The following is a 57,671-nucleotide window of genomic DNA, read 5'->3' on the forward strand; positions in this document are numbered from 1 at the left end:
TTTGGCTTCTACGTTTTCAAAGCCCTTGTATTGATCGGCCGCTTTAAATTTATCCACATTGCCATTCACATACAGCACGTCGTACAGGGTTTTACCTTTCACTGCGGGCTGTTTGGCGATCAAATCGGCAGGCCATACGTCTTCTACCTTAAAGCGCTTGGCAAACTGCATCAGCTGCCATAAATCCGACTTTGCTTCGCCTGGCGCATCCACCTGCTGACGCCAAAGCTGGGTGCGGCGCTCGGCATTACCAAAGCCGCCTTCTTTTTCTACCCACATTGCCGTTGGCAAGACCAGATCGGCCGCTAAAGTCGATGCGGTTGGGTAAGGATCAGACACCACAATAAAGGTGTCCGGCCTGCGCCAGCCGGGGTAGAGCTCTTCATTAATATTGGGGCCAGCTTGCATATTGTTATTGCACATCTGCCAATAGACTTTCACCTTGCCGTCTTTAATCGCACGCGCCATGGCTACTGCGTGTAAGCCGATTTTGGCAGGGATGGTGCCCTCAGGAATGCGCCAGATTTCTTCTGCGTGTTTGCGGTGCTCAGGATTCGTCACCACCATATCGGCAGGCAGGCGGTGGGCAAAGGTGCCCACTTCACGCGCCGTACCACAGGCCGAAGGCTGGCCTGTCAGTGAGAAGGGGCTATTACCCGGCTCGGCGATTTTGCCGGTCAGCAAATGGATGTTGTAAATCATATTGTTCGCCCATGTGCCACGGGTGTGCTGATTAAAGCCCATGGTCCAGAACGAGGTAACTTTGATTTTTGGATCGGCGTACAGCTCAGCCAGCGCAATCAGGCGGTCTTCCGGAATGCCGCAAAGCTTGCTGACTTTATCCACCGTGTAATCGGATACGAATTTTGAAAACTGCTCAAACGAGCCTTCTTTCATATCATTTGGATTGGTTTTGGGCTTGCCGTTGGCATCAGGGTAGCCATTGGCTTTGGCATTGACTTCCAAGGGGTGCTTAGGCCGCAATCCGTAGCCAATATCGGTTTCGCCAATTTTGAAATTACAGTGATCTTTTACAAACTTTTGATTTACGCGACCGGTTTTGATGATGTGGTGGCAAATAAAATTCATCATTGCCAAATCAGTTTGCGGGGTAAATACCAGACCATAGCCAATATCGGCCAGCTCAAAAGAGCGGTGCTCATAAGTCGATAACACCGCAACTTTTACTTTGGGGTTAGATAAACGCCTATCGGTAATGCGGCTCCATAAAATCGGGTGCATTTCGGCCATATTCGAGCCCCAAAGCACAAAGGCATCGGCCACTTCAATATCGTCGTAACAGCCCATAGGCTCATCCATACCAAAGGTACGCATAAAGCCGGTTACCGCGCTGGCCATACAGTGACGCGCGTTCGGGTCGATATTATTTGATCTAAAGCCGGCTTTCATTAATTTAACGGCGGCATAGCCTTCATAAATCGTCCATTGGCCCGAGCCAAACATCGCAATGGATTCTGGCCCGCTGGCTTTCAGCGCTTCTTTCCATTTCTTTTCCATAATGGCAAACGCTTCATCCCAGCTTACGGGGGTGAATTCGCCATCCTTATCATATTGGCCGTTTTTCTTACGCAGTAAAGGCTGGGTTAAGCGATCTTCTCCATACATGATTTTGGAAAGGAAATACCCTTTCACGCAATTTAAACCCCGATTCACTTCCGCATCAGGGTCGCCTTGCGTGGCCACCACACGGCCATCTTGCGTCCCTACCAACACAGCGCAGCCCGTACCGCAGAATCGACAGGGCGCTTTATCCCAGCGGATACTATTTTTACCATCACCCGCCATAGCAGGCATGGTTTTAGGCGCAGCGCCGGCCAGCGGAATGCCTGCACTGGCTACCGCTGCAGCGACGGCAGATATTTTAATAAACTCACGACGATCCAGGCTCATGATAAGCGCTCCTCAGATTTTTTTGATTTCATAGATGGGGGTGGTGGCAGTTCTTCGTCGCAATATTCATAAGCCAGCGTGGCCGATGCAACATGGGGAATGTCTTGAATTTGTTTGAGCAAATCGGATGATCGAACGCCCGGTACATCCTCGATGGTGATAATCAGCCGCCCCTCGTGCTCAAGATGTAACTCCACCCCTTGCACGGCAAGCACCGCCGCTTTTACTTCTTCTAAATGATCGGGAACCGCCCGAATCACCAGGCTAAAAATATTCATGAGATCAACTCCAACAAACGAATGCTCTGGCTAGGGCAAGCGGAAACACAGGCACCACAGCCCGTGCATTGCTCGGCATTAACAAGGGGATGGGCGACTTTACCAACGGCCAGCTGAAAACGAATCGCCTGCTCATCACAGACCTCACCGCAAATTCGGCATTCAACACCGCGATCGGCAAGGCAGCTGGCATTGATTTCTGCGTAAATCTTCCAAGGGGGACTGATGCTTTGATCTAGGGCCAAAGGCGTACAGGCGCGCGCGCAATCGCCACAAAAGGTGCATTCAGCCTGCGCAAAATCCACCATCGGAAACCCAGCCTCGCCCACTTTAATAATTTGAGTCGGGCAAGCGGTGGCGCAGTCACCACAACGCGTGCAGCGATCCAAAAAACGCGCCGTTGCCCAAGGTGGACGCGGTGCTGTAGGCGTTTGCGGACGACGGCCAAAAAGTAAATTGCGACGAGAAGGGTCCACTACGGCAGCCAATCCAAATAGTAAGTTTTTAAGATTAGGCCGCATGTGAAATACATACAATGCCTCTTTAGAGGTGTAAGGCGTAGCACCCACCGCACCCCTACCTCTTTGGAGGTAAACGAAATAAATCAAAGACTTGTCTTACGTTTAAAGTACATAGCGCGATGTGGGCGATTAGGCTATGTTTTGCTACCTTGCATCGATCGAACCCTTATGCAGACTAAAAGTAGGCAAAGCAGGCTCTGTGAATGAGAAGCTGTAAATGGATCAGTCTGCGGCACAACGATAAGCATGGAAATTTGGAGGTATGACTTATGCGTATTGGGGATTATTTCCGCCAAGCGTCGATTTTGCAGTTTATTGCCCGCGCATTATTGCTGATGGTTTTACCCGCGTTTCTGGCCTTTTTTATGAGCTGGAGCACGGTGGTGCGCTCCACAGGTGAAGGCGCTGCGATTAATCTGGCGGGCTCCTTACGTAAGCAAGTGTATTTAATCGTCGCCACCCACGAATCCCCGCCCGCCCCAGTGCCCGGCAGCCGCCCTCTGCTGCAAGAGGTGATCGATGAATTTGAGCAACGCCTTTACCACCCCACGCTGCTGAATAATCTACCCAAGCAGGCCGATGACCCTGTGCGCGTCAGCTACAACCTCATGGAAATGACTTGGCGTACCGATGTTAAAAATGAGCTATCGCAACTTAATAGCGAACACGACGGCAGCCTACTTCCTAAAGCCATTCGCTTTGTATCTTTAATCGATACTTATGTAGAAGCCATCGAAGCCAAGCACGAAACCCGCTTGCTCTGGCTGGGGCGTATTCAGTGGATTGCTTTAGGAACTATGTTGTTGATCCTATTAGGCACTTTGCGCTGGCTATCGCAACGCGTGACTCAGCCACTGATCGCCATGGCTCACGCGGCGAGCAAGATTAAAAATGGTGATTTAAGTGTGCGCGCGCCAGAGCAGGGAGCAGGTGAAATCACCCAGCTCGGCCAAGCTATCAACCATATGGTGGCCGAATTAGCGCGTGGTATTGGCGAATTAGAATCACGCGTCAACGAGAAAACCAAGGCTTTATCGCAAAATCAGCGCAGCCTAGAGCTGCTCTACCGCATTAAGCAGCGCCTATCTGATCAAGAGCCCAACCAAGCCACGTTTGATCAAGTATTAAGCGATTTAGGCAGCGTGATCGAGCTAGAACACGCCGCCATTTGCATCACAGAAACCGAGCAAGCTCCGCTGGCATTTCGCTTTGCCATCATGCCCAACAAGGCAAACGAGCATTGCGATCAAAAAGCCTGTGCATCCTGTAGTGATGCCGTCAACACGCCTGCACTAAGCACAAATTACCCTGTATTTCAGCTAACTGACGGCCGAAAAAACTACGGCATCATGCCGATTCAACTCAAGCCGGGCCAAAAACTAGCCGATTGGCAGCAGCAATTACTTGAAGCCGTTGCACGGCAAATTGGCACGGCACTTGCCAATGCCAAACGCACGCAGGCGCTGCATCGTTTGGCCCTACACGAGGAGCGCTCGGTCATTGCACGTGAGCTGCACGACTCCTTGGCGCAATCTTTATCCTATTTAAAAATCCAAGTAGTGCGTTTGCAAACCGAATTCCCCGAATCCGCCCGCAGCGACACCGCCCAAGCCGTGCTCACTGAATTACGCCAAGGCTTAAATGATGCTTACCGCCAGCTACGTGAACTACTCAATACCTTTCGCCTACAAATGCACGAGCGCGGGCTGGCTGAGGCACTCGAGCAAACCGTAAGCGAATTTGCAGAGCGTGCAGCCCATCCGGTTATTTTAGAGAATCACCTGATGGGGGTTGAGCTAAGTGCGCACGAAGAAATTCATATCTTACAAATCGTGCGTGAAGCACTCGCTAATATCGAGCGCCACGCCCATGCACAGCACGCTTGGGTTACGCTGGCATGGTTAAAAAATACGATTTTAGTCACCATCCAAGATGATGGACTCGGCATCAAAGATCACCCAGACAAAAAACAGCATTATGGGCTAGGCATTATGCGCGACCGCGCTCATAGCCTAAAGGGCCAGCTAAGCATCACCCGCCAACAGCCCAATGGCACCCTCATCTCCTTACAATTCACCCCCAACACGCCCTTTTCAGTGGCCGAAGGAAGCGCGCTATGAGCGACAAATACTCCGTCGTCGTCATCGACGATCACCCTCTATTTCGCAAAGGCGTGGTGCAGCTTTTGGCTTTAGATAGCCGCTTTAATGTCATCGGTGAAGCCGCCAGCGGTGCAGAAGGCCTCCTTGTCGTGGGCGCAAATAACCCAGATTTGGTGATCTTAGATTTAAATATGAAAGAAATGGACGGCATTGCCACGCTGCGAGCCATTAAAGAGCTTGATCTGGATTCACGCGTGGTGATGCTCACCGTATCCGATCAATCATCCGATTTAGTCGCCGCAGTGCGGGCCGGTGCCGATGGCTACTTACTGAAAGACATGGAGCCAGAAGAAATCATCGCCAGCCTCGCCGAAGCCTTAGACGGGCAAATGGCGATTCCAGAACGCTTGGGCCGCGTACTTGCCCTAGCGATGCGGGAAGACGACGGCAGCGAGCGCAACGCCATGATGGCTTCTTTAACCGAGCGTGAACGAGAAATACTAGGCTGCCTAGCCAATGGCCTATCCAACAAACTGGTCGGCAGAGAACTAGGGATTGCGGAAGGCACAGTGAAAGTGCACGTTAAAAGCCTGCTCAGAAAACTAAACTTCCGCTCCCGGCTGGAAGCGGCGATTTGGGCTGTGGAGCAAGGGATAAAGCTGGGGTAGCGGTTGTATCACATTATCTCAAATGAATCGCCGTGCGATAAACAGATTGGCTGCATTTTCCATCATTTTCCGCAGCATTTCATGCTGCCCGCAAAAACAGCCCATTAAATATCTCACGCATCAATGGGATGTCGTTGACGGAGATAATCACGCTCCGCAGCCCCTACCCAGAAAAATAATCATCCATTTCCAGGCCATCAATTTCAGATGGCTGCAGCCGTAGTACCAACAGCAGAATCTCGTCCAGCGACTGCAGGATTTTCTCCGCCACCGCCCTTTGTGTGAGTGAATTGGCCAGAGTAGTGGCGTAACAAACACAAAGGATTTTGCGGGAGGCGGGAGCGGGAGTCAGTTAATGGGGTTTAGAAAAAGCCCACCGAACTGACTCTCTTGGAAGGGATAAGCAAAGCCTAGTGTAATGAGCTATTACTTATAAGCATCTAAGTCGTTGCCGGACCGGAGTTGGTTATTCTTATCCGGCTTCCCTTGAAAGTGACTCAAATGAGCAAAGACAGCATGGTAGGTTGGGCTAGTGGCTTATCAGCCCAACCGAGCTTCAGGCTGTGCCCAGCAAGGCACTTCAAGGGGCTAAGCGTTTTTATAACTCAAATTACTTAAAACTCAAATCCCGCAAGATTGGCAGCCTTACATCTTGGCTGGGATGACGATGTTGAAGATTGAAGGATTGCAAGATACAAACGACATTCCTTGCGATGTTGATTTCGTCTGGGATAAAAAAATTACTTTTACCCAGTCTGTATACACATATCGTGCGATGTACATTATTCGGCCTCGCATTTCTGGTATGTCGTTCCTGCCAGAAGTGGAAGGTGGATGGCTTACCGAGCCACTAATTGTCGGGGTCTCTGAAAAAGTCGCTGGCTATGCCGTCTTCAAGATGAGCCGCGTTGTTTTTGCCACAACCTAACTTGGCGCCCCTCACCTCTACGTTAGCCATCACAAAGGATGCTCATGAGCGATTTGCCAGTTCCAAGTGAAACCGGAGCGTCAGGCACTCAGGTCGCAGGCTCCAGCGAACCATTGTCTGTCGACCCCAACCCTCCGATACACGGGCTTCCTATAACTCAAACGATGGAGGTGTTGGCCGCGACGCGAGCCAGAAGTTTTGGCGGCGAGGTCGCCGCTAGTTTGATCGCTGGGTCGTTCACTCAAATGTCACATGATCTTGAGGTAACCCGTTGCGATCTTAGAATTCGTGACGAGCAACTTCAGAAGACACACCAAGAACTCGGTGACGCTAAGGTAACCATTGCGACTCTTCGCGAACGAGTTGGGGCCATTAGTAGAGCACAGCACTTGAAACAATTGAGCGTATTTGTGGGAACCGCAATTTTGGGAGTTGCTGTTGATCTGTACAAAAACAACATCGAAAAACCCAGCTACCTTCTGGGCATTGTCGGAGTTGTTTTACTCTTGGCCACTTGGCTCACGAAACGCGAAGGGGCGGACGAATGAATGTTGTCTCCATTGACGAACTAAAAATCGTAGGAGTCTTCGATCACGGCATTCCAAATATGGAGCGTGTAGTTCTTCAAGCAAACGAGAGCATAGACCTCGGCAACTACGGACTAATTATTGGAATTCGAGGGCATGAAGGGCAGGCCTTCCCGCTCCGAGACAACTTCCTATGGTTTGGTAACGGCTGGTTAAATAAGGGTGATTGGTTGTTTGTGTATACAGCACCGGGAACGTCAAAGACGACCGATCTGCCAAACCAGAAGGAGAAGCTCTACTCTGTCCACTGGGGGAAAGACCAAACGTTGTTTCAACACAAAGAGTTAATTCCTCTTCTGATCCGCATGGACGCTATCCAGGTTCCAATTGGAATCAATGCACTACCGCCCCCTGTGTGACGACGGCTAACCCATTATTCCACCGGACGCTGCGCGATAAAACCGCGCATCGCCGGTGAATTCAAACGTTAGGCAACTCAAAGTCCGGGGGAGGGAGTGATGACAGAGGAAGAACTCTATCGAGATATTGCAAGCCACGCGTTAGCCGGATTTCAGCTCATTGAGGAAGGACTTAAAAATTACATTGCCGACTATCACGACAAAGTTAGGGAGTTTCTCCCTGTAAATATGGTCTACGAGCACAGGGCTGACGAAGTTGCTAACGCACCGCTAGGAAAGTTGGTCGATATATTTGGCAAAATAAATGCCAATAAACAATTAATCGTGGAATTGAGAAGCCTACAGAGCAAGCGTAATGATCTCGCACATCGAGCTCTAGTAAATCTCTATGGGCCTGCTAAAAATGGATTTGATTTTTCTAGAAATTCAACTCAACTCGGTGAACTTGCGGATGACCTAGGTAGGTTGATTGAACAAATTCTTGTTGAGCGCGCCGAGCTGTTACAGCACGGTAGGTTGGGCTAGTGACTTATCAGCCCAACATTCTTAGGCATATTGAAATGTTGGGCTGATACAGCTTTAGCCCAACCTACCTTGCTGGCTAAAACCAGCCCCTGTATTCTGACGTTGGGCAAAGGAGCAGAAATGACATGGTACACAGTTTCACTTTCATCGGCGGATATCTCGTCCCAAAAACATATAGCAATTCAGGATGCGTTTGAAATTCTGTTCATGGCGTGTCAGGCACCTGCGGATGCGGCAATGTTTGCGCTCAACGAGCCTGGGAATCCGAACTACGTTGTGTATTTTTCACCAAGTGCCGCTACGCTAGCATCCTTGTTAATCTCGTCCTACGGTGGAGTCAGTTGCACTCGCCCTACTTCGTCAGTTTCGCTTCTCGTTGGCCATGCCAATGCGCGCGAACGACTGTTGCCATAGTATGGTCGGTTGAGATAAAGCATCTCTAGCCCACAAAACAAAAAAGCCCACCGAAGTGGGCTTGCATGAATATTGGCAAGCTACCCGCCAATATTCTGCCGATACGTTTCCAGCATATCCTCCCCATTCACGCGGAAGGTGTTAGCCATATAATCCAGCTCTAAAAATATTAGCTAGCCGAAACAAGGCAGGCAGAGCTAAAGATTTATCAGCCCCTAGACCAAGCAACATAGCCCTCACTCTCTTTTAAAGCGCCGTGAAGCTATATAAAGCCTTTATGCCGCATTTAATCACTCCTGCGGATACTTAATAATATTTCTTCAGCTTATTGCGGAGGACTCTTCCTCGCTTTTGGGTTTCTCTGTGGCGCTCTGTGTGCTCGTTTTACTCTGTGGTTTAAGATTTAACATTGTGTGCAAAAACTTCAACCATTACTAAAGAAACATCAACCGCCTGTTTGTGACATAAAGCGGATGATTTTTCCGGGTTGCTCTTTAAATTCGTGGCGTTCTGGCTTTAGCTCGATGGCGGATTTGAGTGCGGCTAGGATTTCTTCATCGCTTGCGCCGCCTCGCAGCAGCGGTGCGAATTCAAACTTTTCTTCCTGGCCCAGGCACATATATAAAGTGCCATCCACGGCCAGCCGGACCCGATTACAGGTAGCACAGAAATGTTGTGAGATAGGCGTAATAAAGCCGACCCGCCCGCTGCCGTCGCTCGTTTGCCAGTAACGCGCAGGCCCGCCGCCCAGCTCGGCCACTTCGGGAATCAGGCCAAACTCTGCAACCAGCTGCTCGCGCACGGGGTTTAAATCTAAATACTGCGCATTGCGGCCGGTGCTGCCCATGGGCATGGCTTCGATCAGGCGCAAAATAAAATCGTTCTCAAGGCAAAACGCCACCATGCGCTTGATTTCGTGCTCGTTCACACCGCGCATCGCCACCATATTGAGCTTAATCGGATCAAACCCCGCCGCCTTGCCCGCCATAATCCCCGCCATAATGGCATCAAAACTATCGCGGCCAGTAATCGTATTAATACAGCCTTTATCCAGCGAATCGAGGCTGACATTGATGCGCTTCACGCCTGCGGCTTTGAGCGCTACGGCATGTTTGACCAGTTGCGTTGCGTTAGTAGAGAGCGATAAATCTTCCACCCCCGGCAGCGCCGATAATCTAGCCGCAAGCTCAGGTAAGTTATGCCGCAACAAAGGCTCGCCCCCCGTAAGGCGCACGCGCGAAACCCCTGCTTGGGCAAAGATGCCGACCAAGCGCGTCATTTCATCAAAGCTCAACCAATTTGCAGGCTCTTCATAGCCATTAAAGCCTTTAGGTAGGCAGTAATTACAGCGCAAATCACAGCGATCCGTTACCGATAAACGCAGGTAGCGTATGGCGCGGCCAAAGCGATCTTGTAAGGGAGCAATCGGTGAGGCAAACATCAGGCTTCCTTAAATCGGAGGAGGGAGCAGCTTTCAATGAAGCTCATCATTAGTCGCACTATATGGCGATATATGACAGCTCAACAACGTATATTCTGACAATCTGCAGCAGGGAATTTATTGCAGATGACTACGCAGGCACAAAAACGTGCCCCCACCCTGCCCATGCATACCGCCCTTTAAGCATTCCCAAATCGTCACCTCCCACTATAACGCCAAGCCTGTGAATTAGCCTGTTGCATTTAGGACTACCTCTTCTGAGATAGGCCCAAATACCTGTCGGCAAAAAGCGCTACATCCCTATACTAGGGTCTGTTGGCGTTTCATTCACCATTGCGCTGAGCCGGAAAACTTGCCAAGCAAAAAAACCACCGATGTCTACGCTGCTTTTTCCAACTTGACTGACTACTGCCCCATGCTTTCTGTATCCAGACTTTCAGCAGAGCGCGCTGATCGCACCCTTTTTACCGACCTATCCTTTGCCCTTCATGCGGGGCAATGCCTGCACCTGCGTGGCGCAAATGGCGCGGGCAAGACCACCTTGCTTAAAATGCTGGCGGGACTAAGCCTGGCGCAGGCTGGTGAGATTACTTGGCAGGGCAAGGCATTGGCGGCTTGGGGCGATGATTACTATGCCGCGCTGCATTATCTGGGCCATAAAGAGGGCTTAAAAGATTTGCTTAGCCCGCGGGCTAATTTACGCCTTACGGCGGACATATCGGGGCAGATTTTAAGCGAAGCCGCCGCGCTCAAAACACTCGCTCAAGTCGGGCTGATCCGCCAATGCGATCTAGCCGTTCGCTCACTATCGCAAGGCCAGAAGAAACGTGCTGCCTTGGCAAGATTACTCGCCATTAGCCGCCCTCTTTGGTTACTCGATGAGCCCTTTGTAGGCCTCGATCAAGCCGCACAGAATCAGCTGGGTGAGTGGATTGACCAGCACAATCGTGACGGCGGCATCGTTATTCTTACCTCGCATCAAGCCCTACCCCAAGCCATTCAAAACATCAGCGAGCTAGATTTAAGCCAAGGCAGCGCAGCATGAGCAGCCCACGCTTTTTTGCCGCCATCGTTCGCCGTGATTTACTACTGGCCTGGCAGCAACGTGGCGATTTGCTGGTGGGCGTAGTGTTCTTTGTTTTAGTCGCTTGCCTGTTTCCACTCGCCATCGGCCCCGAGCCTAAGCTGCTGGCCCGCATCGGCCCCGGCGTGCTGTGGGTAGCGGTAATCCTCGCCAATCTGCTCGCCCTGCCACGGCTTTTTAATAACGATTGGCAAGATGGCAGCCTGGAACAACTATTACTCTCCCCTGCCCCCGCCAGTGTGATGGTGGCAGGCAAGCTGACCGCTCATTGGCTAACGACCGGCATCCCGCTCACCTTAGTTGCGCCACTTTTAGGCATTCAATACGGGCTAGAAAGCGACACCCTGCTCATGCTGATGGGCAGCTTACTTCTCGGCACGCCTACACTGAGCGCATTAGGCAGCATAGGTGCGGCGCTCACCCTAGGTGTGCGTCAGGGAGAAATGTTATTGGCTCTTTTAGTATTACCGCTCTACGCACCCGTTTTAATTTTTGGCAGCGGCGCAGTGGCCGCGGTGGCTGGCGGCTTATCCGGCATGGCCGAATTATCATTACTTGCCGCCATCCTCTGCGGAACGCTGTTTTTAGCGCCCTGGCTGGCTGCGATGGCGGTGAGATTAGCGATTGAATGATTTTATTCCGAAAAAAATAGAGTAAAAAACCGATGTTTTGTAGGGCGAGTGCAACCCGCCAATATTAAATATATAAACCGGCGGGTTGCACCCGCCCTACACATGGCTGTCACACAAGAAATATTCAGGGAAACAATGAAACCAAGCCATAACGGCCCGCGCTGGCTGAATCTATTTTCCTTTGCCTCCCCCATGCAGTTTTACCCGCTGGCAGGAAGGCTGATCCCGCTATTTATGGTTGCAGCCCTTCTATTCTGTGCTGTGGGGCTGTGGCTGGGTTTTGCCATTGCACCTAGCGACGCTCAGCAGGGTGAAGGCTATCGGATTATTTTTTTGCATGTGCCCACCAGCTGGATGGCGATGTTTATTTATATCGTCATGGCATTCTGGTCGGTGATGCATCTGGTTCTGCGCACCCGCTTATCAGCGATGATGGCGCAAGCCTTGGCCCCTACAGGAGCCTTAATGGCGTTTTTATCGCTCTTAACAGGCGCACTGTGGGGCAAGCCGATGTGGGGCACTTGGTGGGTGTGGGACGCACGGCTTACCTCGATGCTGCTGCTGTTTTTTCTGTATTTAGGTTTTATCGCCCTCACCCGCAGCATTGATGAGCCCGACCGGAGCGATAAGGCCGGATCAGTACTGGCCATCGTCGGGGTGTTTAATGTGCCGGTGATTTATTTCTCAGTGAAATGGTGGAACACCCTGCACCAAGGCGCGTCGATCTCGATGGAGAACGGCAGCAGCATGGCCAGCACGATGTTGATTGCCATGCTGCTGATGTCGCTGGCGGCGTGGATGTACAGCATCGCCACTTGCCTATCCCGCGTTCGCACACTGATTTTGCAAAGAGAAAGCCGCACTCGCTGGGTTAAAGAGCGCATCGCACAGGAAGAAAAATAATGTTCTCAACCCTCTACTGGGCCAACTTCAGCGATTTTATCCATATGGGCGGGTACGGCCTTTACGTGTGGGGCTCTTTCATCGCCTGTGTTTTTGGGCTAGGTATGGAATGGCTATTGATCAGGCAGCAACGTAAACAAGTGATTCAGCACTTACGGCGAATGGCTTTGGCTGAAGAAATTGAGGATGAGGTATATGAGCATTCATCGCATTTTTAGCAAAGATGCTGGCAGACCCAAACAACATCTAAATGATCTTTTTAGTGCCTTCGGCACATTGATTTTGGTGCGGGCGTCCCGCTGGACCTTCCTTTCTTGCGTGGCCAAGAAACGAAGCCAAAGAAGGCCACCCCAGCCAGCACGAAGGCCCCTCACTGCGGATAATCGGCTCGGCGAAAAAGGCTGCTCGCTCGCTGCCTCGCTACCCCTTTTCCGAAACCCCGATCCGCTTATTCCTCGCTTCGGCGTGCTTCAAGGGGATTTTCAAGCCCCATGCAGAGAGCGTAGTCCTTATGTTCTCTCATTATTTGCTACAGCAAACGAAAACTCGAAAACAACGATAGCGTACACAGGGCAACACCTGTAAAGAATCATCAAGGAGAAAGCCATGACACCCAGACGTAAACGTATATTTTGGATTGTGGGTGCTTTAATCACGCTGGCTTTAGTCACTTTTTTTGTTGTGAATGCTTTTCGGCAAAACCTGGTGTTTTTTTACTCACCAACACAAATCATCAATGGCGAAGCGCCGCATGGCAGGGCTTTCAGGCTGGGCGGGATGGTGGTGGATAAAAGCCTGATCCGCGCAAGCGATGGCATCAGCATTCGCTTTATTGTGACCGACACCGATAAAAATATCCCGGTGCAATTTCGCGGATTGCTGCCGGATTTATTTAAAGAAGGCAAAGGCGTAGTGGCCGAAGGGAGCTGGGAAAACGGCATCTTCACCGCCACCGAAGTGCTCGCCAAACACGACGAAAACTACATGCCCCCCGAAGCACAGGATGCGGTAAACAAAGCGCATCAGAAAGCGGTGGATAAAAAGATATAAAAGGTCTGTAGACACAGAGCCAAGGGAAGAGCACAGAGCACATGGAGAAAACCAAAACATAGAGGGTGTGCACAATTCATGCCCACGTGCCCGCCCTCTGCTCTCTTTTTCGATGCGTTTAAGCCATACAACGCCCATATTAACGGAGCTAAATCTTGAACCACAGAGAGCACAGAGGACACAGAGTTCCGCAGAGAAAACCTGATGCTTTTTGGTTTTCTCTGTGGCGCTCTGTGCTCTCGTTTTACTCTGTGGTTCAAGATTTAACACCGCATCAAACCAAGCTGAAGCCTTTTAACCACAGGAAAAACAATGATTGGTGAACTCGGTACTTTTACGCTGATTCTGGCGCTACTGGTGGCGCTGGTGCAGGGCACACTGGGGATTTGGGGCGGGGTAAAGCAGTGGCTGCCCGCCATGCGCATCGCTAGGCCAGCGGCGCTGTTGCAATTAGCACTCACCGCCACAGCCTTTGCGCTGCTGGCCACAGCTTTTTTGCAAGACGATTTTTCGATCCGCTATGTGGCAAGGCAATCTAATAGCCTGCTGCCAGTCTGGTTTAAATTTGCCGCTGTTTGGGGCGGGCACGAAGGCTCGCTGCTGCTGTGGGTATTGATGCTATCTGGCTGGGGCGCGGCGGTGGCGGTGTTTGCACGCAACTTGCCCCTTGCTGTGCAGTCTTTAGTGAGCGGCGTGTTGGCTTGGGTAGGCAGTGGCTTATATCTGTTTATTTTACTGACCTCCAGCCCATTCATCCGCCAGCTTCCCGCCCCCAGCAATGGCGCAGATTTAAACCCGCTACTGCAAGACTTGGGGCTCATCTTTCATCCGCCACTACTTTATATGGGTTACGTGGGCTTTTCGGTCGCCTTCGCCTTTGCCGTGGCCGCGCTAATTTCTGGTCGGCTGGATGCCAGCTGGGCGCGCTGGAGCCGCCCTTGGACTGCCGCCGCGTGGGTATCGCTCACACTGGGCATTATGCTGGGCAGCGCATGGGCTTATTACGAATTGGGTTGGGGTGGCTGGTGGTTTTGGGATCCGGTAGAAAACGCCTCCTTTATGCCTTGGCTGGCCGGAACGGCGCTGATTCACTCGCTGGCGGTGGCCGAAAAACGTAATGCATTTAAACACTGGACGGTACTGCTGGCGATAGGCACCTTTTCGCTCTCGCTATTAGGTACGTTTTTAGTGCGATCTGGCGTGCTGACTTCGGTACACGCCTTTGCCACCGATCCGGCTCGCGGCTTATTTATTTTAATTTTTCTCTGCGTGGTGATCGGTGCATCGCTGGCGCTTTATGCCTGGCGCGCACCATTACTGGAAGGCGGCGGCGCGTTTAACTGGTGCTCGCGCGAAGCGCTGCTGCTCGCCAATAATGTAATTTTAGTCGTTGCCTGTGCCACGGTCTTTCTTGGCACGCTCTACCCGCTACTGATCGACGCACTCGGCCAAGGCAAGCTCTCTGTCGGCCCGCCCTATTTCAACAGCGTGTTTATCCCACTGATGATGCCCGCCATGCTGCTGATGGGTTTAAGCGGCAGCGTGCGCTGGAAAAACCAAGATGGCCACGGCCTATGGCTGGCTTATTACGGCCCTATGATTCTGGCGATTGTGGGCGGAATCTTGCTACCTCTCTGTTGGGGACAATGGAAATGGGGAGTAGCCGTCGCACTCGCCGTGGCACTTTGGGTGGCGATTACCTCAGTGCGAGACTGGAGCCGCCGCTTAATCGGCAACCGCCGCAATGGCAACACATGGTGGCAAGCGCTATGCAATGTGCCCGCAGCTTTTTCAGGCATGCATATCGCCCACTTTGGCATTGCCGTGTTTGTAGCGGGGGTCACCGTGGTATCGAGCTACGAGCACGAAGACGATTTACGCATGGCATTTGGCGACACGCACAATATTGCGGGCTACACCCTCAGCTTTGACTCTGTGAAATCAACTCGCGCCAGCAATTACGCTGCGCTCACAGGGCAACTTACGCTCAGCCAAAACGGCAAGGCCATCAGCGTAATGCAGCCCGAAAAGCGCCAGTATTTCTCCAGCCAAATGCCAATGACCGAAGCGGCGATTCACCATACGGCGATCAAAGATATCTATGTATCCCTCGGCGAGCCGCTAGGCGACAACCCATTCACCGGCGACTGGCTGGTGCGTATCCATTACAAACCACTGGTGGGCTGGATCTGGTACGGCTGCTTATTAATGGCCCTAGGCGGAGCCATCGCCCTATCCGACCGCCGCTACCGCCAGCAGCGCTTAGCCAAAAAGTGCACAGGTGAGTAAACCCTGAAATCTGTAAACACAACAATTGCAAGCATTCAGTCATGCACGCGAAGCTAAATCTTGAACCACAGAGACCACAGAGAGCACAGAGAGCACAGAGTTCCACAGAGGAAATAACAGGTTTGATGTTTTTCTCTGTGGCCTCTGTGTCCTCATTTTTCTCTGTGGTTCAAGGTTTAGCTCTCTATCAAAGCAAGCTATTTTTCGCAGCTTAGGAAGTTTTAATGAAACGCTTTGCTCCTTTAATTATTTTTGCGGCACTTGCGCTGTTGCTGGCGGCGGGGTTAACGCTTAATCCGCGTGAAATTCCTTCCGTGCTAATCGGCAAGGCTGCGCCGCAATTTAAGCTGGATCGCTTAGATGCCACAGGGCAGTTTTCGCCTGCCAGCCTCAGGGGCCAAGCATGGCTGCTCAATGTGTGGGCCTCATGGTGCAGCGCCTGCATACAGGAGCATCCGGTGCTCAACAGCATTGCCTCAGAGCACAAAGTCACCATCGTTGGCTTGGCTTATAAAGATTTAGATAAAGACGCCAAACAATGGCTACAAAGCCGTGGCAATCCTTACAACGTAGTCGTGGCGGATAGGGATGGCAGAGTGGGTATTGATTACGGCGTATACGGCGTACCAGAGACTTTTGTGATCGATAAAAACGGCAATATTGCTTACAAACACATCGGTGCCGTCACCCCCGACATCTTTAAAAACACCCTGCTGCCTGAGCTGCAAAAGGCACGGCTATGAGAAATATCTTTTCAAAAGTTGAGGTTAAAAAGATCTGTAGACACAAAGATCTGGAAGAACACAGAGCACACAGAGAAAATCAAGTTACCTCAAAGAAAGGGAAGTCTTTCTCTGTGTTCTCCGTGTTCTCTTTTAGCTCTGTGTCTACAGACCTTAGGGTCTTAGTAAAACGTACCGTACTCCTACTCCTCATCCTGCCTGCGCTCAGCTTTGGCAAGGTAGCTGCGCCTACCGCCAGCGATGTAGCCGCGAATGCGCGTTTGGTCGAGCTATCAGCCGAGCTGCGCTGCCTAGTTTGCCAGAATGAAAGCCTAGCCAGTTCGCGTGCGCCGCTGGCCGAAGATTTACGCCGCGAAGTACGGGAACGCATTGCCGCTGGCGACAGCAATCCGCAAATCATCAGCCACCTCACCGATCGCTACGGTGACTTTGTCACTTACCGCCCGCCATTCAAAGCCAGAACGTTGCTTTTATGGCTCTTGCCACCCCTGCTGCTTTTAATTGGTTTGTTTCTGTTGCTGCGGCAAATCCGCCGCCGCAAACCTACCCCCAGCGAAGCTGATCCGGCCCAACTAGCGGCTTTGCGAGCAGAGTTTGATGGCACCAACAATGGCAAGGACACGCAATGAACACATCGCACTTTGGCTTATTTACCCTGATCTGCGCGCTGATGGTGGTCATTACACTGGCCACGCTGATTTGGCCTTTGCTACGGGGCCGCTCGCAAGCCGGTGATATTCGCCGCGCGCGCTATGCCCTGCACGACACGATTTTGGCCGAACTGGATGAAGATTTACGCTATGGCCGTTTAAGCGAAACCGATCACGTTATCGCCCGACAAGAAGCAGAAAGCCGCCTGATTAATGAAGTTGGCAACGCCAGCCCAACGCTGAACGAGAGGTCTGCACGTGGCTTGGTCATCACGATATTGCTATTACTGCCTCTGGCCGCAGGCGGGCTGTATTTCAAGCTGGGCACCCCCACCGCACTCGACCCAAGCACGCGTCAGCGCCCCAATATCGGCCCAAATGAAATCGCCGCCATGGTCAAAAAGCTCGAAGCACGGATGGTTTTAGAGCCGAACGATCAACAAGGCTGGCTAATGCTGGCACGCAGCTATCGATCGCAAGCTCGCTATGCGGAAGCGATCAGTGCTTACGAGAAAGCATGGCCTGCCATTGAAAAAGACGCAGGAGAAATCGCCCGTTTTGCAGGCGTACTCGCCATTGAGCAAAAGAGCTTCAAAGGTAAGCCAACTGATCTATTAGTAAAAGCATTGTCAGTCAACGCCAGCGAACCCGATGCCCTCATGCTAGCCGGCAGCGCCGCCGTCGAGCGCGGCGACAAAGCCGCAGCTAAAGAGTGGTGGAATAAACTACTGATTTTGCTGGAAGTTGGCTCTGAGGATGAGCAATGGCTGAAAGAAGAAATCCGCTTATTGGATAAGCCTAAGGATGCGGTGAAGTAGCTCTGTGCCGCAAAAAAACCAAACCTTGAACCACAGAGAACACGGAGAACACGGAGAACACGGAGAAAAAAAAATTGAACTGCGAGTATGGCGGCAGTGGTGCCGCTTTAGCCTGAAATAAAAGCCTCAGCGAAATAGAGCAAGAATCCGGTATAGCACCTTCACCGGGTACTCCAGAGCGGTGGAGTGCTGGCCTTACCCTACCAGCTAAGCGGCGGCTTGCGGCGAGTGTGAAATACTCTGAGTACATGCAATTCATTACCCACTACGCGATAGGGCACCAGCAAGGGGTATCGGTCGATGATCAGCTCGCGCGTACCGGGTACGCGCCCCGGCCTGCCTGATGCTGGAAAATTGGCCAAGCCTTCAACTTTGGCTTTCACATAGGCAAACATCTCGGCTGCGACTTGCGGGCTTTCCTGTGCGATATATTCCGCCTCGGCATCCAGATTAGCGATTGCCTTGCGCAGCCACCTAAGCCGCAGGGTGTTGGTTTTGCTCAAAGTGCCTGCCACTTTGCGCTTAGCTCAGCCACTTCCTCGTCACTGGCAAAATCCCCCGCATCGGCCTCTTGCAGCGCAGCTTTAATTTCCTTGACCTGCCAAGTTTCCTGCTCAACAAAGGCTCGGATAGCCTGCCCAGCCAGATAAGATTTGCTACGCCCGGTCGCCACAGCCAGCGCTTCCAGCTGCTGGCTTAACTCATCTGGCAAACGCATCGACATCATGCTCATGATCAAGCTCCCACGCATTGCAATGTTTTCATTGTAATACATCAGCCAGCCATCGCCAATAAATAGCCCCTGCTCTCCAGAAATACCCGTGCATAACAGATGCCATCCCTTGCAAACTACCCCTCACCCGCCCCCCAAGTGATATTTCTTCACTTTGTCATACAGCGTTTTACGCGGCAGGCCGAGGGATAGGCTGGCGGCGGTGATTTGGCCTCCGGCACGCAGCAGTGCATCTTCAATCAGGTTTTTTTCGAAGCGCTCCACCAGCGAGGGTAAATCAAGTGCGGCTTCGCTGGCGGGTAGATCGTCCAGCAGCGCAAGTACAAAGCGATCGGCCACATTTCGCAGCTCACGCACATTGCCGGGCCAGCTTTGCAACATCAGCTCCCGCATCCGGGCGGGGGCCACGATAGGTGCGGGGCGATGGTAGCGCAGTGCGGCTTGCAGTACAAAATGCTCGAATAATAGCGGGATATCTTCGCGTCGCTCCCGCAGGGGCAATAAATTTAGCGTGGCTACATTCAAGCGGTAGTAAAGATCCAGCCGAAACTGCTGCTGATCGCTCAGCAGTTTTAAATCACTTTTGCTGGCAGCAATCACCCGGCAATTGACCGGGATGCTGACATTACCCCCAAGCCGCTCCAGTTGCCGCTCTTGCAAGACTCGTAGCAATTTAACCTGCAGCGTCAGCGGCATACTTTCCAGCTCGTCCAGAAACAGCGTGCCGCCATTGGCGTATTCAATTTTGCCGATTCGCAGCTTGCTTGCGCCGGTGAATGCGCCTGCTTCATGGCCGAAAATTTCGCTTTCAAACAATTGCTCGGGCAACGCTCCGCAGTTGAGCGCCACAAAGGGATGCGTTGCGCGATGACTGTGCTCGTGCAGGCAACGCGCCACCAACTCTTTACCCGTGCCGGTTTCGCCCATAATCAGTACATCGGCGTCGGTGTCGGCGATATTCATAATGCGGTGGCGCAATTGCTCTATGCCTGCACCACGCCCCAACAAGCGCCCCTCTATGCCGGATCTGCGCTCTAGTTCACGGCGCAGTTGGCGGTTTTCCAGCACCAATTTGCGTTTTTCCTCTGCGCGCCGCACCACTTCGATCAGCTGCTCGGATGAAAAAGGCTTTTCGATAAAATCATAAGCGCCATCCCGCATCGCCTGCACAGCCATTGCCACATCGCCGTGGCCGGTAATCAGCACCACGGGCAGCTCGGCGTCCCGCTGCACACTTTTCGCAAGCAACTGCAAACCGTCCAGCCCCGGCAAGCACACATCGCACACCACTACACCCGCAAAATCAGTTTGCAAGAGTGGTAGGGCCGATTCGGCGTCGGCAAAGGTCTCCACCTCAAAGCCTGCCAGCTCTAGCGTTTGGCTGCCTGCGTGGCGGATCATCGCTTCATCGTCGATCAATAAGACCTTCATTGCTGCTCCTGTGCTGCGAGTAACTCCAACTCAAAACAAGCCCCGCCTTCTGGGCGGTTGCTGGCCTGCAAATTGCCACCAAAATCACGCACAATCGATAGCGAAATCGCCAGCCCCAAACCCAGGCCTTCGGCATCGCCCTTGGTGGTAAAAAAGGGATCAAACACATTAGACAACTGCTCTGCTGCAATGCCGAGGCCATTATCGAGTACGCTTATTTTTACTTTGCCTTGCATCTGCTGCACTGCCAGCGTGATCTGGGCATCCGCTTGGTTTTTTACCGCATCCAAGGCATTTCTGAGCAAATTAATCAGCACTTGCTCCAGACGCACCGCATTGCACAGCACCCACACTGGCTCGGGCTGCTCGATATTTAACGCCACTCTTTGCTGGCGCAAGCGTTGCTCCAGTAACAGCAGGGCATTGGCAATGGATTGCGTCAACAGTACCGGCTCGGCGCGATTATCGCTTTTTCGGGCAAAAGAGCGCAGCTGCCCGGTGATCTTGCCCATGCGCTCGGTTAGCTGGCTGATATACACCAGATTGCCCGCTACCTCAGTGGTATTGCCACGCTCCAGCAGCAGCTTGGCATTGTCGGCCAAGGCACGCATGGCGGTGAGTGGCTGATTGAGTTCATGCGTTACCCCGGCAGCCATCTGGCCCAACACGGCCATTTTGCCTGCTTGCACCAGCTCATTTTGCGCCGCACGCAGATCAAGCTCGGTGCGAATACGCTCGGCAATTTCGCGTTGCAACTGGGTATTGGCCCCCAGCAAATCATCGGTACGCGCAGCTACTTTTTGCTCTAGCTGATCATGCGCCTGTTTAAGTGCCTGGCTGGCGCGCTGATTATCGCGGATACGCCGCCGCCTTTGCCGCCAGAATAAATACCATGCCAGCAAAGCCAATAGACCAAGACTGGTACCGAGCAAGACGCGGCTCACGCCCTGCCGGATCGAGGTGAGATCCGTAAAAAGCACAATTTGCCAGCCCAGATCAGGCACTTGTGCGGTTTGCACCAGCAAATCGGCTTGATCGCTGCCTGTTTTAAAGCGCGCCAATTGGGTATTGCCATCCAAGCGCTGCTGTTTTAGCAAACCCAACTCCGGAAAAATATTGCGACCATATTGGCGGCTCTCCTTAATATATCGCAGCGTATAGCTGGGCAATGGGGCCAGCGTATGCCACTTCCACGCCGGATCGGTGGCTAAAAACGCAATGCCGTCTTTATCACTCACCAGCATGCGCTCGCCAGTTACGCGCCAATTGCTCTCCAGTGCATCGAGGCTCACTTTGGCCACCACCACGCCCAGCACCCGCTCGCCATCTCTGATTGGGTAAGATAAAAAATAACCGGGTTGTTGCGTGGTAAAGCCCACGCCATAAAAGCGCCCTGCGTAGCCTAAGCGGGCTTGCTGATAATAAGGCCGAAACGCATAGTTACTGCCAATATAGCTCTGTGGGGTATCCCAATTACTGGATGCCAGCGCTAGGCCTTCGGCATTTAATACATAAATCGCCGATGCCTGCGCCGCATCGTTCACCGCTTTTAAATAGCGATTCACCCGCTCCAATTGCACCGCATCCTGCGGAGCACGCAGCAAATCGGCCAGATCACGCTGGCTAGATAAAACAAAGGGCAGCCATGTATAACGCTCTACGGCATTACGCAAGCTGCCGGTGTAAACATCGAGACGATGCTGACCGGCAGTGCGCAATTGCACCAGCGCGCTGCGCTCACTCCACTGGGCGGCCAGCCACAACAGGCTGCCCGCCAAGCAAAGTGTCGCCAATATCCAGAAGTATCGCGCTGGTTTAAGCATATTTAATCAGAGCTCAAGCCGCATAGCTCGGCCTGCTGATGGCGCTGCTGCTCTTCCATCACCAAGGCACCAAGCTCACGTTTAAGCGCGTTGAATTCAGCCGAGCTAGGATCGCGCGGCCTTGGAATATCCACCAGCACATCGCGCTTTACCGTGCCTGGGCGGTAAGTAAGCACAATGATGCGATCGGCCAGATAAATCGATTCCTCGATGCTGTGGGTGACAAACAGAATGGTTTTTTTATGCTCCTGCCAGATTTTAAGCAGCTCATCTTGCAAGCTGCGGCGGGTGAGCGCATCCAGCGCGCCAAAAGGCTCGTCCATCAGCATAATCGGCGAGTTAAGCGCCAAAATACGTGCAATGGCCACGCGCTGGCGCATACCGCCAGACAAATCCTTAGGAAAACGCTTGCGAAACTCCACCAGCTTGAGCGTTTCTAACAGCTCGGCCACTTTGCTATCGATCTGTTCCTGTGGCATTTTCTGGATAGTCAGGCCAAAGGCAATATTCTGCTCAACCGTCATCCATGGGAACAGCGCGTATTCCTGAAACACCATGCCGCGATCTGGCCCGGTGTCTTTAATCAGCGCGCCATCCACGGTGATGCTGCCGCTCGTTGGATGGGAAAACCCAGCTACCGCGTTCAGCAAGGTAGATTTGCCACAGCCCGATGGCCCCAGCAGGCAAACAAACTGCCCATTGGGAATCTCCAGATTAATATCACGCAAGGCCACCACATCGTCCCCTGGCGTTTTAAAAATCTTATTGACCTGCTCTATTTTGATTTGTGCCGTCATGATTAGTGCTCCAAGCCGCGGTGCCAGCGCAACAAGTGGTTATTGAGTTTATTCATCGCCATATCGATCGCAAGGCCCAATAAGCCGATGGTCAACATGCCTGCAATGATTTTGTCTGACCAAAAATACTCACGCGCCTCTAAAATTCTGAAGCCCAGCCCGTTATTTACCGCAATCATTTCGGAAACGATCACCACAATAAACGCCGTGCCCACCCCAATACGCGCACCGGCCAGAATATACGGCGTGGCCGCCGGTAAGATCACTTTCAGGAACAAGGTGCTCTGGCCTGCGCCTAAATTACGCGCCGCACGCAGATAGATAGAATCCACCTGGCGCACCCCGGCAATGGTATTCATGAGTACAGGGAAAAACGCGCCAATCACAATCAGGAAAATCGCCGGTGCATTACCCAGACCAAACCATAAAATAGAGAGCGGGATATAGGCAATCGGCGGAATCGGCCGTAAAACCTGAATCATGGGATTAAACCAGCTATACACCCGCGGGCTAGCCCCCATGAGCAGCCCCAGCGGCAAAGCCAGCCCAGCGCCAATTGCAAAGCCCACAATCACCCGATACAGCGTGCCGATGGCGTCGTGAATCATTTCCCCTGAAAACAACCAAGCGGTATAGCTGCTCTGGCTGGCGTCATAGGCCTCCATCGGCAATAAATACGCATACCAGCGCACCACCACCTGCCATGGAGAAGGCAAAATCTGTGGATTTAACCAGCCCGCCATTGCCGCAGCCTGCCAAAGCGCAATCAAGACTACGGGCAACCAAAGCCCCGTCACGGCACGGGCGAATAATGTTTTATTCATCGGATTGCCCTTATTTCACGTTTAAAGATTTCTTAGCCTGATCGAGCAGATCCAGCTTCACCCACTCTTTGGCCACCGGCGGCTTCACCATCTTGCCCACGCCATATTTGGCCATAAAATCGGTGGTGATCTGCATATGCTCAACGCTCAGATTGTAATAAAACGGCGAATTAGCAATGGCATCCTGATAATCATCCACCGTAATCTGGCCTTTAAACATATTGCTGCGCACATAGTTTTCGGCGAGTTTAGGGTCATCCATAAAGGCTTTGGTGGCTTGCACAAAACATTTCATAAACTTTTCCGCCAGCGGGCGATTACTGCTGTAAAGCTTCTCGCTCATCACAAGGGTGCGAATCGGCTCGCCCATCGGGCTATCGTAAGGCTTTAGCAACTCCACACCAAAACCTTTATTAATCGCTTGCGAAGCCTGTGGCTCTGATTGCGACATGGCATCAATTTGCTTTTGCATCAGTGCTTGGTTTAAATCTGCAAAGGGCAGGTAAACGATTTTGACATCCTTGCCGGGCTTTTCAGACCAGCTCAGATTCGCCTTGGCTAGCTCCGCCAACAGCGCCAGCTCCTGCGCACCACCACGTGCCACCCCTACCGATTTACCTTTAAAATCCGCCACGTTTTTAATAGTGGACCCTGGCTGCACCACAATACGAATGCCGCCTTTGGCAAAGCCCGCCACCGCATACACCGGCACGCCGCCTGCCCGCCCGGCAATTGCCGCGTCCGCCGCACTGGCCGCCACATCAATTTCGCCCGCAATAATGGCCGGCATAATATCCAGCCCCTTGGCAAACATCCGCTCCTCTACCTTAATCCCGCATTTAGGCGCGATTTCCTTGATATACGATACCGCACCGTAATGGGCGAATTTGAGATTACCAAGACGAATGACATCCTCTGCGGCATAGGCAGAAAAAGAAGTCATGGCTAGCGATGCGATCAAAGTGAATTTCATCATTGCAACTCCGTAGCTAAAAGACGAGGGCAAAATCAATCAAAGCCTGATTGGCTTACGTCTAATGCTGAGCAATTAGCTTGCCAGCTGGCCCATGCAAAGCAACTACATTGCAAACCCTTGCCTACAAAGAGGAAAGTAAGGTGCGCTAAAAATAGGCATGACTTGTTTTCTGGCGAAACTACAGAATCACATACAGTTTAGCGGCGGGAAACCGCCATCATTCAGAAGAAAACCCACCGATGGCACCAGCCGATATAGCAAATACGCCAGAGACAAAAAAAGGGTTGGGTGTAGCAAGAGAAGAAGAGACAACGAAATCCAAATCAGAAAAATACCAAGCGAAAAAGAAATCCAAAGCGAGAGGCCCCACATAAATTCTAAAACAACTAGGGCATCGCTATGCTGCACACAATAACAAACTCTCGATACAAGATTTTCAGTGCCATGAGCCTAATTATTTTGCCCAGCTTAAGTAGCAGCTTTTTTATTGCGCAAGCGATCAAAAACAAAAAATTACTAAACACTTACAAACAACACACGAAATATGCCATTTGCTTTAGACTACCGCTCATCCTAATCAATACGAGTTGCTAAATGTCGACGATTAAGCACGCCACAGCGATTTTTACTCTATTACTCGCTGCATGTGGAGGAGATGAAAGCACTACTGTAGCCACAGCTGCCCCACCCCCCTCCGCCATGACGCAAATAATACTTAAACGCTACACAAGCATTGAAGTTAATCTAAATATCATATTTCAAAGTGAAACGCTATACCACGATTTATTTGAAACAAGAGGCGATAGTACAGGCAAACAAACGGCCAATATCTTTAATTACGACACTATTTCAATTAAAGATAAAGTATTAATAGACAACCAGTTTGATTATGATTTCAATAATCAACAATGGAAAAACACAACAGGCATTAACAATGAGTCACTCTATTTAACAGATGACAAATGGGAAAAACCACAACCAGCAAAAACTGTTGCCAAAGGCAATGACATTCTGCTTGATTATGGAAATAATACTCAATACCTGCTCAGCGGCACCAGCAGAGACATAAGCAATCTTGCCGTGATGGATGTTCATTTTACTAAGGAAAACACCCAATCTGGCCCTGATTACACTTTATTTAAAACACCAGCGCCTGCATTTCCTTCTGGATCTCAAGCCTATTATCTTGGTTTTAGCCCGCTTAAAACAACTTATTTTAGCTACTATGGCAATCCGACTACCTTTAAAACCATTGCAGAATGGACCAATTTTTATTCAATTAATGGCACAAATTTAGAAGAAAAAAACAGCCAGTGCCCCTACCAATTTGACACCTCCCGCAAAACCATTGTTTTCAGCAACAACCCCAATACCTCATATAAATGCAACAAAAAAGAGCAGAGCTACGAAATCATCAACATTAAGCAACAACAACTTTTAGTTATTACGGCAACAGACAATAAATCGGCCATCCGTAAAGAATTTTATGCTATTGCGAATGGCAATTTATTAGAAGGGGTGGTTCAGGAGCCTTTTGAAATAAACAATACCGGATCCTCATCTGGCTTATTTACCATTGAAGTTCGGCTAAACAAAACAGCAATTAATCACTTATTAAAATACGGTGGGCTTCCTGCCTCTGCTCAGTTAAAATAATGGCCAGAATTGAGGGCCTAAAGAAGCTATGATTTATTCAGCTTCGTCACTTTGGCTTAAAGCCTGCCCTCAAGTACTGTAGTCAGTAAAGGGGGCCCAGCATTTTTACTGGGCCCCCAAAAGCCCGGAAGATGAAGACCCAATCAAAGCAACATTTATTTTAAAAAAACATACCTTAATAGATTATGGCGAAATAGCGATGCCAAACCCTAATACATTTTGGCGTCTATTGTAATCAAGCAAGTTATCGCCATAGCCACTAAAGACTTGCACATACGCTTTCAAATTGCCCGTCAGTGGGTACGTCCAGTCCAGCTGTACCCCACCATTGCCCGTGCGAAAATTTTGACGCACCAATGCGCTTAATTCTTGTCCTGAATCAAATCGATAGCGCGCGGTTACATCCCCATGGCCCATAAAATCCAGCAAATCCGGATTATCATCGGTTCCATCCTGTTCTTTGAACCGATACCATGGGCGAATTTCTAGTGAGAAATTGTTTTTTTCAAAGCCAAAATCAGCGTATGCACGATTCCAGCTACGTGATAATGGATTGCTGCGTCCATTTGACTGATGTGCCAAACCCAGATTCAAAAAACGCCATTTTATAAACCCTAAATCTAAATCTGTTCGAATAGATAAAATGGCTTCTGGCTCATAATTTGTCTCACGAAATGGTGCAGAATAATCACTATTATACAATTGCCAATAGCTTTTTTGCGTATAGGCAAGCCATAGATCTGCTCTGTCAGAAAAAATACTTTCCAACGCTTTTACTTTAAAACTCAATTGGAATTTAGCTTCAGCATCATTAACAGCACCTATTCCCGGCGCCAATGGAAGTTGCTCCCCTGTCGAAGCCGACGAGCTGGGATGCTGATTACGGTTATCGCTATAACTTAGCGGCAGGAAATAATTCGTTTTATAAGTACGTAAGGCAAAAGTGCCTTTTTTTTGATCCAGCTCCCATTGATCACCTAAAGCGGAAGGTGCAGATTGATTAATATCGGCAATAGGCGAAGGGCGTGGTGCCGAGCTTGACTTTTCGACCGCCTCAACGCTGATCTCAGGTGCTGTTACACCTCCGCCTGCATGATCAATGCTGTCATAACAAGCCAGCCTGGCTTTGGCATCTGCGATGGCTTTGCAATGCTGTAATGTGCCCGTAGCTGCCGTAACATGAACAGCAGTGACCGCTAAGCCAAGAGCCAGTATTTTTGAGTAATGCATAAGCGACTTTCCTTGCCAAAAATTCAATCTGCTGCATAACAAGTGATAATGACTCACTATGCAAAATAGACTCAAATCAAAAATCCAGACAAAAACATAATGTTGAATCAAATTGAAGGCATAGTACTACTATTACAGCAGCACATCATTTTCTATCATTTCAAGCGGTATAAGCTCATCTTTCTGTACCGTTCTGTGCTTTTACGCAAGTTTACGCTCCCCACAAACAAACCACTGCTTTATGCAATATCTTATTAAGCCATCTTGCCTTTTTTATCCAGCAGGCTTTTCTCCTAATGCCTAACATGCCAAATAAATAAAAATATAAGCTGGCAAATCCTTAATCATTTTCCCTTTATTCTACATTCAGAATCACCGAAAATAGAGAAACACCTCTACTGGAATCTGCACAGTGAGTGTAAAGGTTTTTTTATTTGAAAAAATCAATCCATGCCTGCAGCGCTAAAGAGCTATTTCTAGCGCAGGGGAAATAAAATTAAAAGCGTGTTTTTTTATCGTACAAACACGGCTCCCGCTCCTGATAGATGGTGGAAATATCGTACGGAACCGCCAAGCTTAGTCAATTTAAGCGTACACAACGCATCCAAAGCCGCAGTCTGCCCTTTTACCCGCACTTGGGCTAATGATTTAAATAAGCGGCAGGTAAATCAGGCACAACTTGATGAAAAACACCGCTTATTTACGCCCTTGAATTTGCTTGAGTGCCTGTTGATGCCGCAGCAATTCTTCCTGCCTTTGCTGCTGATTAATACGCGAAAATTCCGACATATCCTTCCCTAACTGCTGTTGCTTAGCCGCCCCCGCTCGCTGCCCCTCCAAGCTTCTCATCCTGGCTTCGTGCGTGATGCGCTCATTATCCAACTGCACCTGTTTATTCTTTTCAAGACGCTGCACATGCTCTGAATCATCTATCTTTTCTGCCGTTTGAGAAGCGGCTTTTCCATCGGCCAAATAAATTTTCCGCCAGCGCAAATAACCCCACATCCTGTATGGCTCTAATCCAAACCATGCTTTTGAATCATGCATCAGCGTTTCAAATAGCGGCACCACCTCTGGAATCAAGGCTTCCTGATCCCAGATAAATTGAATAGCTGAATCCCATTGGGCCTGTTTTTCGCCCAAAACCATCGTGGCCCTACTCCTTAAAAGCTCAAGCTCTTTGGCTAAATTAACATCCTCTCTTTCAAAATCATTTATATCCCGAGCCTTTGAAGAATAAAAACTATTTTGCAATTCGGGCAATAAATGAATTCGCCCCAACCTTTGCTTTCGCCAGGCCAAAAACTGCCCGTAATGCCTGCGGCTTAATACTTGAAGAGATTCACTCGGCTGTGTTTCTGTTAACCACATTCCGCCCGTGGGTTTTATTTTCGCAGCTTTTGTGCTTTCTATATATTGGTTAAAGATTTTGATTGTTTCTGGATGAATCGCAAAATTACGCATTCTAATTGCCCGCAATTCTGAGGAGGGAATCAAGGGCACACCAGCAATTAAAGCTTCCCTATACATTTGAGCTAAAGGGATTTGCGATAATTTTTTACTATCACCTGTAACAGCAAATTCAGCAATACACTTAGCCTTATCCTCTACAGGTATGACCCCTGCGTATGGCGAGTTTTCGTCTTCAACATACAGCTCTTTTTGCGTAGCCTTTAACCTTTGTGCTGTAGCACTCTCTCCGATCGATCGCCCCTGCTCCAACGGCTCATACCCCCCGCCCACATCAGAATGCACCCCTGGATACATCACTTCTTTATGCAGTGCGCCGCTGCCTATTGCATCTAAAGGGAAAGAGCCCCTTACCTCATGGGCCGCCACCAGATGCACGCACCTAACATCATCAGCGACTTTTAAATTTTCAGCGCTCGCCCAGCCGCTATGCCCATCTTGAGTGGGCGCAGACTGAGCCAAGCCCACCGAGGCAACCGTATCAAAAATACCCAGGAAATCAATTTTCAATTCAAGCCCGGCAATCTCTGAGCCATATGCTTGCTTTAGCCAAGTCACAAACACGCGCGCCGCAGCCGCCCCACGGGAAAAGCCAAAAACAGCAATTCTCACCCTTTTAATTTTTGGCTTGCCTTGCACCCGGCCCTGAATAAATGGCGCAATAAGTGGGCGTAGTTGTTCTGATCGCTCTCTAAGCGTTTTATTGCGATCAATGCGTTGATCAAAAAGAATTCGAGCCATGGGATTAGTTAAGCGGACAACATCACTCATCGCAGCGCTTGCTGAGCTGATCATTTTCTGCGCCAATTTGCCATCCGCTTTCAGCGAGCTTGAAGGATGGGGCGAACCAAGAATGGCCTCATGCAAATGATTAGTAAGCTGCAACAAAGCCCAATTAATCCTGACTTCCCCAAATAATGCGGCGACTTCACCGCCCTTATTGGAAACACGATCAACTGAATATTCAGCGACCTTGGCATACGCAGCAGAAAGCATTGAGCTTTTTTTAGCAGACGGAGTGATATCGCCTAGCTCTACAAATGGCGTGCCCACGCCAGGAATATAGGTTTTTCGATAAAAACACCGCTCACCCTGCGGAACCGCCTTAGGCCAGTCTTTATCTTCATCCTTCTTAATGTCCTTTAGCTTTTGCGCTTTAAGCTCTGGCCTACTGATTTCCAATTTATCTGCGCTTGGAAAGCCTGCATAAACCTCATATAGGCGGGCAACATTGCTATGACTAAAATTCTCAGTTGAGTAATATTTATTATTATTTGTGCCATCAAAAAAGAAGCCGAGGAAGATGTCTTGATTGCAATCGAGACAAGAAAGATCACCAAGGTTTTTATCACGCTCAACGATCTCTTTACCCTCTAACTTTAAGGGCTTCGCAGGGCAAATTTCAGCAAAACGAGTACTCATCAATTACTCCTCCCGATAATCCAACTCACACATTTTTTTGTTGATAACCCATAGATCCTTACAGTCATTTAGTAATTTATTACAAGCCTCCTGATTTCCCTCTGGGTCACTAGACTCTTGTATTGACTTTGCGGTGCAAGCCTCCCGCATCATCGCGGCTGTTTCTTCTTTTGAACCAAACTTATACTTCGATAAATGCTTCCTGCATTCTTTTTCTGACAATCTCGCCACACAAGCCGTTAACGCCCCTGCTTTCTCCCTCCCCGCCCAATTGGCATGCCCCGGCTCTACCGGCGAGGCGATTAGCTCCACTTCATGATTGGGATAAAACAACACATAGAGATCGCCCGGCGTGGTGTAACGCGGAAGCTCCAGCGTGCGCTCTTGCCTAATCGGCGAAATTTCCTTGGCGCTTCCCTCCTCCCAAGACAAATGATATTTCAAGCCAGGCCGCCATTTTTTGGGCAGCAAAGTGCAACAATTCTTAGCGCCAGGCCCCTCTAACAAACCAACAATCGCACCGCCAACGGCATTATTACTCGCGTCCTTCAAGGTGTATTGCACATCGAGATCATGCTGATAATTCACCGCATCCACCGACACAGTCACGCTATTCGCGTCAACGCGCTTCCCCACCGCTTCAGACTCTGCGGGGCGGCAAGCGCTCAGCGCAAGAAGAATCACCCAGTAGCCGATATGGGTTTTTGCTTGAATTAATTTCATTTTTTTAACTCGACCTGTAAGTAGTTCGGCATAAGTGATCAGGCATTTTTAAACGCAAACGCATATGATTTTCCTAGGGTGTGCAAGTGCTTTTTTTACGCACCGGCCCTTTGCGCTCCGACTTCGTCGTTTTACACCCTACGAAAAATGCATGGTTGAAGAGTGCAGGATGTTATATCAAAGGACTTATATCCAGCACTCACTTAGTAAAACTCTAATTAATTCAACTCTCTGATTTCCGAGCAGGCGAAAACCCTGTATTTGCACTGAATCCCCAGCAAAAAATCAGGGATGGCGCTTTAATCAGCGCTTCCTTAGCGCTAGAGCGTGTTAATAAAGACCACTTAAGCTGTAGTGATCTCAATAAATTGCTCAATACAATAAGCCCGCAGCTCGGCAAAATCAGTAATGCCTACCGTATGGGCTTCACTGCAAAGCTGTTTTACCAGCGTATATATTTTTGATTCGCTCATGATCAATTCAGCAGTTAGCCCCAGTTTTCTTAATTGCTGAATAATCTGATCAGGCTGAGAAACATCAAGCATCTGGGTGAATTGCTGCTCTGTAATACAAAGAGGAGAGTCATTAGGCTTTAATTGATCACCCCCCTTTAATTCAACCATCTCCGCCGCGCGATTAAAATAAATGCCAGAATAAAAAGCGCCCATAAATTGCGCCCTCTGCTCATCCTGCATGGCATCCAGCAAATTAGGCAAGATACGTGTATCTGCATAGCGCAGTATATAGCTGAGTTTTTCCGGAAAAATGATTACATCGGTATAACTTGCAAAATGGCCATACATCACCTCAGGGTCTAAAGCGCTTAGCCAAAAACTCAGCATCGGCTGCTCATTGCTTGCTTGCAATAACACATCAATTTGATTCACAAAATGGGCCATATCCTCAAAATGACACAGGATGGGCGATATATCGATATCTGCCCCTTCATCTTGATACAAAGAAACCCATCTGATTTTATTCCTCAGTTTTTTTATTAATCGTGGATCAAAGCTGTGATCAATTAAAGCATAGATATTAAATGCCTCTGGCTCAAAAGATGAAAGCCAAGCCAAAATATTGGCTTTAGTTTCTGCCGGATAAGAATCAATATTTTTCATAATCGAGCCGCAAAAGGGCTGCCCACATCTTTTGCTTTTTGCAGGCAAGATTTACAAATTGTATTAGGGAAAGCAGGCAAAGGTGGGTTCATTTTTGCCGGGCCACTTACATCATGATTCGCGCCTTTTATCGTCACCACACCTGGACAATGGATGTCGATATTGCCGCCTTTCAGCCGGATATAGCCACCGCCTGCTGTGACCAGAATTTCGTCTTTGGCTACGACGGTGATGCTTTCTTTGCAGGCAGTGATTTTGACGTTTTTATCGCCGGTAATTTCAATATCATCGCTCTGTGCTTGCAGCTGGATTTTACCTTTGGCAGCGATCAGTTTTAGCGCGACTTGGTCTTTTACCCCCGCTACAAACAGGCTGATGTGCTGGCCTACGTTGTGTATCCAACGGCGGCCAGAGGTTTGGTTTGTGTCTCTTTGCGCAACTAGATCAAGATTTGTGCCTGCGGTAATCGTTTGGCTTTGCGGGCTGGTGATGGCGACGCCGTCCTCACCGTGCAGCAAGATGATTTTTTGTTGCCCTGCTTGGTCTTGGGATTTTGTTTTACCGTCTTTGTCGGTATTGCTGCTCGCCTCAAAGCTTTTGCTGGCGTGAACGTGGTGATAAAGATGGCCAGTGCTGGCTTTACTGCCTGCACTATTATCAGCCTCTACGGTTTTGCCCTCGTCGCCGGTTTCAATAGTGTCGGCTAGCTGGTTGGTTGCCGTTTCGCCTAGGCTTTGTGCCAGTGCAAGGGCGGATTCGAGCTGGCTTTGGGCGGGGCTGCGGTCGAGCTGTTTGCCAGATGCACCACTCTTAGCTTCAGTGCTGATCAGTAAACCATTGGCGCGGATTGCGCCTTGATTATCGGTGCGTAATTCAAACCCTTCGCCGCGTGGCTCGCCTTTTCCGTCGGTTCTTGGATGGATCAGATAGCCAAGGTTAAGCTGGGTTTTGCCGTGCTCGCTGGATAATTTAGTACGGACTTCGCCTTTAGTGTCATCAAACAGCAGCTCGCCGTATTGGCCGCCTTCATGCTCTTTAGTTTTGATGCCAGATAGTGTTTTATTGGCGGGCAAGACGCCCGCGCCGCTGAACGTCGGCACTGAATGACTGCCGTTATAGACAGCGCCAGTGACTACGGGGCGATCGATATCGCCCTCTATAAAGCTCACCGTCACTTCCTGGCCGATGCGCGGGATAAACTGATGCCCCCAGCCTGCACCCGCCGATGGCGCGGCGACGCGTATCCAGCAGGATGATTTATCGTCTAGGTTTGCACCAAACTCCGGGTGCTCGGCGGCACGTTGCCAGTGGAATTCAATTTTAATGCGCCCTTGCTCGTCGGTATGCACTTCTGAACCGGCGGGGCCAACTACGGTGGCGGTTTGCAAGCCAAGGCTGGTGGGCTTGGTGAATTCTTGCTCGCCCAGATGGCTGAGCACGGGCTGGCCACGTCTTTGGGCAGTGAAGTCGGCTTGGTAAGGCGCGTTATCTTTGGCTGAAGCGGCAAGCAGGCTGGGCGCGACTAGGCTAAGTTGCTGGGTTAAATCCACTGGCAGATTATTGTTTGCCGTGAATTTAAGCTGGGTGATGGCGAATTCACGCTGCTCGGCGCTATCCCATTCGTGAGCGGGGTGATCTTCCAAGCGAAACCATTGCCCAGCCTGCAAGCTACGTAATGTGCCAGAGCCGGTGAATGATTTCTTTTGCCCGTCTAAAGCGTCCTGGCGCAGCTTGGCATCATGGTTGAGCTGGTCTAAATCGCTGGCGTAGTAATGCGCTTGTGGGTCGTAATATTCGAAGCTGGATTGGATTTGCTGCCCGCCATCGCCTTGATCAATGGCGCTATCGCTTAAGCTGTGGCTGGTGTTGGCGGCTTTGTAATCAAAGCTGGCTAGGGAAACCGAACTGCTGCCGATTTGCCGCTGCGTATTCCATGTGGTGAGCGAATCACTTTCTTCTGTGGCGTCCGAGCGGTGGAATCTCACCGCACTTTCTGCAGCTTCGGGTAGGGCAAAGGCGTCATCAAATACAATAAGTTGAACCTGAGGCGTGTCTCCAGCCAAATGCTCGAAGCGCCATGCCAGGCCACTTTCTTTCATTAGCCTGCACAGAAATGCAAAATCGTCTTCCCGGTATTGCAGGCAATAAGAGCGCGGTGGGTATTCGCCTGATAATTTGAAATCCAGCGTCTGTACCGATGCAAACACAGGGTTTTTGGCCTGATGCTCGGCCAGTACCTGCTTCACAATATCAACGACGGATAAATCCTGAAAAACGCGGGAAGTGCGTCGGTATCTGAGCAGCGCAAAAGGTGGCTCTACGGTGAGCGAATACTTGGCAAAGCCCCCATCCGAGCCTAAGAGCTGCGCCTGCGAGATCACCCCGCAGCGCTCAATCGCATCGCCATTGGCATCGGCCACAGATAAAACAATCGGCAGGCCAAGCAGTGATTTAAGCTCTAAAGCACCATCGGGTGACAAGCAATCAATCTGATAACGGTAAGCCTGATTAATCCCCTCGCTGCCCGTCACACGCTGAGGTAATAGCTGCTCGCCCCAAGCTGCACCATCGCCCAGTTGCAAAGAGATCAGTCGCTGATCTTGATTAAAAGCCGCAGCAAATGAGGCAAGGAGCTGATCAGTGCGCATGGGCTTTTTCTCAATACAGATTAACCAAGCATCATAACAGACGCCTTGCTACTCATATTTAAAAATTACAATAGACTGATATTTTTAAGTGACAATCATACAATATTAGTAAGTAAATATACTTACTATCAAGGCAACACCCCCAACAAGGACCAGAGTCTTCTGGCTTCTGCGTCGCTGGAAATCAGCTCGGCCAGTAAATCTCTGAGCGGTTTATTACCCCACTCCACGCTGCGATAGATCAGATAGGGCACGGGGCTGTGGGGCTCGGTTCGGGCAAGGTAATCGGCAATTAGCTGCAACTGCCGGTAGGCTTCTTCGCGGCTGGCGGGCTGTAAAAACGGCAGCGGGTCGGGCTTTTTTTCTACCGGGCTAGGCAGCACAATATCGGGGACAATTTGCAGGGGCTGTGGATGCATAGCTAGCCAATCCTTCAGAATAATTTCAAGCTCCTGCATCAGCAGAAACAAGGGCTGAAAAGTGGGCGCATCATTGCCCATTTTCTGATCACAGGTTTGCGACAACTCAAGCATTTGCAGCAAACCATGAACCATAAAACCATGGGCACTGCGTAGGATATTGACATCCACAGCACGAATAGCATCATTCACTTTTTGTGCTGTTTTTTTGGCGGCTTCAAGCAAAGGGAGCGCGGATTTACTGGTGGCTTTTCCCTGATCCAGCCCAAGATGTTTCTGACACATTCGCCAATCAGCCAAAGTAAAACCATCCAGATCGCTACGCTGATCCAGCACAGGCAAGGGCATACGTGATAAAAGCAGGGTGCTATAAGCATGCACGCCCCAAGCTAGCGGCCCTGTGCGATAGCTCATATCGCCATCTTGCGGCAAAGGATGCACCGTATCCCAATAACGCTGACACAGCCCCAAGAGCAAGCTTAGCGCAGCGCTTAAGCCTTCAACCCCGCGTCGGTGCATCCAGGCCTCGCCCAGCCAAACGGCCACCGTTAAATCTTTGCTACGACTTTGTAGAATTTGCCGGCCTAGTTTTTCAACCGTAGACCAATCGCCGCGCTTTACTTCGGCTTGCCAAATACCGGTAGGCAGGCTGGTATCGTCTTCCCTTTTGGCTTCGCGCAGCAAATCGTATTCCGCTTCATAGCGGATTGAGATACCGCAAGGGGCATCCTGCGAAATAGGCTGCAGCAGCGATTCCAGACTGCCCTGTAAACCGCCGGGCTTGATTTCTACGCTCATGGTGCCCCCAATGGCTTATCAGAATCAGGCAGGGTAATTTGCCTAAAAGGCGACACCGGTGCTTTCAGTGGCAAAGCATTAAGCAGCTGAACCGGCAACAAGGCTTTGGCCCCCACGGCGCTCATGCCGAAGCGGGCAAACATCTGCGCCCGTGGTTTAGCCGGGCCACTCATCGGCAAGCTAAACAACATGGCGGGATAGCTAAACTCGTCTTGCAAAACCATGCCGGGCGGCGCTTGATGATGGCGCAGAAAATGCAACAAAGACCATGCGCCAGCGTAGCGCCATTCAGCACTTTGATTAAGCACCATTAAGGCAGGCTGAGTGTTTTCTTCAATAGGCAGCTGCGGAGACTCCTCCGCCCAGCGAAGTGAAAACACAATGGGCTGGCCCAGCAACCAGCGCTGTTTAGCCCTATCCCCCAGCGGAAAACGCATACGCTGCGTACCCACCATCAGGCCCCATTCAATCACCTGATCGGCCCCCTGCTCTTTATCTTTATCACTACGCCATTGCACATCGATATCCAGCCCCAATGGTTGAGGCTGCTCGGCGCTGCCTCGCATTAGAATGGGGCCAAGCAGGTCGCGGCTATGTTGCAAGCCAAGTAAAAATAGCCGGGCAGCATCCCGGTTGGGCGATTCATTATCCTCAAGCCCAGCCTGTGCGGCAGGCAGATATAAATCAATTAAGCGCAGCAAGGTTGTTACCCGTTCAACATCGGCATCAGCTGCATTTCCTTTGGCGGAAAAAGGGAAACGCCCGGCCAGATATTGATTAAAAAACACTGATAACTGCTGCCAAGCATAGGCACTATTTTGCGCTCTTAACCCCTGACAGCGCTCATTAGCCATATTGACCAGCTTTTGCGCCCGTTCAAAAAAGTAGCCCGGGCCAGCGGGCAATTCAACCTGCCGAAGTACGCCATGGCAGGTACTGGCATCCATCTCATTTAAATCTTTACCAATCAGCTGGGCCAACAAAGCCGGGCCGCTATCGGGGGCTTTTTCTTTCATTTTCTTCAAATCTGCAGCCAGTCCTTTCCAGCGCAAAAGGGTCTGCATATCTTTTACCGGCAGCCCCTTAGGATGCGCCGCCAGCCACTCCAGCACCACGCCCTGATTAATCGCCACGGTGGCCAGCTGCTCCAGCTGCCGGTTGAGATACTGCTGTAATTCCAGCGGGTTATTCGCTTTAAACCCTTTAAAGCTGGCGTTTTTCTTGCCATCCCACCAGGAAAAAGTGGCTTGCTTAGGCTGGTAAAGCGCTAACTCCGCCAGCATGCCATCGGCTTGGCGTAAAGAAGTAAGCGCACGCTCGTTCATTTCTTTAATCAATTCAGCCGATAAATCAGCCCGCCCCAAATCCAGCAGGGCGGCATTCACTTCGGGGGCGGTGCGGATCAGCCCTTCCATGCTGTCTGCCGCATTTCTTTGCCCCTGATCCTCCACCGCCTGCCCGGCCATGGCATGCCACATTGCATGAGCAGCGCTGTTTTTGGCCATGCCACCCAGCCCTGCACGATAAGCATCGGGCACTTTGCTTAAATTCTGAGCCTGATATTGCTGGCGTTCCTGATAAATTTGCAAAGCGGCGGCCAGCTTGGTCTCGTTCATTTCACGCAGGCCGCCGCTCACTTTCAAATGCCCTGCGGAATGTGCGCCCACCACAAAATTTTGCTGCAAAAGATATTTAATGGCCGCTTGCAGTTGCAATACATCTTCTTTTAGGCCCACTTCCCCGCGTGAAGTCAGTGAAGAATCCCGATTAGACCAGCGCTCTTTAAATGCTTTTCTTTGCTTGGCCGCATGCTTTTCGATGGCAGATACCGCATCTTTTCCGATCAGGGCGCTTGATTTTGCCTGGCTGAGCAGTGCCGAATAGCCGGGTACCAGATCCTGCCCCGAAGCATTACTCCATGCACTATTTGTTGCAGCAATCAGCTGCTTAAGCAGAGTGATTTGCTGACTTAAATGACTTAAATCGGCATAACTATTGTGCTGAGCACCTTGCAGCTCGGTCAGCTCTGTTTGCACACTATCAGCCGTTTCAATAAAAGTCGCATCCGCATACAAGCGGTTCAGCCAGTGCTGCATTAAGCCATCAAAGTGATGCGTGGTTTCCTGTGCTGCCGTTTGCAGCTGAATGGGTTTTCCCATCCACAAAGCATATTGAGAAAGTATGGTTTCTAGCCGATGCCGCAGTGGCAAACGCTCCGGGCGAAAATCACCTTCCCACAAGCGTTGAGATAGCTCGGTGAGCTGGCTTAGCGCATCTGGCCCACCACGAAGCGCACGGTTATATAAAGTCACATTTTTTTCCAGCACACCCGCCTGATGGACTAAGTGCTGCGTAGCAATATAGCTGGGCCAGGTTTCAGGGCTGGCCGTATCATCACCCATCTTTTTATCGCTATTGGCCCCTTCTGCCTGTAGCGCCAATAAATCTGCCTGTATGCGCCGCTTTGCAGGAACAAACCATTCTGTCTGTAACAAACTGGCCATTTTTTCAGCCAAATTCCGGTCAAAATGGCTAAATAATGAGCTAGGGAAAACAATACTTTCATAATTTAAGCGCGGCACAGCAAAGAGCGCCCGCCATAAAACCTCCGCCGGCTGGCTATCCGCATCTGCAGAGGCAGATCCGCTGCCGACGGCGCTTAAAGCACGGCTTAAGCTAAGTGCATCCTGCCGCTCTGCCTGCCATACCCAGGCCATGGATAAAAACCACAATGCGCAAAAAATAAGCGTCGCCAGTCTGGCAAAGCGGTGCCAGCGCTGGCGCAGCGACATAATCCGCACAATGGGCTGCGCCAGGCCGCGCTCGGCGGCAATACGCTGACGAAGTAAACCCGAGCTAAACACGGGAAGATCCGGCACGGCTAGCTCTGGCGAAAAAACATCAGTTTCTTCTTGTTGAACAGCGTAGCCCGCTGTGCAATAGAGCCCACGCAAAACAGGCGCATCGCCCATGGCATTGCTCTGAAAAGCAGCGTCTGCCAGCGCATGCAAAGCGGCACGCAGCGCGTCAAATTGCCTTGGCAGCAAATACAGTGCATCGCTCACGCCCCCGTTTAAAGTGGCAATTTCGCAGATGCAATCTCTCAACTGCCTTTGCATTTGCGCCACAGCACCATCAAGCTGCTCACGCTGATAAGCTGTAGTCAGCGGTAAGGCGGATGACCAGCCTAAAATACTGTCCTGAGCCTGATCGGGCAAAGACTCGATCAGCTCATTCATCCCGGCGACTTCCTGCAGCCCCGTAATCAGCCAATATACGGGCAATGTTTGGCCAAGCTTTTGCTGCGCATCCTGAAACTGCTTACAGAGCGTGACATCCAGCGAGGCGTCTTTATTCATAAGCTGCTTGGCCGACACCGCCCAGATCACCGCATCCAGTGGCCTTTGCCCACGCACCCTGAGCAGTGCGCCCAACAAACGCCGCCAGGTAGATAAGGCCGCCAGAGCCCCTTCGGCCTGCTGATAAATATCGTGCGGGGGCAATAAAACTACCGCATCGCTGCTGTAATAAAAACGCCCAAACCACGCCGATTTCTCTGCACTTTTTAGCTGCCATGCACAGCAAAGCTGCTCGCTACTGGCTTGATCATCACCCAGCAAAAGCAGCCAGGGCACTTGGTAACGCCCTTCAATACCAGCGATTTTTTCCATTTGCCGCACAGCGTCAATAAACCCGCGGCCAAGCCGATCTGCCTTATTTCGCCATAGCCACCACAGTAGCAAAACGGCAACAATAATCAGCAAAACAATCAGCAGCTTCACAATTTAACCCCTGATAACTGTGGATGTGCCGGATCAATCCACACGTCAATATCCCGCCTGAGTAAACAGCTTATGCCCTTCATCAGGAGTGCAATCCTATTAGGCTGCTTCACGGTTTGGACTCGCTGAGCGGTGGATGTGTCAGATCAATCTGCGAAGAGATATCCCGCCAGAATAAATGGCTCACCCCAAACATCAGCAGCAATAAAAAAGCCAGCATCAGTGCCAGCCGATAACCATCTGGCAACATTTTTCGCTCGATCAGTTGCAGAGGCTGCGTCACACTCTGGCCGCTTAATACCTTACCCAGCAGAGCAGTATCCGGCTCTCTTTGATATACCTGCGCAAAAAGTGAAGTACACCATGCCTCGTACAATGCGGGATCCTGACGCAAGCGTCCGCGAAAACCCAGCACCAGCGCCATCAGATACACCGCCGCCAGATCGCGCTCGCTTGAGTCCTGGCGCTCAATCAAATGCGCGATCTCATCCGGCAACGCTTCCCCCGAAGTGCGAGTATTAAACAGGCGAAACTCCAAGGGCGCGCTTTGCCATGCAAGCTGACCACTCCACTCTGTAAACAGCAGCACCTCATCGATCAAAGCCACAAAAGCATATTGCACCGCCTGAGCGTGCATCTTGTTGGCTGCGCCAGCTTGTGTCATTACAACGCGATAGACCCGCCTTGCCAGAACGCTGGTTTCTTCTGCCACACGCAGCAAAAGTTTGTCTGCTGGCTCGGCGCTGCTCAATAAGCCGGGGGACAGCAACAGCCATTCTTCCCAAACCTGACAAAATGCCTGCTTCAGGGGCAAAGCGGCCTGCTGGCGCGCAAAATCAGTCATGATCAGCCTCATTCAGCACGGGGATATCGTCGCCCGCTTCAGGAACAAACAGAACAATACTGAGTGGATCAGTCGCTGCGTTTTGCGTAGGCACAGCAATGCAGAATAATTCGTCAGGATGAAACCACTCGCCAAATTCATAGAGACTAAACAAATGAGTATCGTCTCCCACGCTATAGCTCACCTGCTCCTGCCGATCGAGTGGGCGACAAAGCACCCCGCGCATTCTTTGTCTTTGTAAAATTTCAAGTTGCGACATCGACGCAATCATCGCTCTATCCAGCCATAACCTTGCCGCATCATCGCCCGTGCCGCCTGGCATTTGCACACCAATCACCCACTGCCCACCCTGGCGTAAAGACAAAGGGGGCCTGATCACAAAGCCTTCTTTTTCTAATGCAAATTCGTTGCGGCGATAGCCCGCTTTAATCCGCATCACCGATTTCATAATAAAACCAATCACATCATCAAAGCAGGCGAGTAATTCTTCGTAATGAAAGGCCCGAAAAGCCGGCACACCCGCCTGCGGGTTTAGCGCACAGACCGATCCTGCCACGCCATTCAAAATCAGATAAAGAGAAAGCGGATGCGCCACACGGCTATCTAAAGCACTTTGCAACTCGGGCAATCTGGCCCAGAGCGCGGCAAGTTGCCGATCAATTCTGGCACTGTCGCCTTCATTGTTTTCTTGCAAAGCCTGCCTGAGTCGGCCAGCCAGAAAAGCACACTTAGCACGTACTTCAGTGCAAAGCGCGGCAATGCGCTTGCCAAGCAAAGATTCGGGCAACACTCTGGGCTGCGGTGCAAAATATTCTTTGCGGGCAAAGCCCCCTGCACCTTCTTCCACCCTAAGCAGCGGCAGACAAACACCATCGGCCCGATGCTGCTCATCCAGAATCGCCAGATCTGGCCGCCAGAAAGTCAGCACGGCAGGGGATTCTTTGCTGACTAAATCGGGGATATCCTTGCCATCTTGCGACACATAGCGCCGCCCGCTGGAATCTAGTTCACCCGCACGATAAAGCGGTGGCACTACCAAATAAAGGGTGGTTTGGTGCTGAGGCGATGCGGCTATCAGGTCTTGAAAATGAAGCTCCAGCGGCGGATGCACGCCAGGCCTGATACAAAGCCACAGCCCGTCTGGCAAAATGGCTTCCAGCGCCAGCACGCGTAAAGTGCCGCCGATCAAAGCCGCTTCGTCGATTTCCACATTCAGCACACCCCAGTAATAAGGCTGCGCTGCAGAGGCAAGCTGAGCGGCTAATATTTCGGCGCGCAAAGATTGCTGTTGAAAATGCTGAGGCAAAAGCTGCATGCCCTCTGACCAGCAAATAGCTTCCGGAATTTGCGCCATGTTATCCCCTGAATGGTGATTTGTTTTTTTCTGGCTAAAAAGTCTTCTTACTCAGCTCTGTTGGGCGGATAAAACGTCTAACCCAAGCTACGCCCTGACTCCTAATCCCCACTCACCCAGCGCACGTCCTGGCTGTCTAAATACAAAATCACATTTTTCTGCTGATCCAGCCTTAGCCGATGCATGCCGGGGGAGCTGTAACCGGCATACACCAAGACTACGGCCCCCCGCCGGCCTTTTACCGGAGCGTCTGCCACATCCAGCCTTTGGCCGGGCACCAGTTCTTTGCTCCACACATAGAGCGCTTGCGGAAAATCACGCTGTAATTGAGCGCGTTGCTCAAACCACTGGGATGCAGGCAAAGCAAGGAGTTTTTTTAGCAGCTCTTCGTCATCCACCACGACAAGATCAATCGGGATAGGCGTGTCATCGTTAGCCTGTGATGCCACAGAAAACGACACGCTGCTTAGCTTAATGCTGGGCTTAAACATCGAGCAGCCCCCCACGGCTAGGCATAACGCCAGTACCTGCATAACAGCAAAGAGTTTAAGTGAGCCCTGCACAGCATCCGCCCAATAGCTTACAAATATTTGTATTAATTATTTCTTATTATAGAAATAACTTTCTTAAAACTTCCAACTAAATGTTTGCATTTACAAGACTCGTCTTCTAGATTCAACAAACCAAGCGATAAATTAAGCGGCCAGCTTAATGTGTTCCTCATAGGTAAGAAATCACGCTCTTCCAAAGTGGAACCCACTCAATCCGGCAGCTTACAACTATGAGGCCGTCATGACAGAAAGCACCCAACACAAACTGGATCGCGTTCGCCCTCCCCGCGTACAAATCACTTACGACGTAGAGATTGGCAATGCGATTGAGAAAAAAGAACTTCCGCTGGTGGTCGGCATTCTGTCTGACCTCTCCGGTCAGCCCAAGGCACCGCTGCCTAAATTAAGCGAGCGGCGCTTTATCAATATTGATAGAGATAACTTTATTGAAGTGCTCGAATCCATCAGCCCAAGGCTGGCGATTCAGGTGGATAACACCATTGCAGGGGATGGCAGCAAGCTCAATATCGAGCTGAATTTTTATGAGCCTAAAAGCCTGGACGATAAAAATGCAGCCGCAAAATCGACCGACTTCAATCATTTCGATCCGATCAGCATCGTGAATAAAGTAGCGCCGCTGAAAAAGTTGTATGAAGCCCGCCAGCGTCTGCGCGATTTATTAGGCAAGCTCGATGGCAATGATGATTTGGATAAATTATTGCAAGACGTGGTTGCCAATACCGAAGGCCTGAAAGAAATTCAATCGGCCCTGCCTGCCACCCCAGAGCCTGCCCCCGCAGCCGCTTAATTGACGGAGAATCACCATGCCAGAAACACAGCCAGCAGCAGCGGCAGGCGGAGCAACTGCCACGCTCAGCCTGCTCGACAGTATTATCAAAGACGGAAAAATGGCGCTGGATGAAAGCCAGAAAAGCCATGCTACCGATTTGCTGGGCGAATTCGCCACGCAAGTACTCGATGGTGTCATGAAAATCGATAAAGATACGGTGGCGATGATTAACCAGCGTATTAAAGACATCGACGAGCTGATCAGCACCCAGCTGAATCAAATCATGCATCACAAAGATGTGCAGGAGCTGGAAGCCTCTTGGCGCGGCCTGCATTATTTAGTGATGAACACCGAAACCGGCACGCGTCTTAAGCTGCGCCTGATGAATGTATCGCGCAAAGATCTGCAAACCGATCTGGAAAAAGCGGTTGAATTTGACCAGAGCGCTTTGTTTAAACAGATTTACGAAGAAGAATACGGCACCTTTGGCGGCCATCCTTTCAGCGTATTGGTGGGTGACTATAAATTTGGCCGTCATCCGCAAGATATTGCGCTATTAGAAAAACTATCTAATGTGGCCGCTGCCGCACACGCGCCCTTTATCGCAGCAGCCAACCCTAAGCTCTTTGATATGAGCAGCTTTGCCGAGCTGGGCCTGCCGCGTGATCTGGCTAAATTATTTGAAAGCAGCGAGCTGATTAAATGGCAAAGCTTTAGGGCCAGCGAAGATTCCCGCTATGTATCGCTCGTCTTGCCGCATGTCTTGCTGCGCCTGCCTTACGGCCCGGACACCTTGCCCACCGAAGGCATGAATTATGTGGAAGACGTAGACGGCACCGACGCCAGCAAATATCTATGGGGCAATGCCTCTTGGGCGCTGGCACAACGCATCACTAACGCATTTTCACTCTATGGCTGGTGCGCGGCGATTCGCGGGGTAGAAGGCGGTGGTGCAGTAGCGGGCCTGCCATCGCATACTTTCTCTACCGCGTCTGGGGATAAAACGCTGAAATGCCCAACCGAAGTGCCGATTACCGATCGGCGCGAAAAAGAGCTGAACGATCTGGGCTTTATTGCACTCTGCCACAAAAAGAACACCGATCTAGCCGTGTTCTTCGGCGGGCAAACCACCAACAAACCCAAAACCTATAACACCCCACAGGCCAATGCCAACGCCAATATCTCAGGCATGTTGCCCTATGTATTGGCCGCATCCCGCTTTGCCCATTACATCAAAGTCATCATGCGGGACAAAATCGGCAGCTTTATGACGCGAGACAATGTGCAGAGCTATCTGAACAACTGGATCGCCGATTACGTGCTGATCAACGACAACGCACCGCAAGAAATCAAAGCGCAATACCCGCTGCGAGAAGCCCGTGTTGACGTGACCGAAGTAGCAGGCAAACCCGGCTCCTACCGCGCCACCGTCTTCCTGCGCCCGCACTTTCAACTGGAAGAACTCACCGCATCCATCCGACTGGTAGCAGAACTACCACCGCCTGCGGCTTGAAAGTAAAACATGTAGGGTGGGTACGCTTTTATGCCCACGCGGCCACACACGTTAAAGACACGGTGGCAGTGAATAATCAGCGTGTGCAAGGTGAATTACTTTGCCCACCCTACAAAACCAATTCCACCCGAGCAGTCAATCAACACCACCATCACAGGGAGCTTTAAACAATGGATGCCATTATTCTCGACTTGGGTGCGGACATTAAGGGCGAGTGCATGCTCGAGGGCTATGTAGACAAAATTGAAGTGATGTCGTACAGCCACAATGTAGCCATGCAAGTCACCAATGACGTCAGCAACTCTGAACGCACCTCGGGTAAACCACATATTGGTGAATTTACCACCACCAAGTTTGTCGATGCCTCCACCCCGCTACTCAATCAATACTGCTGCGCGGGTAAAGACATCCCCGAAGTAAAAATCACCATTGGCCGCAATGCCTCGGACGATAGCGGCAAAATTGTGGCCTTTATTGTTTACACCCTGACCAATGCGCTGATTTCCAATGTCAGCGTAAGCGGTGGTACAGGCGGCAAACCGGTTGAAACCCTTTCTTTAAACTTCACCAAAATCAAGTGGGAACTCACCACACAAAAAGACAGCGGCGACAAAGAAGGCACCGCGGCTAGCACATGGGACTTAACCTCTAATAAGCTGATTAAGGGTTAGTTATAGAAATGGTTTTAAACGTGATGACACGTTGCCTTCACGTTTAAAACGGAACGATCCAAAACTTGAACTACAGAGAAAAATGAGGACACCGCGTTCCACAGAGAAAACCATCCATTTTTTTCTCTGTGGAACGCGGTGCTCTCTGTGGCATCGAGGGTCCAAGGTTTAGCTCTGTAAGCAATCTGGCTGAAGATCCTCGCTAACAATAAAAACAGTGACCGATGCAAACCAAACCATTTCGAGTGCCTTTGTTTGAGCGTTTGCAAGACGACGCGCCGCAGAGTACAGAAACCACCCCGCACCGCCAATATGGCAAAGCGGCAGTGATGGCGTCGGTATGCCATGAGCTTTCCCGAATACTCAACACCCGCAGAGATAGCACGCCCCGCTCCGCCGAGCACAGCATTATCGACTACGGCATCGCCGACTGGAGCGGCTTTAAAACCGGCTTTGATGCAGATCGCCGCCAATTTATCCGCGATATCAAACAAGCCATCAGCGTGTTTGAGCCGCGGCTAAAAGACGTACAGATCGAGATATTCAGCACCGATGGCCGAAGCGCCGCCCTCAGCATCTGCGCCGAATTACGCGGCACACAAAATGAGCGGGCTGTGCTGTGTATTAAGCAAACTGAGGATGGGATGAGTGTTGAGGAAATTGATGTTTAGGACTGGTGAATCGTCCAAAACATTTTTTCAGTGCCTTCGGCACGTTGATTTAGGTGCGGGCGTCCCGCTGGACCTTCCTTTCTTGCGCGGCCAAGAAACGAAGCCAAAGAAGGCCGCCCCACAAACGCGAAACCCCTTCGCTGCGGACAATCGAGCGGCGGCTGCGGAACTCGCTTCGCTCAGACAGTCCTCGCCGAAACCCCGCCCGCTTGTTCCTCGCTCGGCGCGTTTTCAGGGGAGGGTAAAAGCCCCGTGCGAAGAGTGTAAATATTATGTTTTTTTCATTGTCTATTTATGCAAAAAAAACGACTTACACAAAAACCTCACATAAACCCGCGATATACCTTATGGCATACCAACAAGGCCACTGATGAGCGATTCGATAGACGCTATTTTGCTTGATTACTACCAACGTGAGCTGACTTGGTTGCGCCACGCTGGGGCGGATTTTGCTGAGCGGTTTCCTAAGATCGCCCATCGCTTGGAGCTTTCCGAATACGAATGCCCGGATCCACATATTGAGCGCCTGCTCGAAGGATTCGCTTTTTTAAATGCCCGCTTGCAACGCCAGCTGGATGATGATTTTTCGCAGCTTAGTAGTGCATTATTAGAAGAGCTTTACCCCTACGCTATTCGCCCCATGCCTTCCACCGCCATCGCCTGTTTTCAAGCCGATGCCAGCAAAGGCAATGCCAATGGCGGGCTTGAAATCAAGCGCGGTACTTCGCTGTTTGTAAACCACCAGCGCAGCGAGCAGGAAACCGACAGTATTTACTTCAGAACCACCGCCCCGCTCACCGTCTGGCCTTTGCAAATTGACGAAGCCATCTTGCTGGATGCCGAAGAAGCACAAAAACTGACCGGCCTTGCCAAGGCGCAATCGGCGCTGAAGATCCGCATTCATTGCAATACGGCTGAAGGCTGGCCAGCGCTCACTTTAAGCACGCTAAAAGTGCATTTGGCCGGATCTCCCCTGACTGCCGCAGCGATTTACGATTTACTCGGTGCACATAGTATTGCCATGTTCAGCTTACTTAAAAACAGAATTGCCCCCATCAAAGGCTTACCAGAAGCCTGCGGCTTTACTGATGATGAGGCACTTTTACCCAGCGAAAGCGGCGCACTCGCCAGCCACCGCATGCTGCTTGAATACTTTAGCTGCCCTGCCAAGTTTGCATTTTTTGAGCTGCCAATCAGCATTCCTGCCGCAACCGAGCAAGATTTAGACATCATTATCGCGTTTAACACCGCCCCCGCCAGCCGCCTTAGCCTGCAAGCCAGTGATTTGGCCTTGGGCTGCGTGCCAGTGATTAATCTATTCCCGCGCACCTCCGAGCCTTTACGCCCCAACGGCAAAACACGCGAATACCGCATCGTGGCCGACAGCCACAGAGAGCACGCCACCGAGATTTATGCCATCGGCCAGGTGCGTGCCAGCAAAGCCTACGGCGCGCAGATTGTGCCGCGCTATTTTGGCCTAAACCATACTGACGCCAACGGCTGCTTCTGGCACGCCAGACGAGTTGACGGCACTGGCCAGCGGCGCGGTAGCGACATGCTACTCACTTGGGTGAACGCGCATTTTCTGGCCACCGACCCGCCCGCCCCCACGCTGAGTGCCGAGCTGCTTTGCACGAATCGTTTCCTAGCCGAATCACTAGCCGCGGGCACGGTACTGGCCTTTGAGCAACCCGGCCCTGTCGCCAAAGTGCGCCTGATGGCCGCGCCCACCCCGCAGCTGCCTTACGCCAGCGCCGCACAATGGCGCTTGGTTTCGCAGCTTTCCTTAAATCATTTATCTCTGATCGAAGGCCCGCAAGCCCTAGCCGCGCTGCGCGAAATATTAAATCTCTACAACGTTGGCCACAGCGCCGCCACCCAGCAACAAATCGCCGGAATTCGCAGCATCCACACCCAGCGCACAGTAGACCGTGTCGGCAAAGAAGCCTGGCGCGGCTGGCGCAACGGGCTGGAAGTCAGGCTGGAGCTGGATGCCAGCCAGTTTGCAGGCAGCAGCAGAGTCTTATTCTCCGGCGTACTCGCCCAGTTCTTCTCGCAATACGCCAGCGTAAACCGCTTTATCCGCACCGTATTGGTGGAAAAGGACCGGGAAATAAAAACATGGCAACCGCTGGTGGGAGATCCACTCGTTCTGTGAATTTATCGAAAGTGAAAACCCAAATCTTGAACCACGGAGGACACAGAGAACACGGAGTTTCACGGAGAAAACCCTTTCTGAGTTGAGCTATTTTTTTGAGTTTTTGAGCATTTTCAACGCAAGCAATTTTTATTGCCATTGAATAGCACGGGGCTTAAATCTCCCCTTGAAACACGCCGAAGCGAGGAACAAGCGGGCGGGGTTTCTTTGATGCCTGTTTGAGCGAAGCGAGTTCCGCAGCCGCCGCTCGATTGTCCGCAGATGAGGAGCCTTCGTGTTTCGTGGGGCGGCCTTCTTTTGGTTCTTTTCTTGGCCGTACAAGAAAAGAACACCCCCGCGGTGGCTACCGCTCCAAAACACTGTGCCGAAGGCACTAAAAAGGTTTTTTAAGATTTTTTGGTTTTAATTAGCGAACACGAAACATCCGGGAAAGACCAAAAACGGCGGGTTGCACCCGCCCTACGATGATTCAAAACTTGCACGTGCGCGGCCATCCTGTGAGAAACAACTGAATGGATGCGCACCCCATAAACCATGAGCTACGCCGCATGCAAAGCAGAAACAAACATGCCCGCTAACACCCTCATCAACGAGCTTTTCGCTGCGCCCTATCGCTTTGAGTTTGCTCAGGCGCTGGCGCTGCTGGAAAAATGCTACCCGCGCAAAACGCCGCTAGGTACGGGGCTGGATCCTCGTCAGGAAACGGTGCGTTTAAGCGGGCCGCTCTACCCGCTTTTTTACCCCAGTACACTGGCCTCGCTCAGCAAAACAAACCATAGACTCAGCTTCAGGGCAAGCCATAAAACCTTCAAACTCAGCCTCAGCAGCAAGCCTGCAAAGCGGCGCTCGCATGCCAGCCAGCTTGAATTACAAGCCTGCCATTTTGGTTTAGGTGGCCCCGATGGCCCGCTGCCTTATGCTTATCAGGAATGGCTGCAAGGACGGCGCTTACAAAAAGATTTTGCTCCGGCGGCTTTTTTAGATTTATTTCATCAGCGCATCCTCGGCCAACTGTATCGGGTACAGAGCAAGCATCATATAGCCGCGCCTTTTACCTCGCCGGATCGCAGCGCCGTGCAGCCGCTGCTGCGCGCACTGGCCGGCATCCTGCCCAAGGCCTTGCATCATAGGCAGGATATTAGCGATCAGGCCTTACTGGCGCGCGTGCCCATCCTTGCTAATCGCCGCCGCTCGGTAGAGGGGTTTCAAGCGCTGGTCGCCAGCTACTGGGGCGATACGCTGACGATCAGGCAATTTGATGGCGCATGGAGCAATCTGCCCGCATCGCACCTCAGCCTGCTCGGGGCAAAGAACAATACGCTGGGGCAAAACGCCGTAGCGGGTAAGCGGATTTGGGACGAGCACGCAGGCATTACGCTCACCATCGGCCCGCTGTCTTTAGAAAAATATCTGGCCTATCTGCCCACCGGCGCACTCTACGGCAAGCTGATGGCACTGGCAGCGTTTTATTTTGGGCCAGAGATGCGTTGCAGGCTGGTACTAAAGCTCGCCCCCGATGCCAAAACCGCCAGCGATAGCACAGCCCCGCTATCCAAAACCGCCACGCCCTTTTTACTCGGCCAAACCACATGGCTTGGCGGATCAAGCAATATTGCTCGGCAATGCCAGATTGCCCCTAAAACGGCGGCCCTATGAGCCTAGATCTAAGCGCCCTGATTGCCCTGCTGAACACGCCCTGCCGCGAAGCACTGGAACGCGCCGCCCAGCGCTGCCTCGTGCAAACGCATTTTTATATCGAGATAGAACATCTGCTACTGGAGCTAATCGATATCGAAGCAGGCGATCTGGCTGCCATCTTGCCGCGCTGCGGCATCAGCCGCGATGCGCTCAGCACCGAAATCAATACCGCATTGGAGCGCTTTAAGCGCGGCAATACCCGCACTCCCGCCTTTGCCACGCACACCGTTAAGCTATTAGAAAGCGCCGTGGTCTATGCCACTGTCAGCCACAATCAGCGGGTGCGATCCGGCATGCTGCTGCTGGCAATTTTAGAAAACGAAGAACTACGCAGCCTGCTGCTTAATGGCGTTTCATCCTTACTCAGCATTAACCGCGATACGCTGCGCAGCGAGCTAAGCAACTGGAGCGCCGCCTCTTGCGAAGCGCCGCCTGCACCCGTCAAAGAAGCCGGGCAGCAACCCGCCGCTACAAACACAAGCATCAGCCCCAATGCGCCAGAAAACAGCGTGCTCAGCCAGTACACGCAGGATCTTTGCGCCGATGCACGCGCTGGCAAGATTGATCCGATTGTGGGGCGCGATGGCGAAATCCGCCAGGCCATCGATATCCTGCTTCGGCGCAGGCAAAACAACCCTATCTTGGTGGGCGCGCCGGGCGTGGGCAAAACTGCGGTGGTGGAAGGCTTGGCACTGAGAATTGCCGCTGGCGAAGTACCACCCGCACTTAAAAACGTGGCGCTGCGGGTGCTGGATTTGGGCCTGCTGCAAGCCGGAGCCAGCCTGAAAGGCGAGTTTGAACAACGCTTAAAAAGTGTAATCGAAGCGGTTAAAAAATCAGACATCCCGATTATTTTATTTATTGATGAAGCGCATACGCTGGTTGGCGCAGGAGCCGCCGAAGGGCAAAACGACGCCGCCAATTTGCTAAAACCCGCGCTGGCCCGTGGCGAGCTGCGCACCATCGCCGCCACCACATGGCTGGAATACAAAAAATACTTTGAAAAAGACCCTGCACTGGCGAGGCGTTTTCAACTGGTACAAGTAGAGGAGCCAGACGAAGCCACCGCCATCGAAATGCTGCGCGGCGTGGCGGCCGAGCTGGAGCAGCACCACGGCGTGTATGTGCTGGACGCCGCCATTTGCGATGCGGTAAAGCTATCGCACCGCTATATCACCGGCCGCCAATTGCCAGACAAAGCCATCAGCGTACTCGACACCGCCTGCGCCCGCGTGGCGCTGGCCCAGCACGATGTGCCACCGCAACTAGAAAGCGCCCGCCACCGGCAAAACGCCATTAACGACGAGCTGCACCGACTAGAGCGCGAGCAACTCACCGGCGCGCCACACCAGGAGCGCATCGCCGACTTACAGGCAGAGCATGGCCAGCTTAAGGCGCAGATTCAGGAATTAGAAAACCGCTGGCAGGAAGAAAAAGCCGCCGTGGTGGAGCTACTCAGCGCCCACGCCGCCTTAATCAAATTATCCAAACAACAGCCGCGCAGCAGCGATGAAGAAGAGTTATTTACCGACCTGCCCGCCACCATCAAACGCCTTGAAAGCGGGCTGGATACCATCCGTCAAGACGACACCATGGTGCCCGCCCATGTCGATTCGCGCACCGTCGCCGCCGTGATAGCAGGCTGGACCGGCATTCCGGTTGGCAAAATGCTGGCCGACGAAGCTTACGCCATCCGCACCCTCGCCAAGCGCATGGGGCAAAGAATCGTCGGCCAGCAAAGCGCGCTGGACACCATCGCCAGCCGCATTCAGGCCTACCGCGCAGGCCTGACCGAACCGAATAAACCGGTCGGCGTATTTCTGCTGCCTGGCCCTACCGGCGTCGGCAAAACCGAAACCGCCTACGCGCTAGCCGACGCGCTCTACGGCGGCGAGCGCAATCTGGTGACTATTAATTTGTCTGAATACCAGGAAGCGCACACCGTCAGCCAGCTTAAAGGCGCACCGCCCGGCTATGTGGGCTACGGCAGCGGCGGCGTGCTCACCGAAGCCGTGCGGCGCAAACCTTACTGCGTGGTGCTGCTGGACGAAATCGAAAAAGCCCATCCCGATGTGCTGGAAGCGTTTTACAACGTGTTTGATAAAGGCATGATGGAAGACGGCAGCGGCTTAGTCGTCGATTTTAAAAACACCGTCATCCTCGCCACCAGCAATGTAGGCGCCGAGCTGATTATCGACACCCCCCCGCAAACTTTCGCCACCACCCAATTCGCCGACGATCTGCGCCACACCCTGCTGCAATCCTTCCGCCCCGCCTTTTTAGCCCGAATGACCGTCGTGCCCTACCGGGCATTAGACGACGCCATTCTTAGCGAAATAGTCAAAGCCAAATTGGCCAAATTAAAAAAACGCTATATGGATGCCACAGGGAAAACCTTTGAATTTGAAAGCGGGATTGTCGCGGCGGTATTGGCCAGATGTCGGGGAGCGGGGGCTAGGGATGTAGATAATGTGTTGATGGGGGAAGTGGTGGGGAAATTGGCGGAATGGGTGTTGGAGTGATGAGTAGTTGTCAAATGTAAGACCTGACCCCTTTTATTTTTAATGATTTATGGCTTGCTGCACTCCAACCATCTGAAGTAGGTTTACTTACCTACCACAATAAGGAATCACAACACCATGGCCGGTCATCTCTATCTCGAATCAGTCTCACCCGATGAACTCGACACACTGCTTAATGCCAATGGAATACTTAATAATTGTATATTTCATGCTAATCGACTCAATAATAATAACTACTTACATCTACGAACTATGCGCGACACTGGCTTAGCACCGCACTGGGTTACTGCCCAGCAACGGCCTGGGCTCCCCCCTCATATTTATATTGAATTCAGCAGTCATACCTTCACGCCATCTGGTGGGGGGAATCTGGCTAAGTTTCACGCTATCTTAATTCGCTGCCGACGCCCTCTGACTATCGTGAAAAACAACCAGCAACTCGCTCAATGGGAAGCACTACGGTTGACTCCAAATCCTGGGGAGACACTCACGAACTGCTTCAAGGATGCATTAGTATTTGGTGCTATCACCCTAGAAATCTATTCCATTGATGGAAAAAAGCTCAGGGATGACACTGGAGCCATCAATAACAATTTACCAGTATACATAGGTAACGGGTTGCAGTACGTCGATGAACCCTAAAAATGCAACCCACGAAGCTCTGGAAGCTCTGGGGTCAGGTCTTACATTTGACATTTCTTCGTAACTTCTCAATAACCCGTGGCAAGAATAATTGGGGCCAGAGCAAGATACAAATTATCATGCTCTGGCCCGGTTATTTACTCAATGTTTTGTCCGGAGTTACAAAGTAGCACTACCCCATATTTATTTCACCGGAATCGACTGAGCGTGGTGGAAGAAATTTTGTGGGTCCCATTGCTGCTTCACTTGCACCAGATTGCGCTGGCCTTTGCGGAAGTTGTCGAGGAAATACAAAGCTCTGGGGTCAGGTCTTACATTTGACATTCCTCCTGCCGCATCTATTCTTATTACTAAGTTAGACAGGCAAGGAGGACGTGATGTCGCGGCCTTTGCGGGTGGAGTTTGCTGGGGCGCTGTATCACGTTACGGCACGCGGTAATGCGCGTGCCGCTATTTATTTGGCGGATGAAGACAGAATTGAGTTTCTTACACTGCTTGCCGACACCGTTGCACGGCATGATTGGTATTGCCATGCTTATTGCCTGATGGACAATCATTATCATTTATTGATTGAAACGACTCGCCCCACTCTGTCGAAAGGCATGAAATTTTTAAACGGAACGTATACCCAATCATTTAACCGCACACACAAACGGGTGGGCCATCTCTTTCAAGGGCGGTACAAGGCCATCCTGGTGCAAAAAGACACCTATCTATTAGAGCTTGCGCGCTACATTGTGTTGAATCCTGTGAGGGCAAGAATGGTTCACGAGCCAGAGCAATGGCCGTGGAGCAGCTATCGGGCAATGGTGGGTGCAGCGCTTGCACCTGAGTGCTTAAGCACCGATTGGGTATTGGGTGGGTTTGCCCAAACGAGACAAGCCGCCCAGCTAGGCTATATCCGCTTTATTCAAGCAGGAAAAGGTCTGCCTTCCCCGTGGGAACAACTCAAAAACCAGATTTTTCTTGGCGACGATGCATTCGTTGAAGATATGCAGTGCAAGATCAACCCAGAGCAGTCACTACTGGATATACCCAAAAAGCAGAAGCTAGCGCCCATTAAACCTTTGCAATGGTACGAAGAGCACTACCCAAGCCGACTCGAAAGCATGGCTGCGGCTTACTTGAGCGGGCATTACACACTTACACAAGTTGGCGCGCATTTTGGCGTAAGCTACGCCACAGTGAGCCGTGCCGTAAAAAGCAAAGTGAGTGTCAAATGTAAGACCTGACCCCTTCCAAGCTCCAAACCCGCATTATCTAACGCTCAGCTTACAGGCCACCATGACCCGCCCCACCGACACAGCCACTTCAATCTCCCTCTCCGCCTCTGCCCTTGCGGATCTTTACCCCGATAGCGTGTTAGGGGACGAGGGCTTGAACCAGCTTGGTTCATTGACGCTGGCGGGTTTCAGCGGCACCACGCTGACGATGGATGCGGCAATTGCCACGCACATTACGGCCACCTTGCGCCACGATACAAAAACGCGGCCGCTGGACCTGTTGTGCGCGGAGATTCGGCAGTTGCCAGGGGACGCTACGGTAGATAAATACAGCCTGACACTGCGCCCCTGGCTGTGGTGGTTAACGCTGGCGAGTAATAACCGCGTATTTCAGGCCAAAAGCGTGCCGGATATTGTGAAGGCGGTATTTGCTGTGCATGGCTTTAGCGATTATTCGCTGAAACTCGATGCCACTTATGATCCGCGCGAATACTGCGTGCAATACGGTGAGAGCGATTTTGATTTTGTTTCCCGCCTGATGGAAGACGAAGGGATTTTCTGGTTTTTTACCCATGAAGACGGCAAACACACGCTGGTGTTGGCCGATAGCAACGATGCCTTCCCCGCCTGCCCCAATGCCAGCACCATTGCCTGGCTGGGGCAGGATATGGGCGCAAGGGAGTTGCACGGCATCCGCAGTGGCGAGCTGTGCCAACAGGCGGTTTCTACCGCTTACAACACCAGCGATTACGAATTCACCACCGCCAGCACTTCGCTTTATTCGCAGACCAAGGCGGTGGATGGCGCGCGCTCGGTATATGAGCATCCGGGTGGCTATACCGCCAAGGCAAGGGGCGATGCGCTGGGTAAAATTCGCGTGGCGGGTTTACGCAGCCAAGAAACGCGCTTTATTGGCGAGAGCGATTGTCGCTGGCTGATCCCCGGCCACACTTTTACGCTAAGCGGCCACGATAATTCCGCCGCCAATATTGAATGGGTGGTCACCGCCGTCACGCACGACGCCAGCCACCAGCATTACCGAAACCGCTTTAGCGCCATCCCCAAGGCGACCCCATACCATCCGCCAAGACTCACCCCCAAGCCGCGCATGCATACGCAAACTGCGCTGGTAGTAGGCAAATCAGGCGAGGAAATCTGGACCGACGAATATGGCCGCATCAAGATTCAATTCCCATGGGATCAGGACGGTAAAAAAGACGAAACCAGCTCCTGCTGGGTGCGGGTGATGCAGGCGTGGAGCGGCAAAGCCTTTGGCGCGCAGTTTATTCCGCGCATCGGTCAGGAAGTGGTAGTGACCTTTATTGATGGCGATCCAGACAAGCCTCTCGTCACCGGCTGCGTTTACAACGGCGACAACAGCCTGCCCTACGCCCTGCCCGCCAATCAGACGCAATCGGGCATCAAAACCAATTCATCCAAAGGCGGTGGCGGCTTTAATGAGCTGCGTTTTGAAGATAAAAAAGACGCCGAAGAAGTGTTTTTGCAAGCGCAAAAAGACCTTAAAACCAATATCCTTAACGACGTCACCCACACCATCGGCCACGATGAAATCCGTACCGTCAAAAACGACCGAACCCGCACCGTTCAGGAAGGTAACGACGCCACCACCATCGACAAAGGTAACCGCACGCTGACGGTGAGCACTGGCGACGAAACCACCGATATCAAAGGCAAGCGCAGCGTAAAAGCAGGCGGCGATGAAGCGCGTGAAGTGGGCGGCAATCTAGAGCAAAAAGTCACAGGCAATTACACCATCACCGTTGATGGTGATCTCAGCATCAAAGTCAGCGGCACCATCAGCATAGAAAGCAGCGGCGCCTACACCGCCAAAAGCGGCGCAGCACTGACCAATCAGGCAGGAACCAGCCTCACCAATAAAGCGGGCACGGCGCTGACCAATCAGGCGGGCACATCGCTGGATAATAAAGCGGGCACCACCCTCACCAACGACGGCGGCGTCAGCCTGATGAACAAAGGCGGCGCAGAACAAACGGTTGACGGTGGCGGCATGCTGACGATTAAGGGCGGGCTGGTGAAGATTAATTGATGCCGCCGCGGGGGGACAAAAACGTGCCCACCCTACAAAACTAGCTCTAAGTTTGATGACCTTGTCCCCCCTTTGAAAAAAGGGGGCTAGGGGGATTTGCACGGCATAGAGCTAATTCAAAAGCGAATCCCCCTTAATCCCCCTTTTACAAAGGGGGAAGCTACAGCAGAGACCCCCATGCCCCAACCCTTTGAACTAGAACGCGGTAGCAGCAAGCTGAGTGGCGCAATGAATGAAGGCGCGCTGGATGGGCCGTTTAAGGTGCTGGATGCTAAAAAGCCCCTTGCATCCATGCAGTATAAAAAGGGTGAGCTGCACGGGCCAATGTTGATGATGCATCCCAATGGCAAGGTTTCGGCACAGCTTCATTTTCAAAAAGGCTTCTTGCACGGCCCAGCCAAATTTTTTTCATCACAAGGCGCGTTACAGCGTGAATGCGCCTACCAGCAGGGGCAATTGCAAGGCGTATGTAAAAATTATTTTAATAATGGCAAAGTCGCCCAACTGGAGCACTACCAGACAGGGCTGCTGCACGGCGAGCAACTGCGTTACCACCCCAATGGGCAAGTGGCAGAGCGTCAGCATTTTAAAAACGGGCTAAGCGACGAAGAAGTTCAGCAGTTTGCAAGCGACGGCAAACTGCTTGGGGAAGATGGCAAGCCTATCTCTAAAATAAAAACATGGCTAAAGACATAGGGCTCGGTTTTTAAATAGGGGCCAAGCTAAAACAATTTTTTAAGCAAGCGGTAATAGCCAACGGGCGCGGCCGATTGACGGCCTGTGCTGCGTGTTGCACTGCATTGAATCAGCCACTGGCTGTTGACAGCGAGCAGTTGCTGATTGATGCCATCAATCACCGCGCTGGGATTGGTGACTTTGGCCTTGCTAATTAGCTCAACACTGGTGCATTGGCGCTGCTTTTGCAGCAGAGCACATACACGCTGCTCGTCTGAGTTGAGATTAAGCTGACTAAATGGATTTGTTGTAGGCATCAAGTAAGTAAGGCTTTTTTGGGCTGGCTATTGTGGCATGGCAATGCAGAGATGCACAGCCATCGGGTCAAAGCAGTTAATCCATACACACCCCATCAAGGCACCAGATCCTGCATTTGCCCTGCCATCGCAATTTTGATTACCCCACCCCAAGTGCACATCAACGTACCGCTCGCACTGAGCGCAGGCATAGGCCCGACCAACACCGTCGGCGCACCGCC

At 51.4% G+C, this 57,671-nt stretch carries 52 protein-coding genes (2 of these 52 cut by a window edge); 27 read left to right on the forward strand and 25 right to left on the reverse strand.

Translation table 11 applies throughout. The features are described from left to right. The 3 genes in view from napA to napF are tightly spaced (each overlapping or abutting the next) and all read right to left on the reverse strand, a layout consistent with a single transcriptional unit that may run on beyond the window. Window positions 1-1,911, reverse strand: the 5' portion of a protein-coding gene (gene napA, locus VN23_RS07975; protein ID WP_046352894.1) for a nitrate reductase catalytic subunit NapA. 630 nt of this gene lie to the left of the window's left edge; the window shows 1,911 of its 2,541 coding nt (coding positions 1-1,911); it begins with the start codon at window positions 1,909-1,911; its stop codon lies off the left edge, out of view. After that, entirely contained in the window at window positions 1,908-2,189 is a 282-nt protein-coding gene (locus VN23_RS07980; RefSeq protein ID WP_046352893.1) for a chaperone NapD, read from the reverse strand. Before VN23_RS07980 ends, napA begins: the two co-directional genes overlap by 4 nt. Beyond that, a complete protein-coding gene (gene napF, locus VN23_RS07985; RefSeq protein WP_046352892.1) occupies window positions 2,186-2,710 on the reverse strand; it encodes a ferredoxin-type protein NapF in 525 nt (174 codons plus the stop codon). Before napF ends, VN23_RS07980 begins: the two co-directional genes overlap by 4 nt. A gap of 269 nt (window positions 2,711-2,979) precedes the next feature. Here napF and VN23_RS07990 point away from each other — a divergent pair, with 269 nt between their 5' ends. The 6 genes from VN23_RS07990 to VN23_RS08015 all read left to right on the forward strand — a co-directional run bounded on the left by VN23_RS07990 (window position 2,980) and on the right by VN23_RS08015 (window position 7,879). Further along, window positions 2,980-4,830 (forward strand): HAMP domain-containing protein, encoded by a 1,851-nt coding sequence (locus VN23_RS07990; protein ID WP_046352891.1) that lies wholly within the window; start codon window positions 2,980-2,982, stop codon window positions 4,828-4,830. After that, entirely contained in the window at window positions 4,827-5,480 is a 654-nt protein-coding gene (gene narL / locus VN23_RS07995) for a two-component system response regulator NarL (RefSeq protein ID WP_046352890.1), read from the forward strand. Before VN23_RS07990 ends, narL begins: the two co-directional genes overlap by 4 nt. Before the next feature lie 667 nt (window positions 5,481-6,147). Next, complete coding sequence (locus VN23_RS08000; RefSeq protein WP_046352889.1) at window positions 6,148-6,408, forward strand: hypothetical protein; 261 nt, start codon at window positions 6,148-6,150, stop codon at window positions 6,406-6,408. Between the two features lie 44 nt (window positions 6,409-6,452). Beyond that, window positions 6,453-6,956, forward strand: a complete 504-nt coding sequence (locus VN23_RS08005; RefSeq protein WP_046352888.1) for a hypothetical protein — start codon at window positions 6,453-6,455, stop codon at window positions 6,954-6,956. Continuing rightward, window positions 6,953-7,354 (forward strand): hypothetical protein, encoded by a 402-nt coding sequence (locus VN23_RS08010; protein ID WP_046352887.1) that lies wholly within the window; start codon window positions 6,953-6,955, stop codon window positions 7,352-7,354. The genes VN23_RS08005 and VN23_RS08010 overlap by 4 nt, the downstream gene beginning before the upstream one ends. 99 nt (window positions 7,355-7,453) lie before the next feature. After that, a complete protein-coding gene (locus VN23_RS08015; protein ID WP_046352886.1) occupies window positions 7,454-7,879 on the forward strand; it encodes a hypothetical protein in 426 nt (141 codons plus the stop codon). Between the two features lie 494 nt (window positions 7,880-8,373). Here the strand turns inward: VN23_RS08015 and VN23_RS21785 are convergent, their stop codons facing one another. Next, window positions 8,374-8,463: a phage major tail tube protein gene (locus tag VN23_RS21785; protein WP_335339396.1), complete on the reverse strand. Its 90-nt coding sequence runs from the start codon at window positions 8,461-8,463 to the stop codon at window positions 8,374-8,376. A 275-nt stretch (window positions 8,464-8,738) separates the two neighbouring features. Then, complete coding sequence (gene moaA, locus VN23_RS08025) at window positions 8,739-9,734, reverse strand: GTP 3',8-cyclase MoaA (RefSeq protein WP_046352884.1); 996 nt, start codon at window positions 9,732-9,734, stop codon at window positions 8,739-8,741. Window positions 9,735-10,086: 352 nt separating this feature from the next. Between moaA and ccmA the strand changes: the two genes are divergently transcribed. The 9 genes from ccmA (at window position 10,087) to ccmI (ending at window position 17,903) form a co-directional block, all read left to right on the forward strand. Next, the gene (gene ccmA / locus VN23_RS08030; protein ID WP_052746710.1) at window positions 10,087-10,779 is read left to right on the forward strand and encodes a cytochrome c biogenesis heme-transporting ATPase CcmA; all 693 of its coding nucleotides are present in this window, start codon (window positions 10,087-10,089) and stop codon (window positions 10,777-10,779) included. After that, window positions 10,776-11,450, forward strand: coding sequence for a heme exporter protein CcmB (gene ccmB / locus VN23_RS08035; RefSeq protein ID WP_046352883.1), 675 nt, complete (start codon window positions 10,776-10,778; stop codon window positions 11,448-11,450). The genes ccmA and ccmB overlap by 4 nt, the downstream gene beginning before the upstream one ends. Before the next feature lie 135 nt (window positions 11,451-11,585). After that, on the forward strand, window positions 11,586-12,353 hold the full coding sequence (gene ccmC / locus VN23_RS08040; protein WP_046352882.1) for a heme ABC transporter permease CcmC: 768 nt from the start codon (window positions 11,586-11,588) through the stop codon (window positions 12,351-12,353). Further along, on the forward strand, window positions 12,353-12,571 hold the full coding sequence (gene ccmD, locus VN23_RS08045) for a heme exporter protein CcmD (protein WP_046352881.1): 219 nt from the start codon (window positions 12,353-12,355) through the stop codon (window positions 12,569-12,571). Before ccmC ends, ccmD begins: the two co-directional genes overlap by 1 nt. A gap of 388 nt (window positions 12,572-12,959) precedes the next feature. Further along, on the forward strand, window positions 12,960-13,403 hold the full coding sequence (gene ccmE / locus VN23_RS08050) for a cytochrome c maturation protein CcmE (protein ID WP_046352880.1): 444 nt from the start codon (window positions 12,960-12,962) through the stop codon (window positions 13,401-13,403). A gap of 312 nt (window positions 13,404-13,715) precedes the next feature. Continuing rightward, window positions 13,716-15,692, forward strand: a complete 1,977-nt coding sequence (locus tag VN23_RS08055) for a heme lyase CcmF/NrfE family subunit (protein ID WP_046352879.1) — start codon at window positions 13,716-13,718, stop codon at window positions 15,690-15,692. 224 nt (window positions 15,693-15,916) lie between these two features. Continuing rightward, window positions 15,917-16,435 carry a DsbE family thiol:disulfide interchange protein gene (locus VN23_RS08060; RefSeq protein WP_046352878.1) on the forward strand — a complete coding sequence of 173 codons (519 nt, stop codon included), beginning with the start codon at window positions 15,917-15,919 and terminating at the stop codon, window positions 16,433-16,435. Window positions 16,436-16,548: 113 nt separating this feature from the next. After that, window positions 16,549-17,064 carry a cytochrome c-type biogenesis protein gene (locus VN23_RS08065; protein ID WP_197433056.1) on the forward strand — a complete coding sequence of 172 codons (516 nt, stop codon included), beginning with the start codon at window positions 16,549-16,551 and terminating at the stop codon, window positions 17,062-17,064. Next, window positions 17,061-17,903 carry a c-type cytochrome biogenesis protein CcmI gene (gene ccmI, locus VN23_RS08070; protein WP_046352877.1) on the forward strand — a complete coding sequence of 281 codons (843 nt, stop codon included), beginning with the start codon at window positions 17,061-17,063 and terminating at the stop codon, window positions 17,901-17,903. Before VN23_RS08065 ends, ccmI begins: the two co-directional genes overlap by 4 nt. A gap of 200 nt (window positions 17,904-18,103) precedes the next feature. On the opposite strand, the gene VN23_RS08075 is transcribed toward ccmI, so the two are convergent. The 7 genes from VN23_RS08075 to VN23_RS08105 all read right to left on the reverse strand — a co-directional run bounded on the left by VN23_RS08075 (window position 18,104) and on the right by VN23_RS08105 (window position 24,484). Next, window positions 18,104-18,406: a type II toxin-antitoxin system RelE/ParE family toxin gene (locus tag VN23_RS08075; RefSeq protein WP_197433057.1), complete on the reverse strand. Its 303-nt coding sequence runs from the start codon at window positions 18,404-18,406 to the stop codon at window positions 18,104-18,106. After that, window positions 18,403-18,636: a CopG family ribbon-helix-helix protein gene (locus VN23_RS08080; RefSeq protein WP_046353087.1), complete on the reverse strand. Its 234-nt coding sequence runs from the start codon at window positions 18,634-18,636 to the stop codon at window positions 18,403-18,405. Before VN23_RS08080 ends, VN23_RS08075 begins: the two co-directional genes overlap by 4 nt. A 123-nt stretch (window positions 18,637-18,759) precedes the next feature. Beyond that, window positions 18,760-20,067, reverse strand: a complete 1,308-nt coding sequence (locus tag VN23_RS08085; RefSeq protein ID WP_046352876.1) for a sigma-54-dependent transcriptional regulator — start codon at window positions 20,065-20,067, stop codon at window positions 18,760-18,762. Continuing rightward, on the reverse strand, window positions 20,064-21,890 hold the full coding sequence (locus VN23_RS08090; RefSeq protein ID WP_046352875.1) for an ATP-binding protein: 1,827 nt from the start codon (window positions 21,888-21,890) through the stop codon (window positions 20,064-20,066). Before VN23_RS08090 ends, VN23_RS08085 begins: the two co-directional genes overlap by 4 nt. Before the next feature lie 2 nt (window positions 21,891-21,892). After that, complete coding sequence (locus VN23_RS08095; protein ID WP_046352874.1) at window positions 21,893-22,687, reverse strand: ABC transporter ATP-binding protein; 795 nt, start codon at window positions 22,685-22,687, stop codon at window positions 21,893-21,895. Between the two features lie 2 nt (window positions 22,688-22,689). Further along, window positions 22,690-23,511, reverse strand: a complete 822-nt coding sequence (locus VN23_RS08100) for an ABC transporter permease (RefSeq protein WP_046352873.1) — start codon at window positions 23,509-23,511, stop codon at window positions 22,690-22,692. Window positions 23,512-23,521: 10 nt separating this feature from the next. Next, complete coding sequence (locus tag VN23_RS08105) at window positions 23,522-24,484, reverse strand: ABC transporter substrate-binding protein (protein WP_046353086.1); 963 nt, start codon at window positions 24,482-24,484, stop codon at window positions 23,522-23,524. Between the two features lie 597 nt (window positions 24,485-25,081). Between VN23_RS08105 and VN23_RS08110 the strand changes: the two genes are divergently transcribed. Further along, window positions 25,082-26,143, forward strand: a complete 1,062-nt coding sequence (locus VN23_RS08110) for a hypothetical protein (protein WP_062654853.1) — start codon at window positions 25,082-25,084, stop codon at window positions 26,141-26,143. A gap of 183 nt (window positions 26,144-26,326) precedes the next feature. Here VN23_RS08110 and VN23_RS08115 read toward each other — a convergent pair whose 3' ends face one another. From VN23_RS08115 to VN23_RS08160, 10 genes are all read right to left on the reverse strand, one after another. Further along, window positions 26,327-27,373 (reverse strand): phospholipase A, encoded by a 1,047-nt coding sequence (locus tag VN23_RS08115; protein ID WP_052746709.1) that lies wholly within the window; start codon window positions 27,371-27,373, stop codon window positions 26,327-26,329. Between the two features lie 696 nt (window positions 27,374-28,069). Further along, window positions 28,070-29,482, reverse strand: a complete 1,413-nt coding sequence (locus VN23_RS08120) for a T6SS phospholipase effector Tle1-like catalytic domain-containing protein (RefSeq protein ID WP_231743376.1) — start codon at window positions 29,480-29,482, stop codon at window positions 28,070-28,072. Window positions 29,483-30,268: 786 nt separating this feature from the next. Beyond that, entirely contained in the window at window positions 30,269-30,988 is a 720-nt protein-coding gene (locus VN23_RS08125) for a DUF3304 domain-containing protein (RefSeq protein WP_046352871.1), read from the reverse strand. A gap of 344 nt (window positions 30,989-31,332) precedes the next feature. Then, the gene (locus tag VN23_RS08130) at window positions 31,333-32,106 is read right to left on the reverse strand and encodes a DUF4123 domain-containing protein (RefSeq protein WP_046352870.1); all 774 of its coding nucleotides are present in this window, start codon (window positions 32,104-32,106) and stop codon (window positions 31,333-31,335) included. Continuing rightward, window positions 32,103-34,754 carry a type VI secretion system Vgr family protein gene (locus VN23_RS08135; protein ID WP_062654855.1) on the reverse strand — a complete coding sequence of 884 codons (2,652 nt, stop codon included), beginning with the start codon at window positions 34,752-34,754 and terminating at the stop codon, window positions 32,103-32,105. The genes VN23_RS08130 and VN23_RS08135 overlap by 4 nt, the downstream gene beginning before the upstream one ends. Window positions 34,755-34,882: 128 nt before the next feature. Continuing rightward, on the reverse strand, window positions 34,883-35,971 hold the full coding sequence (gene tssA / locus VN23_RS08140) for a type VI secretion system protein TssA (RefSeq protein WP_046352868.1): 1,089 nt from the start codon (window positions 35,969-35,971) through the stop codon (window positions 34,883-34,885). Next, a complete protein-coding gene (locus tag VN23_RS08145) occupies window positions 35,968-39,753 on the reverse strand; it encodes a type VI secretion system protein (RefSeq protein ID WP_046352867.1) in 3,786 nt (1,261 codons plus the stop codon). Before VN23_RS08145 ends, tssA begins: the two co-directional genes overlap by 4 nt. 109 nt (window positions 39,754-39,862) lie before the next feature. Continuing rightward, window positions 39,863-40,597, reverse strand: a complete 735-nt coding sequence (locus VN23_RS08150) for a DotU/TssL family secretion system protein (protein ID WP_046352866.1) — start codon at window positions 40,595-40,597, stop codon at window positions 39,863-39,865. Next, the gene (gene tssK / locus VN23_RS08155; protein ID WP_046352865.1) at window positions 40,590-41,951 is read right to left on the reverse strand and encodes a type VI secretion system baseplate subunit TssK; all 1,362 of its coding nucleotides are present in this window, start codon (window positions 41,949-41,951) and stop codon (window positions 40,590-40,592) included. The genes VN23_RS08150 and tssK overlap by 8 nt, the downstream gene beginning before the upstream one ends. Window positions 41,952-42,052: 101 nt before the next feature. After that, window positions 42,053-42,442: a hypothetical protein gene (locus tag VN23_RS08160; RefSeq protein ID WP_197433058.1), complete on the reverse strand. Its 390-nt coding sequence runs from the start codon at window positions 42,440-42,442 to the stop codon at window positions 42,053-42,055. Between the two features lie 301 nt (window positions 42,443-42,743). Here VN23_RS08160 and tssB point away from each other — a divergent pair, with 301 nt between their 5' ends. From tssB to VN23_RS08205, 8 genes are all read left to right on the forward strand, one after another. Then, a complete protein-coding gene (tssB, locus tag VN23_RS08165; RefSeq protein ID WP_046352864.1) occupies window positions 42,744-43,310 on the forward strand; it encodes a type VI secretion system contractile sheath small subunit in 567 nt (188 codons plus the stop codon). A 16-nt stretch (window positions 43,311-43,326) separates the two neighbouring features. Continuing rightward, window positions 43,327-44,805, forward strand: a complete 1,479-nt coding sequence (gene tssC, locus VN23_RS08170; protein ID WP_046352863.1) for a type VI secretion system contractile sheath large subunit — start codon at window positions 43,327-43,329, stop codon at window positions 44,803-44,805. A gap of 170 nt (window positions 44,806-44,975) precedes the next feature. Next, entirely contained in the window at window positions 44,976-45,476 is a 501-nt protein-coding gene (locus tag VN23_RS08175; RefSeq protein ID WP_046352862.1) for an Hcp family type VI secretion system effector, read from the forward strand. A gap of 224 nt (window positions 45,477-45,700) precedes the next feature. After that, window positions 45,701-46,147, forward strand: coding sequence for a type VI secretion system baseplate subunit TssE (gene tssE / locus VN23_RS08180; RefSeq protein ID WP_052746707.1), 447 nt, complete (start codon window positions 45,701-45,703; stop codon window positions 46,145-46,147). A 370-nt stretch (window positions 46,148-46,517) separates the two neighbouring features. Then, the gene (gene tssF, locus VN23_RS08190; RefSeq protein WP_046352860.1) at window positions 46,518-48,305 is read left to right on the forward strand and encodes a type VI secretion system baseplate subunit TssF; all 1,788 of its coding nucleotides are present in this window, start codon (window positions 46,518-46,520) and stop codon (window positions 48,303-48,305) included. A 567-nt stretch (window positions 48,306-48,872) separates the two neighbouring features. Continuing rightward, window positions 48,873-49,961, forward strand: a complete 1,089-nt coding sequence (gene tssG / locus VN23_RS08195; RefSeq protein ID WP_197433059.1) for a type VI secretion system baseplate subunit TssG — start codon at window positions 48,873-48,875, stop codon at window positions 49,959-49,961. Continuing rightward, window positions 49,958-52,525, forward strand: coding sequence for a type VI secretion system ATPase TssH (gene tssH, locus VN23_RS08200; RefSeq protein WP_046352859.1), 2,568 nt, complete (start codon window positions 49,958-49,960; stop codon window positions 52,523-52,525). The genes tssG and tssH overlap by 4 nt, the downstream gene beginning before the upstream one ends. 117 nt (window positions 52,526-52,642) lie before the next feature. Continuing rightward, window positions 52,643-53,167: a hypothetical protein gene (locus tag VN23_RS08205; RefSeq protein ID WP_046352858.1), complete on the forward strand. Its 525-nt coding sequence runs from the start codon at window positions 52,643-52,645 to the stop codon at window positions 53,165-53,167. A 183-nt stretch (window positions 53,168-53,350) separates the two neighbouring features. On the opposite strand, the gene VN23_RS21395 is transcribed toward VN23_RS08205, so the two are convergent. Beyond that, on the reverse strand, window positions 53,351-53,491 hold the full coding sequence (locus tag VN23_RS21395) for a BBE domain-containing protein (RefSeq protein ID WP_082752687.1): 141 nt from the start codon (window positions 53,489-53,491) through the stop codon (window positions 53,351-53,353). Between the two features lie 53 nt (window positions 53,492-53,544). On the opposite strand from VN23_RS21395, the gene VN23_RS08210 reads away from it, so the two are divergent. From VN23_RS08210 to VN23_RS08220, 3 genes are all read left to right on the forward strand, one after another. Next, window positions 53,545-54,399 carry a transposase gene (locus VN23_RS08210; protein ID WP_046352857.1) on the forward strand — a complete coding sequence of 285 codons (855 nt, stop codon included), beginning with the start codon at window positions 53,545-53,547 and terminating at the stop codon, window positions 54,397-54,399. Further along, window positions 54,380-56,458: a type VI secretion system Vgr family protein gene (tssI, locus tag VN23_RS08215; RefSeq protein ID WP_197433060.1), complete on the forward strand. Its 2,079-nt coding sequence runs from the start codon at window positions 54,380-54,382 to the stop codon at window positions 56,456-56,458. The genes VN23_RS08210 and tssI overlap by 20 nt, the downstream gene beginning before the upstream one ends. 177 nt (window positions 56,459-56,635) lie before the next feature. After that, window positions 56,636-57,154 (forward strand): toxin-antitoxin system YwqK family antitoxin, encoded by a 519-nt coding sequence (locus VN23_RS08220; RefSeq protein WP_046352855.1) that lies wholly within the window; start codon window positions 56,636-56,638, stop codon window positions 57,152-57,154. Between the two features lie 26 nt (window positions 57,155-57,180). Here the strand turns inward: VN23_RS08220 and VN23_RS08225 are convergent, their stop codons facing one another. Continuing rightward, on the reverse strand, window positions 57,181-57,450 hold the full coding sequence (locus tag VN23_RS08225) for a hypothetical protein (RefSeq protein WP_046352854.1): 270 nt from the start codon (window positions 57,448-57,450) through the stop codon (window positions 57,181-57,183). Window positions 57,451-57,545: 95 nt separating this feature from the next. After that, a protein-coding gene (locus tag VN23_RS08230; protein WP_046352853.1) for a DUF4280 domain-containing protein crosses the window boundary here: on the reverse strand, window positions 57,546-57,671 show its 3' portion. It continues 270 nt past the right edge of the window; 126 of the gene's 396 nt are visible here — the last part of the coding sequence; its start codon lies off the right edge, out of view — the gene reads right to left on this strand; the stop codon is at window positions 57,546-57,548.

This window comes from Janthinobacterium sp. B9-8, from assembly GCF_000969645.2.
GTDB lineage: Bacteria > Pseudomonadota > Gammaproteobacteria > Burkholderiales > Chitinibacteraceae > Iodobacter.

Coding starts and splice junctions, on each gene's coding strand:
- tssF (WP_046352860.1), top strand. CDS start 46,518: ATGAGCGATTCGATAGACGCTATTTTGCTTGATTACTACCAACGTGAG.
- tssA (WP_046352868.1), bottom strand. CDS start 35,971: ATGAGCGTAGAAATCAAGCCCGGCGGTTTACAGGGCAGTCTGGAATCG.
- VN23_RS21395 (WP_082752687.1), bottom strand. CDS start 53,491: ATGTCAAATGTAAGACCTGACCCCAGAGCTTTGTATTTCCTCGACAAC.
- tssE (WP_052746707.1), top strand. CDS start 45,701: ATGCAAACCAAACCATTTCGAGTGCCTTTGTTTGAGCGTTTGCAAGAC.
- napF (WP_046352892.1), bottom strand. CDS start 2,710: ATGCGGCCTAATCTTAAAAACTTACTATTTGGATTGGCTGCCGTAGTG.
- VN23_RS08000 (WP_046352889.1), top strand. CDS start 6,148: ATGTTGAAGATTGAAGGATTGCAAGATACAAACGACATTCCTTGCGAT.
- VN23_RS08205 (WP_046352858.1), top strand. CDS start 52,643: ATGGCCGGTCATCTCTATCTCGAATCAGTCTCACCCGATGAACTCGAC.
- VN23_RS08105 (WP_046353086.1), bottom strand. CDS start 24,484: ATGAAATTCACTTTGATCGCATCGCTAGCCATGACTTCTTTTTCTGCC.
- VN23_RS08005 (WP_046352888.1), top strand. CDS start 6,453: ATGAGCGATTTGCCAGTTCCAAGTGAAACCGGAGCGTCAGGCACTCAG.
- tssK (WP_046352865.1), bottom strand. CDS start 41,951: ATGGCGCAAATTCCGGAAGCTATTTGCTGGTCAGAGGGCATGCAGCTT.
- narL (WP_046352890.1), top strand. CDS start 4,827: ATGAGCGACAAATACTCCGTCGTCGTCATCGACGATCACCCTCTATTT.
- VN23_RS08150 (WP_046352866.1), bottom strand. CDS start 40,597: ATGACTGATTTTGCGCGCCAGCAGGCCGCTTTGCCCCTGAAGCAGGCA.
- VN23_RS08060 (WP_046352878.1), top strand. CDS start 15,917: ATGAAACGCTTTGCTCCTTTAATTATTTTTGCGGCACTTGCGCTGTTG.
- VN23_RS08080 (WP_046353087.1), bottom strand. CDS start 18,636: ATGAGCATGATGTCGATGCGTTTGCCAGATGAGTTAAGCCAGCAGCTG.
- VN23_RS08085 (WP_046352876.1), bottom strand. CDS start 20,067: ATGAAGGTCTTATTGATCGACGATGAAGCGATGATCCGCCACGCAGGC.
- VN23_RS08015 (WP_046352886.1), top strand. CDS start 7,454: ATGACAGAGGAAGAACTCTATCGAGATATTGCAAGCCACGCGTTAGCC.
- ccmC (WP_046352882.1), top strand. CDS start 11,586: ATGAAACCAAGCCATAACGGCCCGCGCTGGCTGAATCTATTTTCCTTT.
- VN23_RS08210 (WP_046352857.1), top strand. CDS start 53,545: ATGTCGCGGCCTTTGCGGGTGGAGTTTGCTGGGGCGCTGTATCACGTT.
- ccmI (WP_046352877.1), top strand. CDS start 17,061: ATGAACACATCGCACTTTGGCTTATTTACCCTGATCTGCGCGCTGATG.
- VN23_RS08225 (WP_046352854.1), bottom strand. CDS start 57,450: ATGCCTACAACAAATCCATTTAGTCAGCTTAATCTCAACTCAGACGAG.
- VN23_RS07980 (WP_046352893.1), bottom strand. CDS start 2,189: ATGAATATTTTTAGCCTGGTGATTCGGGCGGTTCCCGATCATTTAGAA.
- VN23_RS08100 (WP_046352873.1), bottom strand. CDS start 23,511: ATGAATAAAACATTATTCGCCCGTGCCGTGACGGGGCTTTGGTTGCCC.
- VN23_RS08135 (WP_062654855.1), bottom strand. CDS start 34,754: ATGCGCACTGATCAGCTCCTTGCCTCATTTGCTGCGGCTTTTAATCAA.
- VN23_RS08175 (WP_046352862.1), top strand. CDS start 44,976: ATGGATGCCATTATTCTCGACTTGGGTGCGGACATTAAGGGCGAGTGC.
- ccmE (WP_046352880.1), top strand. CDS start 12,960: ATGACACCCAGACGTAAACGTATATTTTGGATTGTGGGTGCTTTAATC.
- VN23_RS08160 (WP_197433058.1), bottom strand. CDS start 42,442: ATGTTTAAGCCCAGCATTAAGCTAAGCAGCGTGTCGTTTTCTGTGGCA.
- VN23_RS08115 (WP_052746709.1), bottom strand. CDS start 27,373: ATGCATTACTCAAAAATACTGGCTCTTGGCTTAGCGGTCACTGCTGTT.
- moaA (WP_046352884.1), bottom strand. CDS start 9,734: ATGTTTGCCTCACCGATTGCTCCCTTACAAGATCGCTTTGGCCGCGCC.
- VN23_RS08055 (WP_046352879.1), top strand. CDS start 13,716: ATGATTGGTGAACTCGGTACTTTTACGCTGATTCTGGCGCTACTGGTG.
- tssG (WP_197433059.1), top strand. CDS start 48,873: ATGCCCGCTAACACCCTCATCAACGAGCTTTTCGCTGCGCCCTATCGC.
- VN23_RS08130 (WP_046352870.1), bottom strand. CDS start 32,106: ATGAAAAATATTGATTCTTATCCGGCAGAAACTAAAGCCAATATTTTG.
- VN23_RS08090 (WP_046352875.1), bottom strand. CDS start 21,890: ATGCTTAAACCAGCGCGATACTTCTGGATATTGGCGACACTTTGCTTG.
- VN23_RS08110 (WP_062654853.1), top strand. CDS start 25,082: ATGTCGACGATTAAGCACGCCACAGCGATTTTTACTCTATTACTCGCT.
- VN23_RS08095 (WP_046352874.1), bottom strand. CDS start 22,687: ATGACGGCACAAATCAAAATAGAGCAGGTCAATAAGATTTTTAAAACG.
- tssC (WP_046352863.1), top strand. CDS start 43,327: ATGCCAGAAACACAGCCAGCAGCAGCGGCAGGCGGAGCAACTGCCACG.
- tssH (WP_046352859.1), top strand. CDS start 49,958: ATGAGCCTAGATCTAAGCGCCCTGATTGCCCTGCTGAACACGCCCTGC.
- VN23_RS07990 (WP_046352891.1), top strand. CDS start 2,980: ATGCGTATTGGGGATTATTTCCGCCAAGCGTCGATTTTGCAGTTTATT.
- tssB (WP_046352864.1), top strand. CDS start 42,744: ATGACAGAAAGCACCCAACACAAACTGGATCGCGTTCGCCCTCCCCGC.
- VN23_RS08010 (WP_046352887.1), top strand. CDS start 6,953: ATGAATGTTGTCTCCATTGACGAACTAAAAATCGTAGGAGTCTTCGAT.
- ccmB (WP_046352883.1), top strand. CDS start 10,776: ATGAGCAGCCCACGCTTTTTTGCCGCCATCGTTCGCCGTGATTTACTA.
- VN23_RS08125 (WP_046352871.1), bottom strand. CDS start 30,988: ATGAAATTAATTCAAGCAAAAACCCATATCGGCTACTGGGTGATTCTT.
- ccmD (WP_046352881.1), top strand. CDS start 12,353: ATGTTCTCAACCCTCTACTGGGCCAACTTCAGCGATTTTATCCATATG.
- VN23_RS08220 (WP_046352855.1), top strand. CDS start 56,636: ATGCCCCAACCCTTTGAACTAGAACGCGGTAGCAGCAAGCTGAGTGGC.